Genomic DNA, 57,671 nt, shown 5'->3' on the forward strand with positions numbered 1-57,671 from the left:
TGGGGAACCCTCGCAGGCTCTATGTGGCGGATAATTCCAAGCCCGAGATTAGACAGAGGCAGCCCCAGACGAACACACGGAAATGCGGTACCCAACCCGCGCATAAGAGTATGCCAGCCGTCGTCAAGATGCCCTGCCTCCTCCTTTGTTCAACAGCTTCAAGCATGCGTGCTTTCCTCCGCAAGGCCGGAAAGGAAAGAGTCATGATGAAGGAGCTTGCAAATGAACATAAGAGAGCCTCGGCGGTTTTGATTACGCCAACAGGCGCGGTTTGAGCAACCGGCTGAAACGCGAAGCTTTCATCTTGCGCAGCGTTGGAGCCGGTTGCGGCGATGGTCCCGGCAACGTCTGCCGGGGTTTGGTATCCGAGCGATGAGTGCGGCCGGAAAGGGTTGTAATCGTCCGCCCATTCAGCAATGGCGCTGCGGGCATGATCGAGGCCGAAGAACAGGCTTTCGTCGAGCAGCTCGTCTCGCATGCGCCCGTTGAAACTTTCGACATAGCCATTCTGCATCGGCTTTCCCGGCGCGATGTAGTGCCATTCGACCTTGTGATCTTTCGACCAGGTGAGGATGGCATTCCAAGTGAGTTCGGTGCCGTTGTCGGAAACGATCATTCCTGGCTTGCCGCATCGTTCGATCAGCGTCGTCAGTTCTCGAGCGACACGTCGACCGGAGATCGAGGTGTCCGGGATCGCTCCAGGCATTCGGGCGTCACATCATCGACAATGTTGAGGACGCGGAAGCGTCTGCCGCAGGCAAACTGGTCATGCACAAAGTCCAGCGACCAGCGGGCATTGGCCTTCGCTTCGACCAGGATCGGAGCACGCGTGCCGACAGCACGGCGTCGGGTCCAGCCCGAGGGGTTCACTCCATAACCGGCTCAGTTTTGCGCGGAAACCAACAGCTCATCTAAGCAAGTTATTTTTTTGTTTAAATTTAGAATCTAATCTTAGCTCTAGGATGCATGTTGCGTTCGGTGATGCGCAGGAGGCGCAGGAATTGTTGCCAACGTGACCCAGTCTTCGCGACGGGTACGACAGCAACTCAGCGCGGTGGGTATCGATGAAGAACATGAAAATCTCGCTCCAGCTGTTTTTGCTGGTTGGAGCCATGATAACGACTTTCGCAGGCCTGACATTCCTTCAGATTCGGTCCTCAACGACGGCCATCTACCATGAGCGCTATGAAATGCTGCGCACGCAAGTGGAAACGGCTATCTCCATACTGAAGGACTATCAAAGCCGGGTCGAGAAGGGCCAATTGTCGCTTGATGAAGCCAAGAAGCAGGCTTATGGCCAGCTCAACAAGATGACCTTCGAGCCGGACGGATATTTCTACGGATACGACTACAATGTCGTGCTGGTATTTCATCCGACCTCGCCGAGTGTCGGCCAAAGCAACAAAGGCGTGAAGGACGCCAGTGGCTTTGCCTATCGCGACGAACTCGTTCGGCTGGGCCGGGCCGGCGGCGGCTATGTCGAGTTCATCGGCCCGAAGCCGGGCAAGGACCCGAATGACCGAAGCTACTCCAAAGCAAGTTATGCCAAAGTCTTCGAACCATGGCAGATCGTCATCATTACAGGGCTTTACACGGACGATCTGAAAGAAGATATCCGATATTCGACCATCAAAATAGTCGGCGGCTCCGCGCTTGCGTTCCTGCTGGCGATTGCTGCGGCCTATTTCATCATCCGAGGGATTTCGCGTCCGCTCAATGCCATCCACGATGCGCTGAATGCCGTGGCCGATGAAGACGTCACCCTGGATATTCCCCACACCGACATGGGCAATGAAGTGGGCAAGATGGCGCGTGCGACCAAGGCACTCCAGGAGAAAGTGCGCGAGCGCCACACTATGCTGGCACGGCAGGAAGAGCAGCAGCACGAACTGGACGCCGAGCGCCAGCGCAATCTTGATGCCCAGCGTAAGGAAGCCGAAGAGCAAGCGCATGTGGTCGCCACCATCGGCGTCTCGCTCGAGAAGCTCTCTGTCGGTGACCTCACGGTTCGCTGCGCCGATCTGGGTCCAAAGTACGAGGGTCTGCGCCATAACTTTAACGATGCCCTTTCCCGCCTCGAACAGGCCATGAGCCGCGTCAACCTGAAAGGCACCGATATCAGTGTTTCCAAGGAAGAGATCCGTCGCGCTTCTAACGAGCTTGCACAGCGCACCGAGCGTCAGGCCGCCAATCTGGAAGAGACCTCCGCAGCTCTCGACGAGCTGACGGTGGCGGTTCGCCAGACGGCGGAGGGTGCCCGGGAAGCTGCAAGCCGTGTGGCGTCCGTCAGTCAGGAAGCGCGCCAGAGTGACGGTATTGTCGGGCAGGCGATCGCCGCCATGAGCGGTATCGAGCAATCGGCCACCGAGATCACCAAGATCATTGGCGTCATCGACGAGATCGCCTTCCAGACCAACCTGCTGGCCCTCAATGCGGGCGTGGAAGCGGCGCGCGCCGGCGACAGCGGCAAGGGCTTTGCGGTCGTTGCTCAGGAGGTGCGCGAACTTGCTCAACGCTCTGCCGCGGCCGCCAAGGAAATTAAGGAGCAGATCGCCCGCTCCAGCGGCCAGGTTGAACAGGGTGTGCAAATGGTCGGTAAGACCGGCGAGGCACTGAAGCGGATCTCCAGCCAGATCAACGCCGCCGATGATATCGTCTCGAAAATCGCGCACAGCGCTCAGGAGCAGGATTCGACCCTGCGTTCGATTTCCTCTGCGCTCAACCTGCTCGACACGGCTACCCAGCAGAACGCCGCCATGGCGGAAGAAACGACCGCTTCGGCAGAAGTTCTCGCCAACGACACTGGCGACCTGCTGGATCTTATCCGAGGCTTCCGCACCAATAGCTCTGCAAGCGAGCTATATAGAATAGGCCATCAGATGCGACGCGCAGGCTGAACAGGCCCTCCCAACACCTGTGCTGGATTCGCGATCGCGATGCCGGCGCCGATCGACCAGAATTGTTTTGAGGCCGAGATTGATCGCGACCAGATAGGCGCCCGACGTGACGCCGGCCTACCGCAGGATCGAGGCGCAAGGCAGCCGGAAGAGCCACGGCGCATGCTGAAGCCGGAAAGTTCGTTCCAAGCATCGAGGGTAATGATCGCCTGCAACACCTCCAGCAAGTCCTCCGCTTGGCGCAACATGCCGCACCATTCGTTGAGCCGCTCGTCTCCGTCCCAGTGGAGATCATAGACCATCGGATCTTTTTCGGCCACAGGCGTGTATCCCCGGGCAAATGTTTCGATCCATCTGCTTGAAAAACAGAGTCCACAGTTCCGACGGCACCTTGTTATGTGAAACGAGGAACGGTCTCACACCCGCCCGGCAATGTCTTGTCTTTCGCTCAGCCGTCGCGCGCTTTTTCCTTGGCGATCTGCTGTACAAAATCGAGGAAAGCTCTGACCTTTGCCGGTGGCAGATGGCGCGCCGGATGGTACGCATACAAGGGATAATGTTCGTCCGACCAGTCTTTGAGAATTTGTCGCAGTCCGCCGCTTTTAAGCCAGGGATCCAAACCGATCTCCAGGCTCTGAAAGATACCTTGACCGGCCATGCAGGCGGCAATGGCTGCGGATGGGTCGTCGAAAATTATCCTGCCGTCGACTTTCACGCTGACAACTTCACCACCTCGATGAAATTCCCAAGGGAAAGCTCGGCCGGTTTCCGGGTCCCGGAACAGAATAACTTCGTGACCACTTATTTCCTCCGGTCGGACCGGCTCGCCGAATTTCTCGAGATAGGCGGGGGCTGCGCAAGTGATGACGCGGATATCCAGAAGCTTTCTTGCTATGAGTGACCCGGCATTGGTCGAGCCAAATCTGACAGCCACATCGAACCCGCTCATCATATCGTCACGCGCGTTCGTCGTCATAAGATCGATTTTCAGATCTGGATATTTTTCGGTGAGCCGCGGAAGCTGAGGCGCTAATACCATCCTTGCGAACCAAGGGTCGATCGATACGCGCAGCCTCCCGGCGACCGCAGCTGCCGATCCCGCGGCGGTCGCGGCGGCCTCCTCCAGACCGGCGACGAGCGGTAGGGCCTGTAGACGAAACAGACGTCCCTCTTCAGTCAGCGCGACGGAACGTGGTGTGCGGTCAAACAGGCGTACGCCCATCCTCGTCTCAAGTCGCCCGATTGACCGGCTGACGCCGGAAGGGGTCACTCCCAATACGTCCGCGGCCTTGGCGAAATTGCCGGCGTCGGCAACTGCCAAGAATACACTCACCCCAGTAAGAAGACGTCCGTCAAAACTCATGACAAGGCTTTCGCATTCCGTGGAAAGGAATAACAGTGATTTTTTGTCATTTGTAATATGACTATTATGATCTTTTAGCATGCCATGGCTCTTGATAGGTATTCACCGTCAGCCTTTCGAAGGCGAGCGGTTTACCAGACCCGCGATCCGTCTGGATTCAAGGCAAACAATCATGAATGAGATCACGAGAAGAGCGGTGCTGACGCGCGGCACCATGGCCGTCGCGGCGGCATATCTTGGGGCAAGCGCTGTTCAGGCAGCAAGCCAGAGCCCACGCCTCAAAAATGCGAAGTTTAAGTCCATCGATGCCGCGATAGAGAAGGCAGTCAATAACCGCACCGTCGCTGGTGCAGTAGCTATGGCTGCAACGCAGAAGGGCATCGTCTATGAAGGCCTCTTCGGCAAGGCAAATGTAGACACCGGTACCGCGATGAGGCCTGACACGGTCTTTTGGCTTCTGTCGATGACGAAGGCGATTACGGCGACCGCATGCATGCAACTGGTTGAGCAGGGCCGCCTCAAGCTGGATGACGATGCGTCGAAATACCTGCCGCAGCTTGCTGCACCCAAGGTGCTGTTGGGTTTTGATGCCAACGGTCAGCCACAGCTGCGTCCCGCCAAGAACTCAATCAAGGTTCATCACCTTCTGACGCATACCTCCGGCTACACCTATGCGAACTGGAGTGATGTGATAGTGCGCTACGAGACCGCCACCGGTTTACCCGATATCGCCACCTGCCAGAACGCCGCCTTCAATGTGCCGCTCGAATTCGAGCCGGGGGAGCGCTGGCAGTACGGCATCAGCATGGACTGGACTGGCAAGCTGGTCGAAGCTGTTAGCGATCAGTCGTTGGAAGTCTATTTTCGCGAGAACATTTTCGCGCCACTTGCAATGAAGGATTCGGGGTTTCTGATCAGCAGCGAGCAGAAGCGCCGTGTCGCGACATGCTTCAGCAGAGAGACTGACGGCGGCTTGAAAGCGATGCCGTTCGAGATGCCTCAGAGGCCGGAATTTTTCATGGGCGGTGGCGGCGCCTACAGCACCCCGCACGACTACATGATGCTCCTTCAGGCATTGCTCCATGGAGGCAAGTTGAACGGGGTTCAGATCCTCAAGCCTGAGACCGTCGCGATGATGATGCAGAATCAGATCGGGGATCTGAATGTTCGCAAGATGGAGTCGGCCGCACCGGCCTACTCGAACAGCTTCGATCAGTTTCCGGATCAGAAGCACAAATGGAGCTACTCCTTCGACATCAACACTGAGGCGGGTCCGCACGGCCGCTCTGCGGGAAGCGTGTCCTGGGCCGGACTGCTCAATTGCTACTTCTGGATCGATCCCGTCCGTAAGGTCACCGGATCCCTCTTTACGCAGCTCCTTCCCTTCTATGACGACCGCGTCGTTGCTCTCTACGGCGACTTCGAACGCGGGCTCTATGACGGCCTCGCTTAATCTCTCCTGTTTCTGAATGGAAAATCAGACATGTACGCTATCACTGGAATCACCGGCAAAGTCGGCGGCGCGCTTGCGCGGACCCTGCTTGCAAACGGCAAGGCCGTCCGTGCGATCGTTCGCGATCAGGCCAAGGGCGCATCGTGGGCCGCTCTCGGCTGCGAGGTTGCTCTAGCCGAGATGGAAGATGCAAAGGCGCTGTCGGCGGCCTTTGCCGGCGCCGAAGCCGTATTCATTCTTCCGCCGTCCGAGTTCGACCCCGAGCCTAGCTATCCCGAGGCGCAAAAGGTGGTCGACAGTGTCGTCGCCGCTCTAAAGACCGCACACCCGAAAAAAGTCCTCTGCCTGTCGACGATCGGCGCAGACGCGAAAGAGGACAATCTGCTGTCCCAGCGCACGATGCTGGAAAAAGCCCTCAACGAACTTGACCTGCCTGTCACCTTCCTCCGGCCCGCATGGTTCATGGAAAATGCACTTTGGGACGTAGGCACGGCTCGCGACACTGGCATTCTTTACAGCTTCCTGCAGCCCGCGGACAAAAAATTCCCGATGATCGCAACGAAGGACATCGGGATCCTGGCGGGAGAACTAATCCAGCAGGATTGGACCGGAAAACGGGTCATCGAGTTGGAGGCTGCTCAGCGTGTATCGCCAAATGACCTCGCGCAAGCGTTCGAAGTTGCGCTCAAGAGGCCGGTGAAGGTCGAGGTTGTCAACCGCGAAACTTGGGAGGACCTGTTCCGCTCGCAAGGGATGAAGAACCCGACGCCGCGTATTCGCATGCTCGACGGCTTCAATGAAAGCTGGATCGAGTTCAAGGACAGCGGCCGCCTCGCGAAAAAGGGAAATACCTCGCTGCAGCAGGTCGTAGACGCACTCGTGGCCGGTGACAACACCGACGATCGCGCCTGATAGAGCGATTAGGATGCAGGGGGTTCTTCCGCCTGCATCTCCAGCTTTGCTGTGGAAGGAGAATATCCAATGGACACAATCGAAACACAAGGTGTGACGATACCTCGTCTTGGCCTCGGAACGTTCCGGATGCCGGGCGTCAGCGCGCAGCCGGCGGTGGAAAGCGCGCTTTCGCTCGGATATCGGCATATTGATACCGCGGCAATGTATGAAAATGAGGCGGCGGTCGGTACGGCAATCGCAGGCTCGGGCATTCATCGTCGCGAACTCTTCGTCACGACCAAGGTCTGGCACGATCAACTGGTGCCGGAAGCTTTGCAGCGAGCCTTTGCTACAAGCCTCGAAAAGCTGAAGATGGACTATGTCGATCTTTTTCTCGTGCATTGGCCATCGGCCGACATGGACATAGCCTCAACCCTGGCTGCGATGGCGCGTCTTCGTGAACATGGCTATGCGAGAGCGATCGGCGTGTGCAATTTCAACATGCCAATGATCCGGCGCGTTGTGGAAGACATACAGGTTCCGATCGCAGTTCATCAGATCGAGTACCATCCGTATCTGTCGCAAGCGCCGATGCTTCAGTACCTGCGCACCAAGGGAATTGCGCTGACTGCTTATGCCCCTTTGGCGCAGGGCCGCGCGGCGAGCGACCCAATCCTGCAGTCGATTGGCCTGAAACACAATGTTAGCGGGTCGCAAGTCGCTATCGCATGGCTCCTCGGCCAGGAAGGGGTGATCGCGATCCCGAAGGCTGCGCGAACCGAAACTCAAAAGGCAAATCTCGATGCAGCATCGATCCGGCTGGATGACGAAGACGTCTCCTTGATAGCCTCCCTCCCCAAGGACCAACGCTTCGTCAATCCGCCGTTTGCGTGTGACTGGAATGCCACCGACTGAGACTGGGCGATTATTCAGGAGCGCTTTGGGTCACGACAGTGAGCGAGCAGCGTGTCCTCTACAGTGAATTCGTGATCGCGCACCCGATGGAGGGCGGCGCTGTATCAGGCGCCATGTCCCAAACGTGGTCGCCTTTCGGCGAAGAGGCTTCACTGGGTCAACTTCAATCCAAGTAGTTCCTGACAGCCGATAAAATCAAATGATTAGAATGAAAAGGATAGCGTTTTGGATACTGATTTCGACGTGGTGCGACCGCTGGGCGTCATTGAGGAGTTCTTCTGGCTCTTCGATCATAGTTGTCCCAAGCATTTCTGTATCGTCGCAGAGATAAAGGGACGAACTCTCGTGACTGATTGGGGGGCGGCTGTGGATGCATTGCAGGCACGTCATCCAATGCTATCTGTTTCGATCGATTCCACGCGACAGCGAGTACCCCATTTCCACAGATACTCCCGACGCCCCATCCCGCTGCGCGTCGCGCCTTCTGGAACAACGTGGGAGAGAGAAGCGGAACTTGAGATCAGTACCCTGTTTGATCCGACGAAGGGGCCGCTTGCTCGCGTGGTGTTGATCCATGAGCTTGAGAAGTCGTTCGTTCTGCTGGTCACCCATCACGCGATTGCTGATGGCTTGTCATCAATCTTTATGCTGCGCGATTTACTTTCGGCAATTTCAGGGCAGCGACTGGGTCCCTATGAATTCCCGCCCTCGATCGACCAGAAATTGGGTGTTCCTACACGGCCATCATCGGCGCCTGGCAAGAAATTCTCGCACACGCTGGCTGTTGAATGCTTGAAAAAGCCTGTGCACGTCACAAGCCTCATCCTCAAACCCGAAACGACTAGCCTACTTCGCGAGCGTGCTCGTCTTGAACGGACCACTATACACGGTATCGTTTGTGCCACAGCAACTTTGGCAGGGCGCAGTATTGACCCAACGTGGCGCGACGGTGCGGTAAGCATCTTCTCTCCGGTGGACCTTCGCAAGCTACTGGAGCTAAACGACGAGTGCGTTGTTGCAATAGCCAAAGCTACAACGGTGATCGAACCCAACGCGCCTGACGATGCGTGGGAGATGGCTAGGTCCGTCACTGCTTCCTTACTTCCGCTTAAGACGCTAGAAGGCGGAGCGCCCGTATTCAGTGCGGTCTATGATGCAATGTCGACTGACATGGATGAAGCTGAAGGCGCTCGTTTCAACGCAGACGCCTTCTCCGAAACCATGCTTGTCTCCAATCTTGGGCAGCTTCCTTATTCCTCATCGATCGGAAATCTGACGATCGAGGCTCTTTGGGCTCCTGTCGTCCTTCGAGGCCATGATGGGGAGCAAACCATTGGCGTCTCGACCGTCAACGGCGCGCTCCATCTCGTCCATTCCAGCTGGCACCCTCTGCCCGGCTTCTTGGAAGAGATCGAGCACAGACTGCAAAAGGCATCGATTTGACCTCCACACGCCCCAAACGAGCATGACGATGTTGCTGCGGTACTGCCAAGTTGGTTGAGGCTGGCGTATCAGGTATCGAGGCGCAATGAAATTGCCGAGCCTTTTTCCCCGGTTGAAGGGGTCTCGCTTTCCGCGTGAGATTGTTGCTTATGCGGTGTGGGCCCATCACCGGTTTTCGCTGAGCACGGCGGATGTGGAAGACCTGCGTGCTGAACGCGGCGTGATCGTCAGCCGGGAAACTGTTCGATTATGGATTAATCGCTTTGACCGCCATTTTGCCACCTGCATTCGCAGGGATCGCCCCAAGCCAAATGACAAGTGGCATATGGATGAGGCCGTCATTGCAATCGGCGGACAGAAGTCTGGCTCCGGCGGGCGATCGATGCTGATGGCGATATGCTCGACATCTTGGTTCAGCGGCGCCGCAACACCAAGGCGGCCAAGCGTTTCTTCTCCGGACTGGTCAGGCAATTTGGCGAGCCGCGCGTCGTCGTGACGGACAAGCTTGGCAGCTACGTCAAGCTTATACAGACCCTGGCGCCGGATGCCGATCATCGGGCGCCAGGGTCTGAACAACAGAATTGAAAACTCGCACCGGTTGACCCGAAAACGCGAGAAGATCATGGGGCGGTTCAAATCGCCTCGTCAGGCGCAAGCTTCCTGTCAGCCCATGACCAGATCAATACGATCTTCCGCCCTCGCCGCGACAGTCTTACCGCCATTTCATACCGCCATGCACGGATTGACGCATTCGGCCTGTGGGCCGAGTACACCGCTGAAATGGCGGCGTAAAATAGCCGCCCCGTGATGGCACGCGACCAGCCTCAAACAACTTGGCAATACCGGTAGGACAAGTGCTCAAGCTGGTGATTGGAGCGGTATATCCGCTCACGGCTACATCGGACGCCCATCGCCGGATGGAGGCGGGCGGGTTGTTTGGGAAGGTCGTTCTGACGGATTTTCCTGAATAACGCAGGCACACGGCGGGCCCGACCAATCGCCTTGATGGGAATCAAACCGGCGGCCTTGCTTTCGTAAGTACCTTGGATACTTGATTTCCTTAAGGCACTTGACGCCTCACCCGTGCGGTCGCAGTTAGATAGTTGTTGCGACGGAAGCCTAGCTCAAGATTAGCCTGATAACCCAATGCGTTTTAGCGCGGTCGATGACACGACTAAAATCCAAATCTCGAAATGGGCCTCGTCGAGCAATGGCGTTATCTTTCGATCAGTCAAATTGTTTGATTGGAACCAGCTGATGACTGCTGGGAAAGGCATCCAGTTTCAAGTGAGACGTGGCACGCTAACGCTGTCAACTATGATAGAATTTTCCGCCGGACATTGCGGCGTGCGGCGATGTCGCATTGTTTCATTTACCCACCCGCGAGCCTTTGCTCATAAACTCTGGCAGTTTCGCCGGTCGCATCTTCCTACATGTCAGGCTCAATATCCCTAAGGGCAGATGACATGACATCGCCCTTGGAAACCACCATTGTCTCAAGCGGCCAATCGTAGAAACTCTTAACCGCTCGAAGCTCTTCCTCAGAGTTGTCGTACTTTGACCGTGACAGGCTCTGACGATATCATAGCGTTGCGCAACGGCCGACCAAAGACAGGAACGTCTATCTCAAAGACATCCCCTGCCACCGTTGTCACGCCATTGGCGCAACTGAGGATCGCTGCGCCGAAGAAATAGGCATGCAGGTCGCCTGGGCGGCGAAACATCTCATAACGAAAATGATAATGTTCCAGATTCTGGATCGAATGCGACATATTCGCTTCGCCGCTCAAGAACTCACCTTGCCAGATCGATGCGCCGTCGCGCAGAATCTGGATCCGGCCCTCAACATTTTGCGGCAAGGTGCCAACAAACATTTCAGGGCCAAAGGAGCAAGCCCTGAGCTTGGAATGCGCCAGATAAAGGTAATTCTGCGCTTCCGTCACTTGGTCCGAGAACTCGTTGCCGATCGCAAAACCGAGGCGCCAGGGCGTACCATCCGGGCCGATCAGATAAAGACCGACGATCTCGGCTTCCTCGCCACCGGCCAGGGCAAAGGATGGCAAGGGCAAAGGCGCTTCCGGCGGCACAACACAGGTGCCAACCCCCTTGAAAAACCACTCCGGCTGCACGCCGATCTCGCCTTCCGCCGGCTTTCCGCCGTCGAGACCCATCCGAAAGATCTTCATAGAGTCAGTCATCTCGGCTTCGGGGCCGTGAGCAAGGTCATGCATCCGGTCCCTGGCATCGGCGCTGCCGAGATGGGTGAGACCGGTACCCGTGATCAGGAAGCGCGCCGGTTCCGGGTGGTCAAGCGGTGGCAGGATCCGCCCTTCCGCGACAATGGCGTCATAGTCTTCGCGTTCGTCGCCGAGCTGGTCGGAGACGACCTCGTCCAGACTGATACCCGAGGAGATGGCTGCCTGCGCCAGATCGTAAACGGTGTGCTCGCGTGTGGTCAGACGAAGCTCGCCATCAGCACCGACGGCGCCGACACACCGCTCGCCGCGTCTATTGGTGAACTGAACGAGGCGCATTTGGGCTCTCCGTGGTTTGGTCGATCACTATCGCCTTCTCGAGGAAGGCGGCGGATCTCAAAGGTTTTGGGACGGGCACCAGCCCGATGAGACGGCAGGCAATTGGTTAGTGATGAAGCCGGAAGCCTCAACGCACAGGACATCAGCCGCGGAAATAAGCGAACATTTTAAGCTCACACCCAAATTGTTCTGTTGTACCGAACGACGTTCTGTTATACAAACGATAGAGCGCTGGAGCGGACCTGTCAACTGCAGGGCCGACTGGCCTGCATCCCACCCGTTCAACGAGGCTTCCGTGAAAGAAGAAACGGCCAAGACCGACGACAAATACGCACTTCGCAGCGTCAGCCGCGCGCTCGATATCCTCCATGTCCTGGGTGAACACAGCGCCGAGGGCATGACTGTCGCAGAACTGGCCGACAGTATCGGGGTGTCGAAAAGCACCGCATTTACCCTGCTGCAGACCTTGCTTGCGCGCGGTTTCATCGCCGATGAACGGCTCGGGGGTTCACGACGTTACCGGCTCGGATTGGCGCTGGTGCATCTGGGTGATCGCGCCGCCGCCAACACCGGCATCACGCAGATCGCCATGCCGCTGCTGCAGCAGCTGACCCAGGAAACCGGGCTCACATCTCGCCTTGCCGTGCTTGACGATGGCTACGCGGTTGCCATCAGCCGTGTCGATGCACCGGGCATATTCCGGCTGGCCGGCTCGCTGGGCACCCGGGAATTGCCGCATTGCTCGGGTGTCGGCAAGGCCTTGCTGGCCTTGCTGCCACCGGCCCGCGTCTTTCAGATCCTGAAGCGGATAGGCATGCCGAGCCGCACCGAACATACGATCACCGAACCTGCCGAGCTTGTGAAGAACCTCGTTGACGTCGCCGACCGCGGTTATGCATTCGACGACGAGGAAGACAATCTCGGCGTCATATGCGTGGCAGCTGCCGTCACCGACCGCAGCGGCGATGGCGTTGCGGCCATCAGCGTCACCAGCATGAAGGGCGGGCGCAGCCTGGAGGACATGCATGATCTCGGCCGCGCCGTACGGGCGTGTGCCGACAAGATCAGCCGATTGCTTGGCGCGAACATTCCTGACGCCTGATTGAGCGAGCGGCACGGCCGCTGACGGCACAGCAAGACGCACGCCGACCTGCAACGACGACAGTTGACAAACCCACGAAGACACCCCTATCATCCGTATAACCGAACGGCGTTCCGTATAACAGAACAATTTTGACAGACATCCCGGAAAAGAACTGAGGGCATCATGGGGAACGGGTGCACCTTTCAGTCGCCCGGCTTTTCAGAAAGCTTTTACGTGACGACATTCTCGGACATGTTCAATTTCGATGGCTTCAGTGACTACCTGCCCGATCTCGTGCGGGGAACGAGCACCAGCCTTGAGCTTGACGATGTGCGTCATGCTCATCAGCCTGCCTTGCGGGCTTCTGCAGCCTCTGGCCAAGGTCGGGCGTTCGAAGCTGCTGCGGGTCCTTGCTTCCGCCTACATCGAAATCATCCGCGGCACTCCGGCACTTCTGCAGCTGTTTTATATCTATTTCGTTCTTCCGGCTTTCGGCATCCGACTCAACCCTTTCATGGCCGGCGTCATCGGCCTTTCAATCAACTACTCGGCCTATCTGTCCGAGGTTTACAGGGCCGGGATTGTCGCTGTTCCGAAAGGACAGGTGGAGGCTGCCAAAGCCTCTATGTCGAACGGGTCACGCAGGCCGATACCGGCTGCGATTTCGATTTCCTTGTCGGCTGCCGCGATGCCGGCATCCCCCGTAACTCCCATTAGGCGGAACGCATGATGAGCAACCAGCCGATCAATTTTGCCAGCTATCCAAGCCTCAAGGGCAAAAGCATCTTTATCACCGGCGGCGGCGGCGGCATCGGCGAAAGCCTGGTCAGGCATTTCTGTGCCCAGGCCAGCCATGTGGCGTTCGTCGACATCGCCGAGGAACCGTCGCGCAAGCTTGTCGACGCGATCGCGGCCGATGGGGATCGCCCACCGCTTTTCATCCCCTGCGACATCAGGGATATCGAGGCCCTGAAGGCAGCGGTTGCCGAGGCCGCCGAGCGGAGCGGCCCGATCCAGGTGCTCTGCAACAATGCCGGCAGCGATGATCGCCACCAGACGGAAGACGTGACAGTCGCCTATTGGGATGATCGCATGGCCGTAAACCTGCGCCATCAGTTTTTCGCCGCGCAGACCGTGCGTCCCTATATGAAGGCCCTTGGCGGCGGTTCGATCATCAATTTCGGCTCCATCACATGGATGGTCGGTGACCCCGATTGCCCGGCCTATGTCACGGCCAAGGCCGCTGTCTACGGCATGACGCGTGCCCTGGCGCGGGAACTGGGGCCGGAGCGGATCCGCGTCAATTGCATGGTGCCGGGCTGGGTCATGACCGAGCGGCAGATGCGCCTTTGGCTGACGCCAGCCGGCGAACGCCAAATCGAGGAACGGCAATGCCTTCCCGATCGCCTGCAGCCTTCCGACATCGCGCGCATGGCCCTGTTTCTCGCCGCCGACGACAGCGCCATGTGCACCAGCCAACAGTTCATCGTTGATGGGGGCTGGGTATGAGATCGAAGGAAACCTATTCGGAAAGCCGTTTCACAACCGGGTCGAACGGAGGTCCCCAGCCGGTCTGGTGACCGTCACACGACCACTGCGATAATTCACTTACCGATCGCATTTGAACACCAAACAAAAAAGGGAACGACAATGGGATTCAAGACGCTTTTTACAGGGATGGCCGCCGCCAGCCTTGCCGTGTCGATGATGGCATCGGCCGCCTTTGCCGAAAATCTCCGCGTCATGGCCTGGGATGGCTATGCCGACAAGGACTGGGTGAAGGAATTCACCGCAGAGACCGGCATCGGCGTCGATGTCGTCTTCATCGGGAGCGATGATGAAGCATGGGCAAAGATGAAGGGCAGCGAAGGCAAGGATTTCGACGTTTTCGCCGTCAATACCGCCCAGCTCCAGCGCTATATCGCAGCCGACCTGGTAACGCCGATCGACGTCGATGCGCTGCCGAGCCAGAAGGAAGTGCTGCCGCGCTTTCGCGATCTGACCACCGTGCATGGCGACACCAAGGACGGCAAGGTCTACGGCATTCCCTTCTGCTTCGACTCGATCGGCCTGATTTACGACACCGACAAGGTCAAGCCGGCACCGACATCGATGTCGGTCCTGTGGGACCCGGCCTACCAGGGCAAGGTGCTCGCCTATGACAACGGCGAGCACAATGTGTCCTTCACCGCCCTCACCCTCGGCTACCAGGATCCGTTCCATCTCGACGCGAAGCAGCTGGCGGCCGTCCAGGCCAAGCTGATTGACCTTAAGCACAATGTACTGAGCTTCTACACGACGGCTGACGAGGCCCAGCAGATCTACAAGGACAACGACGTCGCGTTGATCTGGGCCAACTACGGCCAGCAGCAGCTCAAGGCCCTCCAGGCCATCGGTGCCCATGTTGCCTACATCAATGCGAGCGAAGGCGCGCTGGCCTGGCTCGACAACTGGGTCATTTCAAAGGGCGTCCACGACAAGTCTGCGGCCGAGAAGTGGATCAACTTCATGATCTCCAAGACGGTCAGCTCGCAGCTCTCGGAACGGACCGGCTTCGGCAACACGGTCACTGCAACGGCAAGCGCCGGCGGTAATGACAAGCTGATCTGGCTCGACAATGTCGAAGATCCGCTCAAGCGTTCGGATATCTGGAACGAGGTCAAGGCAACGCCTTGATCCTCAACACGGACTCTTCTTGAATAAGGTGGCCCGGCCCCTTCCAGGCCACCGCTTCCTTCAGACCGAGAGTATAAGATGACACAATCTCTGGACCTGCTCAGTCTGCGGGCCGTTTCGAAAAGCTATGGCCCGGTACCGGTGCTGCACGAGATCGATCTTGCTATCCGGGATGGCGAGTTTCTCACGGTTCTCGGACCTTCCGGCTCCGGCAAGACAACGGTATTGCGCCTGATTGGCGGCCTTGAATCGGTAACATCGGGGGCAATCTATCTTGATGACCGCGATATCAGCCGCGTGGCGATCAATCGTCGGCCATTCAACACCGTCTTTCAGGACTACGCGCTTTTCCCGCACATGACCGTTGCTGCCAATATCGGCTATGGTCTCTCCATTCGCCGCAGGCCTCGGCCCGAGATAAAGCGCCGTGTCACGGAGGCCCTGGATCTGGTCCAGCTCGGCAAATTCGCCGAGCGCTATCCGGCGCAGCTCTCCGGCGGCCAGCGGCAGCGCGTGGCCTTGGCGCGCGCACTCATATGCGAGCCACGCCTCGTCCTGCTCGATGAGCCGCTTGCCGCGCTCGATTTGGAATTGCGCCGCCAGATGCAGGAATTCCTGAAATCGATCCAGCGCGAAATCAAGACGACCTTCCTTTTCGTCACCCATGACCAAGAGGAGGCCATAGGCATGGCCGACCGGATCTGCGTCATGGAGTCCGGCCGCATCCGCCAGCTTGGAACTCCGCATGAACTCTACTACAGGCCCAGCTGCGAGTTCGTCGCCCGCTTCTTCGGCGAGAACAACCTGGTGCCAGGAAAGCTGGGCGTCGTCGACGGTGACTTCCGTGCGATTGATACGCCGCTCGGGCGGCTCAGCTGTTGCATCGGAAACCAGCCGGATCTGCGGGCGGCTGCGGAAGGCCAGGCGGCCTTTGCCGTCTTCCGTCCCGAAGCGCTGAGCCCTGCAGGTGCGGAAGATAGCGTCAACCGCTTTTCCGGCTCGGTGAGAGACTGCGCCTTCAGCGGCTCATCAACCGTCGCCCATATCGATGCAGCCGGACAGCATCTCCGGCTGCGCGTCCCCAGCCGCGCCATAGGAAGCCAGTTTCGGCAGGGAGAAACGATGGCGCTGTCCTTTTCCGCGCGCGAATCCCATCTGGTGCTGGCATGAACGGGCGCTCAGGCCGATATCAGGCGCTTGTCACGCTGCTCGCTTTCGCGCTGCCGGTCTTCTTTATCGTCGCGCCGTTGCTGATGTTCCTCGCCTACAGCTTTTTCAGCGTCGACCACGGGGAGATCAACTACACCCTGACCGTCGCCAACTACGTCCGCTTCTTCACCGAGCCGGTGTTCCTGCCGATATTCTGGAGCACCTGCGTGCTGTGCCTTTCGGTGTCGGTCATCTGCGTGCTGCTCGGCTATCCCGCCGCCTATTTCCTGACGACCCTGCATGGGCGCTGGCGATACATCATGCTGATGATGCTCATGGTGCCGCTTCTCATGAGCTACGTCATCAAGATCTACGCCATCCGCAGCATCCTCGGACAGAGCGGCTTTCTCAATACCATGCTCGTGGGACTGGGCATCCTGGAAAAGCCTTCGTCACTCTTCGTATTCAACATGAACGCCATCCTCCTTACCCTGACACTGCTCTTGATCCCCTTTGCCATTCTGCCGATCTTCCTGGCGCTTGAGCGAATTCCGCAGGTGCTGCTGCGCGCCTCCGCTGATCTGGGCGCAAGCAGCATCCAGACATTCATGCGTATCACGCTTCCCTTAAGCGTTCCCGGCATCGCCTCAGCTGCGAGTTTCGTCTTCGTCCTTGCCATCGGCGACTTCCTCACACCGCAGATGGTTGGTGGCGTCAATGGCTTCACCTTCGGCCGCATTCTCTACAGCCAGTTCGGAACGGCGTTCAACTGGCCGTTCGGCGCGGCCCTTTCTGTCGCACTCGCCGTGGTCGTCATCGCCGCGATCCTGGCCGGCGAGCGCTTCGGCCGCCAGAAGGGACTGCCCCGATGAACACTATGCGCCTTTCAACCATTCTGCTCGCAGCCATCACCGCGCTGGTCGCCATATTGCTTTACAGCCCGCTGTTCGTGCCTATCGTTTCGTCGTTCTTTGTCATAAACCACGGGCAGGCGGACTGGTCGACGCCGACGCTTTCCGCCTACATCGCACTGACTGAAAACACCGACGTATTGGCTGCCCTGCGTGCCACCCTGATCGTCGGCCTGTGCACCGTCGTGCTTTCCGTTGTCTGCGGCACGCTTCTGGCGCTCTACTATCACAGTCATCGTGCAGGTGGCGGTGCCTTGCAGTTCATCGTCTTCCTCCCATTCCTGATGCCGCCCGTCATCAGCGGCCTGGCGCTGCTGATCTTCTTTCGCGAGATAAATTTCGATCGATCGCTGGTGACCATCGTCATCGGGCACACCATTTTCGTTCTGGCAATCGTCTACCGGACGATCCTGACCCGCCTGCAGTCCGTGAGCCGGACTTTGGTGGAAGCCTCCTATGATCTGGGCGCAAACGGCTGGCAGACGTTCTGGCGCGTGATCCTGCCCAATCTCTCCAGCGCCATGGCCGGCGGTGCAATCCTCGCCTTCGCGCTGTCATTCGACGAGACGATGATCACGATCCTCGTAACCGGCACCCAGAGCACACTGCCGGTGCGGCTCTGGGCGATGATGCGTCTCGGTTTTTCGCCTGACATCAACGCGCTGGTCGCGCTCGTCCTGCTGTTCACAGTTCTTCTGTGCAGCCTGACCGTACGCTTCCTCATACCGAAGCAGGTTGCCGGCTTTCATGGATAGTGAGAGCATCGTGAATTTTACCGGGAGCTGAGTTGGATGTACTATGAAACCGTGCGCGTTGCAGACGAGCGTCTGCCGGACGCGCTGATTGTGACAGACTCCCGACGCTCTGCTATTTCCCCCCGCGAGCGGCAGACTCTACGATTGTCTTCGATCGCTTTTCTTGTATTTCATCAATAACATCATTGATTTAGCCGCGCACGATCTTGATGTTCATTTGCCTCTTTTCACGAGAGTAGTCACGTAATCTTAAGCGAGTAACCTATCCTTGGAGGTCCACGCCACTTGGCCTAAGTTCTGATTGAAGGGAACCGAACCGCCGACCCCGTAAATAAGCGCAGAAGATTAAGCTGCTTCGAACTTTATCCTTTGCGCCCCTTGCCATAGTGTCATCTTCCCAAGTTCTGCAGGCTGATCCAAATTCGAGGTAATCGTAATAAAGTGATTGCCGGCAAGCTGGCCCATCTTGGACGAGAAACCGACACCGCCATAGGCAATCAGGATTTCGGTTTCACTGATGCCACCGGGATAAAGGATGATGTGGCCAGGTGCCGGATGGTTGGTGTGGTTCTCATCGCTCACGCCAAATTCGTAATTGCCCAACGGTATCCACACCTTCACCTGACCAGCGGACGTGCACGATCTTTCCGCTGAGCGGCATCTGTTTAAGGAATGCCTCGCAGGTTTTCGGCGCCTTCTCGGTTTCAAGCTTTGCATCGAAGGTGAAGGGGCCGGCGATGATTTTCAGTTTCATTGTCATGTCGCTTTATGCCTGGCCGCGAATTCCAACGGGGCGCGTGGTTGCTGGGCGATATTTGCCCTGCCCCTTCTTGCCGACCAGAATACCATCCTCGACCATGACAGCACCCGCAACGATCGTTGTAACTGGCCAGCCCGTGACGTCCATGCCTTCATAAGGGGAGTAATCGGACCCGTCATGGAGTTCGGCGTGTCGGATCGTTCGCTTGGCCTCCGGGTCCCAGATCGTAATGTCGGCATCTGCACCGATCGCCATCGACCCCTTCTGCGGATAGAGGCCATACGTCTTTGCATGATTGGTCGAAGTCAGGGCAACGAAACGTGGCAGATCGATGCGACCTTTCATCACTCCTTCGGAGAATAGGATCGGTAGCCTGGTCTCGACGCCCGGAATTCCGTTTGGAATATGCCGGAAATTGACAGAGCCCTTTGGATTGAGCTTGCCTTGCGGGTCATCATAACGAAACGGGCAGTGATCCGACGAAAAGAGATCGAATACACCCGTCTCAATCCCCCGCCAGCAGTCCGCCTGTGCAGCCTCATCTCTCGGCGGCGGCGAGCAGACCATCTTGGCGCCTTCCCAATCCATGCCATCAAGATCCTTGGCAGTTAGCACCAGATATTACGGGCACGTTTCCCCTACCACCTTCACGCCTCGCGCACGCGCCCTTGCAATCTCGTCCATGGCTTCACCGTTGGATACGTGGACGATGACGATCGGCACATCAACGACCTCCGCCAGTGACAGCGCGCGATGTGTCGCTTCACGCTCGACGGCAATCGGACGCGTCGAGGCATGCGCGCGGGGTGCCACGTCGCCGGCAAGCTCGTGCTTTGCGATCAGGAATTGGATCGCGTCCTCGTTTTCGCAATGGACCATGACGGTGGCGCCCGTCTCGCGCGAGACGTCCAGCACTTTTAGAATCTCAGCATCGTTCAGGCGCAGACCCTCGTAGGTCATGAAGACCTTGAGGGAAGTGTATCCATCGGCAACAAGCGCCGGCAGTTCCTGACCGAGAACCGATGCGGTCGGATCCGAGATGATCAGATGAAAGCTGACATCCGTATAGCATTGGCTGTCGGCAAGAGCGTGATAGGCCGTCAACGCTTCCCGCATTGACTGTCCCTTCTCTTGCAAACAGAATGGCATGATCGTTGTGTTGCCCCCGAATAGAGCGGATAGCGTGCCGCTCTCGAAATCATCTGCCATGACAATCCCTTCCCCGGAAGGCTGGGAAATATGTACATGGCTGTCGATGCCTCCGGGCAGCACGAACTTGCCTGAAGCATCGATTTGGCGCTTGCTGCCGGTAAGGTTTTGGCCGATCTGAACGATCTTGCCATCCTTGACGGCGATGTCGGCTGCAAAAACGTTAGCTGCCGTCGCGACCGTGCCATTGGCAATGATCAAGTCGAATTCGCTCATTTTCTGCTACTCGCCCGGATTTCATTGGCAGCACGGGCGGCGTCGACGACAGCCGCCCCGGTCTTTCGGCTATGATCAAGCATCAGCAGGCCTGCAAGGGTAGCGTCGGCCTTGACGATCGCCTCGAATATCGCCTGATGCTCGGCAACAGACTCTTTCCAGCGCTGTTCCGAGATCAGTGTCTCGTGGCGATTATGGACCGACTGCTTCGTCAACGTCATGTGGGTGTTCGACAAGGCCGGATTGCCCGCAAGATCGACAATAAGAGCATGAAGCTTCTGGTTAGCCTTGAAATAGCTCTTCTGGTTCCGCTTCGCGTAGGCCTCGCTCATCTGATTGTGCAGACGCTCGATTTCGGTCAACGCCTTGGGCGTCAGCTTCGAAACAGCGATTTCGATGGCATGCCTTTCGAGAGCGCCAAGCACATCGAACACATCGAACAGTTCTTCGGCAGAAAACTGGCGCACGCGTGCTCCGCGACCCGGCAGCAACTCAAGCAGCCCCTCTGACGCAAGGAGCTTCACCGCCTCGCGCATGGGCGTGCGCGAAACGCCGATCGCCTGGGCAAGGGCAACTTCGTTCAGCCGCTCGCCAGCAGGCAAGTCGCCACGACTGACCATTTCGCGAAGCTTGTCGACGACGTGATGATGGAGGGACGCGCGCTTTATCGCCACCGCATAAGGTGCTGGCGAAGGCGTATCATCGTCGTCATCCATGACTGTTTCCCCGACTGTTCTCACCCTTATCCGTCTCACTGATATCGAACTGACCGGTCATCGAGCAAGCATTTTGCATGCTCAAAAATCAAGCATTCTGGCCATATTGAAAGCATGGATACAATTACATAAATAATGCACTTTGTAAAGATACATAATATAATCAATGAATTAGAAATTGGCATATTGCTTGCAAAGCCTGTCATGTCCGCCACATTAGCAGAAGGTGTCGCCTCCATGGCCATAAGCAAATTCGCGATCGCTCGCATGCAAGCCTACCGCTCCCATACGTCACTCTGGATTGCAGCGACCCTGTCGCTCGGTCTGCTCCATGGCATTGCCCATGCCGAAACCCCGAAGGACGTCCTGATCGAGGTCGCCGAACACGGCCCGAACTCCCTCGACGCCATGGCTCCCGCTGCAAACGAATTCGCGCAGATGGCATCCTGGCAGCTTTACGATCGCCTGATCACCCACGGTACGAAAACCCTGCCCGATGGCAAGGTGATGTATGATGCCACCAAGATCCAGCCGGAGCTTGCCAAAAGCTGGGAAATCCAGGACGGCGGCAAGACCCTGATCTTCCATCTCCGCGAAGATGCAACCTTTCACGACGGCTCACCCGTTACCGCCGATGATGTGAAATGGTCCTTTGACCGTGCCGTTTCGGTCGGCGGCTTTCCGACGGTTCAGATGGCGGCCGGCTCGCTGACCGATCCGAAGCAGTTCTCCGTCGTTGATACCCATACCTTCAAGATTACCCTCCCCGTCGCCGACAAGCTTACCCTGCCGGATCTGGCTGTCCCCGTTCCCTACGTCGTCAACAAGAAACTTGCCCTGCAGCATGCGACGACCGACGATCCCTGGGCGTTGAAGTGGACTTCGTTGAACGATGCCGGCGGCGGCCCATTCAAGGTAGGAAGCTGGAAAAGCGGCGACCGGATCGTTTTCGACCGCTTCGACAACTGGAAGTCTGGCCCGACGCCGGCGCTGAAGCGTGTCGTCCTGCGCGAGATCGCGTCGCCGGGCACTCGCCGCGCCCTGCTTGAGAAGGGCGATGTGGACGTATCGGTCGGACTGCCTCCGAAAGATTATGCCGAGCTTGCAGCCGCAGGAAAGGTCAACGTCATCGGCACGCTGATGCAGAACGAACAGTTCAACGTTGACCTTAACGTGACGATGAAGCCATTCGACGACAAGCGCGTACGCCAGGCGATTGCCTACGCCCTCCCCTACGACAGCATCATGAAGCAGGCGCTCTATCAGCGCGGCGAACCGCTCTTCGGCGCCGATCCGTCAGCCCCATACGCGCCGAAGTGGCCGGTGGCGTCGAAATACAACACCGATCTCGATAAGGCCAAGGCACTTCTGAAGGAGGCCGGCTATGCCGACGGCTTCAAAACGGATCTTTACATCGACATGAGCCAGACGACTGTTCAGGAGCCGATGGCACTGCTCATTCAGGAACAGCTCAAAAAGATCGGCATCAGCATCGAGATCCACAAGGTACCGGGCTCCGAATGGTTCGCCAAGATGGGCTCAAAGAGCATGCCCATGGACATAAACTACTTCTACGGCTGGCTCGACTATCCGGAGTACTTCTACTTCTGGACCTATGACGGCAAGAATAACAGCGTCTTCAACACCGCCAACTATTCGAACCCGGAGTTGGACAAGTTGATCGACCAGGCGCGCTTCGAGAGCGATCCGAAAGCCTATGATGCGATCATCACCAAGATGAACGGCATCGCAATGGATGATGTGCCGCGTGTTCCGGTTGCCCACCTCTACTCTGACATCGCGATGCAGAAGAACGTGAAGGGCTACGTCTATTGGTTCCACACGCATCTCGACCTGAAGTCGATCTCGAAAGAATAGAACGCAACGAGGGAGCCGGATTCCGGTTCGGCTCCCGACCGAATTCCCGGATCGACCATGCGCCCGAACTGGCGCGGAGATTGAGCCCTTGAAGATAGTCCTCAGTTTTGCAAAGCGAATTGCCACGGCAATTCCAAGCGTCATCGGTGTCGTGATCGTGACCTTCGTGCTGGCGCGCGCATTGCCGGGCGATCCAGCGGCCTATTATGCGGGTTCTTCGGCAACGCCGGAAAGCATAGCGCAGATCCGCACGGCGCTCGGACTGGACAGACCGCTCTGGTTTCAGTTCGGTGACTATGTCAGCCGCGTGCTGCATGGTGACCTTGGAATGTCGCTGTCCAGCGGCCAGCCTGTTTTCCAGGACCTCGTAACGCGGCTTCCCGCCTCGATCGAACTGACGCTCTGTGCACTCATCTTCGCAATGCTCATCGGCTTGCCGCTTGGCATCGCCGCTGCAACAAGGCCCGGAAAGATGATCGACCACCTCTGTCGCATCATTGTCTCCGTCGGCGCTGCCTTCCCGACGTTTTTCGTTGCGCTCGGCCTTCTCTATGTCTTCTATTTCAGACTTGGCATCGCACCTGAGCCGCTCGGACGGTTGAACGACACCTATTTTACAGTGCCGCCGACCATCACCGGGCTCTATCTCATCGATACACTGCTTGCCGGCGACGTTTCTGCCTTCTGCGCATCCCTTTCACAACTGGTGCTGCCTTCGATTTCGCTTGGCCTGTTTGCGCTGGCACCGATTGCGCGCATCGCCCGCGCATCGATGCTGGCCTCGCTCTCGAGCGATTTCTGCCGTACCGCACGTGCGATGGGCCTCTCACGCACAAAGGTGATTTATGGACACGGCCTGCGCAACGCCATGCTTCCCGTCATCAACATCCTTGGCATGGTCTTTTCCTTTCTGCTCGGCGCCAACGTGCTCGTCGAGCAGGTCTTCGCCTGGCCGGGCATCGGCGCCTATGCAGTCAATGCAGTCATCACCTCGGATTACGCCGCGGTCCAAGGCTTCGTGCTGATGATGGCCATCCTTTACATCCTGCTTAATCTGGTGGTCGACCTCGCGGCCGCCGCTATCGATCCGAGGGTTCGCTACGATGGTTGACGCAGTCTCTTCGAACGCCCATGCCAGCACCTTCTGGCGTGATGCCCGCCATATGGCCGCGGAAAACAAGCTGACGCTGGCCGCGGCGATCATCCTGTTGCTCTTTGTCGTTATCTCAATCTTCGCTCCATGGCTCATTCCATATGATCCACTGGCCGTCGACACATCTGCGGCGTTGAAGTCGCCGACCCTGACGCACCTGTTCGGCACGGACGCGCTCGGCCGTGACATCCTCAGCCGCGTCGCCATCGCCACGCGACTGGATATCGGGATGGCAATCGGTGCCGTTGCGCTTTCCTTCATCATCGGAACGGGAACAGGGGCAATCGCCGGCTATTTCGGCGGCTGGATCGACGCAATCATCGGGCGCGTCATGGACACGATCATGGCATTCCCGCTGTTTGTCCTGGCGATGGGTATCGTTGCTGCGCTCGGCAACAGCGTCGAGAACATCGTGCTGGCAACGGCGATCATCAACCTGCCCTTTTACTCGCGCTTTGCGCGCAGCGAGGTCAATGTCCGGCGCGACATGACATTCGTCGAGGCAGCCCGAATGGGTGGCAACCGCTCGTTACGGCTGCTGACCTTTCACATCGTGCCGAACATTCTGCCGACAATGATGGTCCAGGGTTCTCTCAATCTCGGCTGGGCGATCCTGAATGCGGCAGGCCTTTCCTTCATCGGCCTCGGCGTGCGCCCGCCGACGCCAGAATGGGGGATCATGGTGTCTGAAGGCGCGTCCTACATTTTCTCGGGCGAGTGGTGGACCTTTGTCTTTCCGGGCGCGGCCCTCGTCATCACCGTTTTCTGCTTCAACCTCATCGGTGATGGCCTCCGGGATATCATCGATCCAAGGAGACGCACATGACCGTCCCTTTGCTCTCAGTCAAAAACCTCAGTGTCAGCTTCAAAACGCGATCCGGCACGGTCAAGGTGCTCGACGACGTCAGCTTCTCTCTCGGCAAGGGTGAAGTGCTCGGCATCGTGGGTGAAAGCGGTTCCGGGAAATCCGTCCTTTCCTACGCACTGATGGGACTTCTCGACGAGAATGCCGAAATCAAGGCCGATGCCATCGAATTCGGTGGCATCGACCTTGCCGGACCGAACTCGCCGCTTGCCTCCATCCGCGGGCGCGAACTGTCGATGATCTTCCAGAGCCCGCGCACGGCCCTCAATCCGATCATGAAGGTCGGCAGGCAGATCGAGGACGTGTTGAGGCGGCACGGCCCCGTGACCCGCTCGAATGCCCGGGCGGCTGCCATCGCGGCACTGGAAAAGGTGCGCATTCCCGACCCGGAAAGACGTTACAATGCCTATCCCTTCGAGCTCTCGGGCGGAATGTGCCAGCGGGTGATGATCGCAATGGCGCTGTCCTGCTCGCCGTCCCTTCTGATCGCAGATGAGCCGACCACAGGCCTCGATGTCACGACCCAGGCTGTCGTCATGGATCTCATGCGCGATCTTGTCCGAGAGACAAGGATGTCCTCCATCCTGATCACCCACGATCTGGCTCTCGCCGGAGAATATTGTGACCGCATCGTCGTTATGCATGCTGGCCATATGGTTGAGATGGCACCCGCCAATGAGCTTCGGGCACATTTTGCGCACCCCTACACAAAAGGGCTTTTCGCCGCCACGCCGACTGCTCATACCGAGCTTGAGGACCTGTCTTCGATACCCGGCAGTCTCCCCGACCTCACGCGCGACCTCCCTTCCTGCCGGTTTCTCCATCGCTGCGACAGGCGCCAGCCCGATTGCGAAACCGGGCATGTCGCGCTCGCGCCCCTGGGCAATGATCACTCAGTCCGCTGCAGGCACCCGCTATGACAGTTTCCCATACTCCCTTGATGAAGGTTCGTGGCCTTTCGAAGCGCTTTCCCGTCGGGACACTAAGGCGCAAGATGTTGCATGCGGTCGACGAGGTCGATCTGACGATCGGCGAAGGTGAGTGCATCGGCCTGGTCGGCGAATCCGGATGCGGAAAGTCGACCCTGGCGCGCGTCCTGGCGCGCCTGGTCGATCCGACCGTCGGCGAGATAGAGCTCTCAGGCGTCGAAATCGGCAAGATCCCCGCCAGGAACTTTGGCGCCTCCTCGCTCAGACGCGATATTCAGGTCGTCTTCCAGGATCCGACCGAGAGCCTCAATCCCGGCTTCACCGTATTCCAGGCCATAGCTGATCCGTTGAGGCGGCTTGTGGGCGGTTCAAAGGAAGACATTTTCGCCATGGTGCTTGCCGCACTGGACGATGTCGGCCTTCCACGGGAGTACGGCAGTCGCTATCCGCATCAACTGTCCGGTGGTCAGAAAGCACGCGTCGGTATAGCGCGCGCCATAGCAGTCAAGCCCAAGCTGCTTGTGCTGGATGAGCCGACCTCGGCCCTTGATGTCTCGGTACAGTCTTTGATCCTGCACCTTCTCGCCAAGCTGCAGAAGCAACGCGGCATGAGCTATCTGTTTGTCTCGCATGACCTCAATGTCGTGCGCCTGCTCTGCGACAAGATAGCGGTGATGTATCTCGGCCGCATTGTCGAGTTTGGCCCGTCGAAGTCGGTCTTCCATGAACCCCGTCACCCCTACACACGCGCGCTCATTGACGCGATCCCGGATCCGGAGCGTAAAAGTGACGATCGAACCAAGCTCGAAGGCTCCGCATCGAGTCCCATCGATCCCGATCAGAACGCCTGCCGCTTCGCCGGAAGGTGCCCTGTAGAGCTACCCATATGCACCACGGCAATGCCGCCTCTCACATCTCATGGAGTTGGCAGCCTCGTCGCGTGTCACCGCGCGACCGGAGGAAATCCCTGATGACCCGCATACTGCTCTTCAATCCCAACACCTCGATAGAAGTCACCGACCTGCTCGTTCGTGTGGCAAAGCCCTTCCTTTCGCCGGGATCGACACTCGTCCCAGTTACGGCTCCGCGGGGCGTGTCCTATATTGCCACGCGGGCTGAAGCCGCGATCGCGTCCGGCATTGTGCTCGATGTCCTTGCTGAGCGGGAAGGCAGTTTTGATATTGCGATCATCGCTGCCTTCGGCGATCCGGGCCTCGGAGGCGCCCGGGAGCTGATGTCCGTCCCGGTCATTGGACTTGCCGAAGCTGCAATGCTCAGCGCCTGCATGCTTGGTCAACGCTTCTCGATTGTTTCTTTTTCGCGGGCACTGGGTCCTTGGTTCCGCGAATGTGCTGCAATGCACGGGCTTGTGGAAAGATTGGCAAGCATCAGGTTGCTCGACGAGCCGTTTGCATCGCTGGCGAATGTACAGGACGAAAAGGAAGAGCTTCTGATCGACTTGTCCAGAAAAGCTATCGACGAAGATGGTGCCGATGTCATCATTCTCGCTGGCGCCCCTCTGGCAGGCCTCGCATCGCGTGTACGCGAACGGGTTTCCGTCCCCGTCGTCGAATCCATCGTCGCGGCCGTGAAACAAGCAGAATTGCTGGCCGCGCTCAATCCGAAAAAGGCATCCGCTGGCACGTTCAGACGCCCCGATCCAAAAGCCTCGCTCGGCCTCTCCCCTGCGCTTGAGCGGTTGCTGCTGGCTGAGCCGGCCGAAAAAGCGCCATCACCATGAATATTTCCCCACAAGGAGGTTCCATGCTTATCGATGAATACCCAACCATGACAGCGCGTCATATCGCTGAACAGGTCGCATCCGGAGCGCTATCGGCACGCGCCGTCCTTGATGCTGCGTTTGCGGCGCTCGACAAGATCGAGCCTGTTATCCACGCCTTTACAACGTTGGCCCGCGAGGAAGCCTATAAAACCGCCGATGCGTTGGACCAGCGGATCGTGCGTGGCGAGCCGGTCGGCCCGCTGGCGGGTGTACCCGTCGCCATCAAGGACCTCGTTCTGACGAAGGGTCTCAGGACGACGTTCGGCTCCAACCTCTATGCAGACTATATTCCCGATGAAGACGACATCGTCGTCGAGCGACTGAAGGCGGCCGATGCCATCATCCTCGGCAAGACGAATGTTTCCGAATTCGGCTTCGGGGCACATGGCAATAATCTCCTGTTTCCGGCAACCGGAAACCCATGGAACACGGACCGCTCTCCTGGCGGCTCCAGCGCAGGTTCGGCCGCCGCTGTCGCGGCAGGCGTGTGCCCCATCGCAATCGGAAGCGATGGTGGCGGTTCTGTCCGACTACCAGCCGCCCTCTCGGGGCTCGTCGGTGTCAAGGCCGCAATGGGGCGCGTTCCGCTGTGGCCTGGATGCCGCGACATATCACTTCCGGGGGTCTCCGGCTGGGAGTCGATCGAGCATATCGGACCGATCGCGCGCGATGTCGCTGATGCCGCCCTCATGCTATCTGTCATCGCTGGTCCCGATCCGCGCGATCGCTGGTCGATCCCCTGCGCAGACCTTTCATGGACCGATATTGCTCCGCTGCCCCCTGGCACCAAGGTTCTCTACTGGCGAACATGGCATGATCAGACAATCGAGCAGGGCCTCAAGGACGCGACAGACAAGGCCGTCGCTCTTTTGGCTGAAGCCTGTGGTCTCCAACTGACCGTTGGCGCTCCACCCGAAATCGACGTGCATGCGACATTCAAGGCAATGGTGGCGTTGGAGACCGACCTCACCGGCTTGCGCAAGCTGCTAAAAGACAAGCCGGTAGCGGTCTCGCAGGCGGTGACCGCTCTTCTGGCTGAATCACGCCCGTTCGAGGACGCGACGGACGCGATTACCGCGCGCAAGGCCTTTGCCGACGAAATTGCCAAGGTCATGAGCCATTATGATTTCATCTTGACGCCAACCCTTTCAGTCACCGCCTTCGCCAAGGACCAGGATGGTCCCTCGACAATTGATGGCAAAACCATAGCGCCTTACGAATGGTGCCCGTTCACATCACCCTTCAATCTGACGGGACAGCCGGCGGCCAGCGTGCCGTGCGGCCTGGTCGGTGGCTTGCCCATCGGGCTGCAGATCGTCGGCCAGCATCTCGGTGACGCCAAGGTGCTGTCCGCAGCCGCAGCCTTCGAGGCTGTTTTGCCGAAGCTCGGCCGGCCACCCATTCATGCTTGACCCATCTCATCTTCAGGACACGTCAGTGAACCCGCTTCGCATCGGAATGCTCACCCCTTCATCCAACACGGTCCTCGAACCGGTCACCACGCAGATGCTCAAGGACCTGCCCGACGTGACTGCGCATTTTTCGAGGTTCCGGGTTACCGCAATCGGCCTTGACGCCGCACTGCTGAACCAGTTCGAGGACCGCCCGATGATGACGGCGGCAGAGCTGCTTGCCGACGCGAAGGTCGATGTCATCGTCTGGAATGGCACCAGTGCCGGATGGCTGGGTCTGGACAGCGATCGTCGGCTTTGCGAGCGTATTACCGAGGTGACCGGCATAAAGGCGTCGACGTCGGTCCTTGCACTGTTCGATGTCATGCACCAGAGGAAGGAGAGCCGGATCGGTCTCGCCTCGCCCTATACGTCCGATGTGCAGGCTGCCATCATCGAATCATTCGCGAATGAGGGGATCGAGGTCATCTGCGAAAGGCATCAGGGCATCCGGGACAATTTCAGCTTTAGCCAGGTTGGTCCCGAAACGATCGCTGGGATGGTTGCCGAACTGGTTCCTTCGCAGCCGGACTCGGTCGCTGTCTTCTGCACCAACCTGGCTGGAGCGCCTCTCGTCGATAAGCTGGAAGCCGCTTACGGTATCGCAATCCACGACAGCGTCGCGACGGCCATCTACGGTGCGCTGGCGACGATCGGTTACGACTGCTCGCATGTCAAAGGCTTCGGAAAGATGTTTTCCAAAGCCTGAGAGTTTGTTGTCGCGCTGGGATGGCACTGTCGAAGCGCAATCGTTGACGATCATGCAAGGTGTCGTTTTGCATTTAATCGCAAGACTCCGCATGCAATAATTTCAACGAGACAGCGCCGCACTTAATTTGAGATTCTGGCTTCGATTTTGGCACTTAATGTGAGATTCGCCGCCGTAGGAAGGATGGCTGCCTACGGCCAATCTTCATCCGAAAATACCAATTATAACAAATGGTTATCGCCAAACCGGAAGGCGCCAAGCGCCAAAGTCGCGCTGAAAAATCTCAAATTAGGTGCCATCATCTGCCGAAACGGGCGCCTTGCCCGCCGAGGTCCTCGAAGAGATCGAAACTTATTTCCTCGGATGCATCGACGATCTTTCGAGCCGGATCGACATGGCCGATTATGAGCCCGACATACTCGAGAACGGGCTGAAGGTTGTCTTTTGCGGCCTGAACCCGGGCATTAGCACGCAATCGTCGGGCCACAGCTTTTCGACACCGAGCAACCGATTCTGGAACGTAGGCCAAATCTCGTGACAATCTCTACGCCGGTCGCTCCAATGGCGCGCCGAAGATGATTTCCTGATAGGCGGTAAGCAGGGCAGGTTCCTCTATGGAGCCGTGATGGTGAAGCTGACGCCAGACGCCGTCGATCCGGGTGAACCAGCGCGTGGTGCGAATGCGAAGCTCGATACTCCTGCCGGCCGTGACGCAGCTTCCTCTCTCTCGACCGACGAACAGGTGCCAGTCATCGCCGCCCTGGCTGGTAAAATCGTGGAATGCGACCCGGACTTTCGCCTTCCCACCAAACAGCTTCGCATAGCCCTCGCGGATCGACGGCCATCCGCGCCGGATGCCTCCGATCGGATTGTCCATGCTTGGCCTGTCGCCATCAGCCCAGTTGGCGGCAAGTGCTTCCAGGTCGCCGGCATTGAAGGCGCGATAAAAGCCGATGAGCGCATCAAGGGCGCTGCCATCTCCCACCATGTTTTCGCTGCCGGTAATCTCAGTCAAAAGTTCTGCCATGTCTAATTCTCCTGCTGTTATGAATCATGATCCTGGGCGTGCTCCCGCGGGGTGCGGATAAACACTGCGACGGAGAGGTCGATCGCCAGGGCAAGAACCATGGCGCCGGCCCCGATCAAGAAGAGCATGCCGTAGTTTCCGCCGGTTCGGGCGAAGATGAAGGAAAGTCCATAGGCGGCGGCTACCTGAAACAGTGCGAAGAATACGGTTGCCAGGCTCCAGGCGACTTTCTGTTGCGCCGGATGGTGCGGCAGCAGTTCTGCGATCCTGCCGAGCATCAGGGGAACCGTGCCGGTCACGAAGGCGCCGACGATCAGGCTCGAGGCGATGAGCCAAGCCTGCCCGAGGCCAAAGGCGGGAATGGCGACCGCGACAGCCTCGAGAAGAAAGGCGAACCGCAGCGCTGCGGCAAAACCCGTGCGATCAGCCAGATGGCCGGCAAGGAGCGGGCCGATGGTGGCGCCGAGGCCAAACAGCACCCAGTATTCGGCGCCGACCTGCAAGCCCTCTCCCAATCCGCGGGCAACGAAATCCACGAGGAAGATCATGTGCGGAACCCAGCCGGCGGCGTTCAGCGCATATTCAACGTAGAGCGCGCGCAGCGTCCAACGTTTTGGCACATGTGTGGCATGGTGGGACGCGGTGGGGTGATCGGAGACGGCGTGTGGCCATCCGGCCCAGGCAATGATAGTGAGCAGCAGCGATAGGGCGCCGAGGCCAAGCCATGTCTCGCGCAGCCCCTGTTGCAGCAGCAGCGGAACCAATGTGCCCGATAGGGCAACACCGGCGCCGATGCCCATGAAGATCACCCCGCTGGCAAGCCCTCGGCGAGACGGTGCGATCAGCGGCAGGACGGTCGGCGCCGCGAGTACCATCAGGGCGCCACCGGCAATGCCGGCTGTGAAACGCCATGCGAAGAACCATGGAAAGCTGACAGGAAAGGCGCAGGCAAAGAAGGCTGCCGTTGCGGCAAGCATCATGATCCTGAGCGTCAGGACACTGGAAATACGAGCAGCAACCGGGCGTCCGAGTAGAGCGCCGACCAGATAACCGGAAAGATTTGCGGCACCGAGATAGGCGGCTGCCGAAGCTTCGAACCAGTGGGCATCGACGATGGCAGGCAGAAGCGGCGTATAGGCGAAACGGGCAAGGCCGATGCCGATCAGGCAAGCGCAGAATGCCGACAGGATGGCACGCCATGCCATCCGGGCATCATGATGGTTCCGATCGGTTTCGTACGTAGCAGCGTCGGTCATGGGAAATCTCTCAGCGATCAGTGCTTGAGAGAATACGCCACGCGTTATATCATAAAAACTGAATTATTATGAGAGCAGCTATCTCTATTGGTGATAAGTATGGACGTATCCGATCTTAGGGTATTCGAAGCGGTATCGCGGCACGGCAGCATGAACCGGGCGGCGCAGGAGCTGCATACGGTTCAATCGAATGTGACGGCGCGGATCCGGGCGCTGGAAGAAGAGCTGGGTGTCAGCCTGTTCCAGCGGCATGCAAGGGGCGTGTCGACCACGCCGGCGGGACAACGAATTCTGCCATTTGTCGGTCGCATCACCAAGCTTCTGGCCGATGCCCGCACCGCCGCCAAGGATGATGGTGAGCCGGGCGGAACGCTTTCACTCGGCAGCCTGGAGACAACCACGGCATTGCGATTGTCGCCGCTTCTCGGCCAATTCGCCAAGACCTATCCACAGGTACGTCTTGTCGTGACAACAGGCACGACCCGCCGGCTGATCGACGATGTCGTTTCATGCCGGGTCGAGGGTGCCTTCGTGGCGGGTCCCGTCAACCACCCCGATCTCGATCACGAGGTGATCTTTCAAGAGGAGCTTGTTCTCGTGACAACGCCCGCCATTCGTGGAGTAGAAGATCTGGCCGGCATTGTCGATCTGAAGACCATCGTCTTCCAGATCGGATGTTCCTATCGGCAGCGGCTGGAGGCGCTTCTGGCCGATATGGGCATAATCACATCGAAGCCGCTGGAATTCGGCTCCCTCGACACGATCATCAGCTGCGTGTCGGCGGGCGTCGGTGTCACGCTGCTGCCAAAGGGTGTTGTCGCCGCCGCCTGCGGGGATGGCCGGGTTGCGATCCACGAGCTTTCGCCGGAACGGTCGATGGTGGATACACTCTTCGTACGCCGATCGGACGCCTATACAACGAGCGCCATGACCGCGCTTCTCGATATGCTCCGTTCGACGCGTACGGACTAGCTCGAAGCCATGATTTCCTGCCAGGCGCTGTAGGCGGAAAGCACCGTTTCCATCTGTGCGGTATGGCCGGCGATGAATGCGTCGCCATAAATGGTCTCGTCCGGATATTCGGTGATCAAGGTCATAGGCACCGTATGGCGATCGTCGATGTTGGCGAGGCAGGGGAAGCCATTGATGATGCGGAAGCCTGTTTCGCCTGCATGGATTTCATAGAGTGCGATCTGGCGGTCGTTGTAATCCAGCAGACCCGGTATGGCGCCGAGGTGCCTGGTGACCTTGTCGAGAAGCTGCTCGGCCTGAGCCGCCCAGCCGGAATGATAACGGGCAATCAGGAAAAAGCCTTTCGGCAGCGTCCACATGGCGAAATTGCGCGGAACGTAGCCGGAAAGCGGGCGCGTCCATTCATGGGCTGGGTAGCCGTGCAGGTTGACGTGCAGCTCCGCTCCGCTCAGCCTTTCCGCCTGGAAGCGGATTTTCTTTTCAAAGAGATAGGGGCCGGCGGTCTCTTCGGTCCGATATTCGAGATCGTCGCCGAGCGCGGTGTAGCGGGCGGCATGATACATGTGGCGCGGGCTGTCCTGGCGCAGGCGCTGATGAAGGGCGTAGCCATCCGGGTTTTCCAGCGGCGAGATGGTGAAATGCGCGCCTTCGAGCTTGGCAAGCCGACGCGCCGCACGCAGGGCTCCCGCCCCACCGGTCGTCTCGTTGGCATGCTGACCGCCGCTGATCATCACGGCCGCGTTGCGGCCCTTGATATAGCGGGCTCTGATTGTGCGGCCAGAGCGAGTAACGGCCTCAAATGCCTCGCCGCCAATCTCGTCAAGCTCGGCCTCGATCTGCTGCACGGCCAGAGGTTCCGTTGCCGTCTCGATTTGCTGTCCGGCTCCATCCCAATAGCGAGACGTCAGCGGCTGCGTTCCTATTCGGACGGAAATCTCGCCGGAGGAGAGCAGGATCTGCGGAACGATCTGACCCGGCTTCAAGCCGCGGTCGCCGAGCGGGCGGCCGGATTTTTTCTGAAAGAATTCGAGCAGCGAAAAATAGAAGTCCTCATGCAGCGCCTCGCGAAGGCTCATGACTTCGTCGCCGATGGGCAAGGCCTCGTCCAGCGCCGGCAGGGCAACGCGAATATTCAGTTCCTCGAAATAGGGTTCGCTTGCGCCCCAGTCGAAGTGCGTGACCGCGTCGATCGCCTCCTCGAAGAGCTGCTCATAGTCCGTCGCGAGCCGTTCGCCTGCCGCATCGCCATCTCGGATCAGCCAGCCGGTCGGAGAAACGCTGGTTTCCTCGGCCGCATCGACATGCACGCGATTGGGCGCCAGCACCTTCGATCGACGTTCCTGGCCGGCATTGCCTTTCAGCAGAACGTCATAATGAAAGTCGCTGTCGGCTCTTGCGACAAAGGTGATTTCGCGATTTCCCACCATTGCAGCGAGCGGATAGGCTTCAAGGCGAAAGCGGTTATCCGGTGCGTTGGGGTGAACCGGATAGCGGATCTCGATCGCATTCACATCATGCAGGTCGATTTCCTCGATGAAGGCATTGACCAGCGGCTTGTAGGCGCTGCGGATGCGGGCCTGCACGCCCTTTTCCCTGAGTTCGCGCTCTGCCTGCTGGCGGCTTTCTCTGTCATCGAAGGTCCAGGCCTCGAAGTTCTGGCCAGGCTTGGCATCGGCAACAAGGCGCGACACCGTGCGCTCAAAACGTCTCTCGAAAATCATAGTCATGATATCCTACCTTGCCGTTCTGCCAGTCGGATCGAGGCTGTCGCGCAGCCAGTCGCCGAGGAGATTGAAAGCGAGCACGGTCAAAAGGATTGCAAGGCCAGGGAAGAGGCTGACCCACCACGCTGTCTGCAGATAGGTTCGTCCGTCGGCCAGCATGCCGCCCCAGCTCGGAATTGTCGGGTCGACACCCATGCCAAGGAAGGTGAGGCTGCTTTCCAGAAGGATGTTGTTGGCAATGTTCAGCGTCATCAGCACGATCACCGGGCCGACGAGGTTCGGCAGCAGATGCTGGAAGATGATGCGCCAGTCTTTGACGCCGATCGCCCGTGCCGAGAGGATGAATTCCCGCTCGCGCAAGCTCAGCACCGAACCGCGCACGAGGCGTGCATATTGCACCCATTGCGAGACGATCAAGAGGATGATCGTATTGGTGAGACTGCCGCCGACGATGGCGATGAAGGTGATTGCCAGCAGAATGAAGGGCATGGCGAGCTGAATATCGGCAAAGCGCATCAGCAGCATGTCCCAGATGCCGCGATAGTAACCCGCGGCAAGGCCGACCAGCACTCCGAGAACCACGCCGCCGATCACGGAGGTGAGGCCGACGGTCAGCGATATCTTGCCACCTGCGACGACGCGAGCCAGCACATCGCGCCCGAGCGGGTCTGTGCCGAAGGGATGGGCGAGGCTGGCGAAGGGTTTTGCAAGCCTTGCCATCAGATCGATTTTTTCGGCGCCGCCGGGAAAGAGCACATCGGAGAGAAGCACGGCAAGGCAGATGATGACGGTGATCAGGGCTCCAGCGATGAATTCGAAGCTGTAGAAACGCGACCGGCGTGAAATCGTGGCGGCCATCAGCATTACTCCGTGCGGATACGTGGGTCGACGAGGCCATAGGCGATGTCGACGAGAAGATTGACGCCGACGATGAACAGCGCCAGCACGGTGATCACGCCTTGCAAGACGGGGTAGTCGCGGGCACCGACGGCGTCGAATGCCAGCGTGCCGAGACCGGGCCAGTTGAAGACGCGCTCGATGACGACGATGCCGCCGAGCAGCCCACCGAACTGGATGCCGAAATAGGTGATGAGTGGTATCGCGCAATTGCGCAGCGCATGCTTGTACAGCACCTTGCTTTCGCTAAGACCCTTGGCCCGCGCGACCATGATATATTGCGACTGCAGCGTCTCCAGCATGGCGGTACGCACCAGGCGCACATTCGTTGCCGTCAGGATAACGCCCATCGTCACGGCCGGCATGACGTAGCTCGAAATCCCGACCATGCCGCTTGGCGGCAGCCAGCCTAGCGTGATGGAAAACAACAGCACCATCATCAGCGCCAGCCAGAAGTTCGGGAAGGAGAGGCCGAGCAGCGAGAGAACGCGGATGATCTGATCCGCCGTCTTGCCGCGTGCCGTCGCCGCCTTGATGCCGAGCGGGATGGAGAGCGCGATCGACACGACCATGGAGATGAAAGCAAGCAGCAGCGTCGCGGGCAAGGCATTGGCAATCAGTTGGGAAACCGGCGTGCCGCCGGTGAAGCTGCGGCCGAAATTGAGCGTCAGCAGCCCCTTCAGAAAAGTGAAATACTGCACAAGGAAAGGTTGATCCGTGCCAAGGGCTGTGCGGATACGGGCCAGGTCGTCCTCGGTCATGCTGCCACCGCCCTGAAACATCATCACGGCAGGGTCGCCGGTGAGGCGGATAGCGAAGGAGACGAGAAGAGTGATGGCGATTACAACGAAAATCGCCTGCAGCAATCGCTTGATGAGAAAACCGGCCACGTTCTTACCCCGAGAGCTTTCGGATGACGCCGCCGGCCGAGCCGGCGGCGTCTGCTTGATGATTAGTCGACGGTGACTTCGTTCAGCTTGATGCGGGTATCGGGTGCGGGCACGAAGCCCTTGACCCGCTTGCTTACGCCGTAGATTGCATTGCTGTTGTAGAGCGGCAGTTCGAGCGCCTTGTCGGCGACATACTTGCCGATGTCCTTCAGCACCTTTTCGCGCTCGGCGCGATCGGTGAGCGGGCGTTGCGATTCCAACAGCTTGTCCAGAGCGGCATCCTTTTCATACGGATTCCACTTTTCGCCGGAGTGATACATCGAATAGGCGGTGTTGTCGTAGTCGAAGGTCCAGCCGCCCCACTTCTGCTGGAACATCGCGCCGGTCTTGCCCTGCGGGATAATGTCGTTCAGCAGAACGTTGGTTTCATACGGCTTGATGGTTGCGGTGAGGCCGACCATCTGCAGATAGCTTGCCACGACCTGCGCCACCTCGTTCATCGTCGCGTCATTGCCCCGAATGTCGATCTGCAATGCAGCGCCCGGCTTCACGCCGGCTTCGGCAAGCAGCTTCTTGGCGCCTGCGGGATCATAGGGAAGCGGCTTCAAGTCGGGATCGTAGCCGAAGGACAGTGAGTTCTGGAAGCTGACGATCTCGGTTCCCTGGCCTGCGAGGATCGACTTGACGATCGTGTCGCGGTCGACGGCCATGATGATGGCCTTACGCACGCGCGGATCGGCCGTGATGCCGTCGCGGGTGTTGAAGCGCAATGCATCGACCGTCGGGCCGGGAACGCTGGCGATTTCGAGCTTGGAATCGCCTTGGATGACCGGAAGCATGCCGATTGGGATGGTCGGCGGAATGACGATATCGACGCGGACTGCCTGAAGCTCGGCAACGGCCGTCGCCGGCTCGCTGATGAAGCGGTATTCGAGCTCCGAAAGCTTCGGCGCGCCGCCCCAGTAATCAGGATTGGCTTCGAGCTTGATGTTCACCTTCGGCGTATAGGAAACGAACTTGAAGGCGCCGGTGCCGACCGGATTGAGGTTGAAGTAATCCTCACCCTTTTCCTTGATGTATTTTGGCGGAACGATCATCGCGCCGTAGCCGGCGAGCTTCGTCAAAAGCACCGGATCGGGCGTCTTCAGCTTCATGTCGACCGTATAGTCGTCGATGATGTCAACGCTTTCGATCGCGGTGTAATTCGAGCGCTGCGGTCCCTTGGCGCCCTGTTCGCCCAGCAGGCGGTCGAAGGTGAACTTCACCGCTTCGGCATTGAAGGGCTCGCCGTCATGGAACTTGACGTTATGACGCAGCTTGAAGCGGATGCGCTTGCCTTGATCCAGTTCCTCCCAGGATTCGGCAAGACCGGGCACCAGCTTGAGATCGGGGCCGCGATAGGTGAGCCCGTCGAAAATGTTGGTCGAAACGGCGGCCCATGCCACCAGGAAGGTGTCGATCGGATCCCAGCTGCCCGGATCCTGCGACGACGAAACCGTCAGCTTGCCCGCCGCGAAAGCCGGAGCAGCGCTGATCGCGACACCCGACATGACAAGTGCTGTCAGAGCGGTCTTCAGTCCCCATTTCATTTTTTTCATTGAACCTGTTTCCTCTTCAGATCGATATTGCGGTTTGCGGTCGTTCAGGCGCTCTTGGCGATAAAATGGCCTGAGGTGATTTCCTCGTGAGCCAGGATCGGCGGCTCGTCGCCGACCCGGCGGACGGGATTGGGGATCTCGCCTTCCAACAGGGCGGTTCGGCGCTCCTGCGTCGGATCGGCGATCGGCACGGCTGAAATCAGGCGTTGCGTATAGGCATGCATGGGGGTTTCGAAGACCTGCCGGCGGCTGCCTATTTCCATGATCTGGCCGAGATAGAGAACGGCGACGCGGTGGCTGATCTTCTCCACGACGGCCATATCATGGCTGATAAACAGATAGGCGAGCCCGCGTTCGGCCTGCAGGTCCATAAGCAGGTTGATAATCTGGGCTTGGATCGATACGTCGAGGGCAGAAAGCGCCTCATCGGCAATGATGAGCTTCGGATCGGAGGCAAGCGCACGGGCAATGCAGACGCGCTGCCGCTGGCCGCCGGAAAACTCATGCGGATAGCGATCGGCATGGGCTGACGTCAGGCTGACGCGCTCCAGAAGCTCGTCTACCCTGCGGCGTACCGCCTTTGATCCGGATATGATGCCATGGGTGTTGATCGGTTCCGCAATCGAGAAGCCAACTGTCTTGCGCGGGTCGAGCGAAGCAAAGGGATCCTGGAAAATATACTGCACGTCACGGCGAAGCCGGAATCGCTCCAGCGCCGACATGGCGGCAAAACTCTTGCCGTTGAAGGTTATTTCGCCCGAGCGCGCTTTCTGCAACTGCTGGATGGTGCGGCCAATCGTCGACTTGCCGGAGCCGGATTCGCCGACAAGGGCCAAGGTTTCACCGGGATGAATATCGAAAGCGACCTTTTGGACGGCACTACAGCGATGCGTGACCTTGCCGAAGATATTCTTTTTGATATCGAAGCGCACGAAGAGGTCGCGCACGGACAGGAGCGGCTGCTGGTCGTAGCGGGCGGTATTCTGGATCCGTTCCTCACCAACGATCTTCGGCTCGCCGCCGTCGAGAACGGTCAGCGGCATGCGCTTCGGAAAATCCTGGCCGGTCATGCTGCCAAGCTTCGGCACTGCGGCGAGAAGCGCCTTCGTATAGGGGTGCTTGGGATTGGCGAATATCTCACGAACCGGGCCTTCCTCAACCTTCTTGCCCTTCCACATGACCACGACATCATCAGCCATTTCGGCTACCACGCCCATGTCGTGAGTGATGAAGATCATGCCCATGCCGAGATCCTTCTTCAGGTCCCGCATGATGTTGAGGATCTGTGCCTGGATCGTCACGTCGAGCGCTGTTGTCGGCTCGTCGGCGATCAGCAGCTTCGGGCGGCAGGCAAGCGCCATGGCGATCATGACGCGCTGGCGCATGCCGCCGGAAAGCTGGTGCGGATAGCGGTTCAAGAGCGCCTGCGCATCCGGCAGGCGCACCATTTCCAGCAGGCGCTGCGCCGCCGCCATGGCAGCGGATTTGCCGATCTTCTCATGAAGGAGAAGGATCTCGCAGATCTGGTCGCCGATAGTGAAGACCGGATTGAGCGAGGTCATCGGCTCCTGGAAGATCATGGCGATCTCCTTGCCGCGAACGGCGCGCATCTCCTTCTGCGAGAGTTTCAGAATGTCCTTGCCGTTGAAGAGGATAGTGCCTGTCTCGAAGCGCGCGCCCATCATGTCGCCAAGGCGCATGATGGAAAGCGATGTCACCGATTTGCCGGAGCCGGATTCACCGACGACTGCGAGCGTTCGCCCCGGCTCGACCGAAAAGGAAAGCCCTTCGACCACGCGATTTTCGCCGAACCGAACAGTCAGATCCGTTACGGACAGAAGCGGTTTGTTGTCGTCTGCGGGCGTGGTCATGCGCTTACCTCGGCATTGGGAAGATCGGTCATGGCATCCGAGATGATAGCCGTGTTGTTCCTTGCATCGATGATGCAGGAGCATTCGCAGAGATCGGACCGCTGCATGCTCATGCCGACACCCGTTGCAGCCTGACAAAGGCAGGCGATGTTTTTCTACAAAACAGGCGTCTCATGAACATCTGTATCTGCGTTCCCGTTATATTTGTGAGGACGTGAGATAGCATCAAACGACAATATGGTCTATATTGTTCAACAATTTTCATGTTGCCAATCAAAAATGGGGGCAAATCTGCGCAAAATCGTCCTTATGACCTTGCCGTTGACAGGCCGATAGCCGCAGACACGCGGAATACCCACTCGGTTTCCAGCAAGTGCCTGATATAGCGGGCGTCGAAGACGATTGAGTGCAGATGCCGGGAGAGCGAATGAAGCAGACAAATCTTGCCAGCATCGAGCCGACGATTGTCGCGGAGACAGGGCAGACGGTTGCGGAACTGACCGCCGCCCGCATCCGCGAGCGCGTGATCAGCGGCACGCTCTCGCCTGGCAGCCATCTATCCGAGGCGGCTCTTTGCGAGGAGTTGCAGGTCTCGCGCAATACGCTGCGCGAGGTTTTCCGGCTGCTGACGAAAGAGGGTGTGCTGCGCCATGAGGCCAATCGCGGCGTCTTCGTCTCCACGCCGAGCATCTCGACGATCATGGATATTTTCCAAATTCGTCGTCTGATCGAGTGTTCGGCACTCGCCAATGCGCATCACCGTCACCCCAGCGTTGCCAAGATGCGTGCCGCCATCAATGCTGCCGTTCAGCATCGTGAACGTGGCGAATGGCTGGAGGTCGGTAGCGCCGATATCGCCTTTCATGCCGCGATCGTCGAGCTTGCCGACAGTCCCAGGCTTTCGGCCTTCTATGCGCAGATCTCGCTTGAGCTGCGTCTCGTCTTCGGGCTGATCCGCGATCCCGAATATCTGCACGCTCCCTATGTCGGCCAGAACGCGACTATTCTCGCGCATCTGGAGGAGGGGGCGCCGGCGAGTGCTTCCGACGCGTTGGAAAAATACCTATTCCAGGCCGAACGCTTCATTCTGGCTGCCTATTCGCGAGCAATGCCTGGCTGAAGCCCGCCTACCGTCGTTGATATGATGAATGATGTGGACAATCCACGTCCGAAGGGGGCAAGCGCAATGCAAGCATTTGCGTCTCGATCACCTTTGACGGAAGGACATCCAGCGCCTCGCGCTGACTGCCACCCGGTTAGGCCCAACCGACGACACCCTTTATTTCCAGGAAATCGTGGATTGCCCAGTCGGCATATTCACGCCCATTTCCCGATTGTTTGTAGCCGCCGAAAGGTGCGAACGTGTCCCAGGCTGGATAGTTGAGATAGACCGAGCCGGCGCGCATGCGTTTCGCGATGGCGCGTGCGTTATCGATGTTCGTCGATTGAACATAGGCAGCAAGGCCGTACACGGTGTCATTTGCAATGCGCACGGCATCCTCCTCGTCCTTGTAGGAGATGATCGACAGAACCGGGCCGAAGATCTCCTCGCGCGAAATCGTCATTTCGGGCGTCACGTGTCCGAAAACCGTCGGGCGGATATAATAGCCACGGTTCAATCCCTCCGGCCGGCCCAGGCCGCCCGTTACCAAGGTCGCACCCTCGCTGATGCCGCTTTCGATCAACCGCTGGATCTTGTCGTATTGGATCTGGCTGACGACTGGCCCAAGATCGACGCCATCGGCGCGCGGATCGCCTGTCTTGAAGGCCTCGGCAGCCTTCCCGGCGATTGCCAAAGCGTCCTCATGACGGTCGGCCGGCACCAGCATACGGGTCGGCGCGTCGCAAGACTGGCCGGTATTGCTGAAGCAACCCTGGACGCCCTTGGTCACAGCAGTCTCGAAATCCGCGTCGGGCAGGATGATATTGGCCGACTTGCCGCCAAGTTCCTGAGCGACACGCTTGACTGTGTCGGCGGCAGTTTTGGCGACGATGATACCGGCACGCGTAGAACCCGTGAACGAGACCATGTCAACATCCGGATGCCCCGCCATGACCTGCCCGACATCGGGACCGGTGCCGTTCACCAGATTGAAGACGCCCTTCGGCGTTCCAGCCGCCGCCATCACTTCCGCAAAGATGATGCCGCTGATCGGCGCGATTTCCGAGGGCTTCAAAACCACGGTGCATCCTGCCGCGATCGCCGGCGCAACCTTGCAAACGATCTGGTTCAGCGGCCAGTTCCACGGCGTGATCAGCGCGCAGACTCCGATCGGCTCCTTGATGACAGTGGTTGAGCCGCGCTTTTCAGTGAACTGATAGTCCTCGAAAGCGGCGATGGTCGCTTCCATGTGTCCGCGTCCGGCCCATGCCTGGGAATCCCGCGCGAACGGAAGAGGCGCGCCCATTTCCTGGCTGACTGCCTGAGCGATATCCTCGAAGCGCTCGTTGTAGCATTCGAGAATCCGTTTTAGGAGCACCAGACGCTCTTCCTTGGACGTCAATGAAAAGCTCGCAAAGGCGCTCTTTGCCGCTGCGACCGCTTTATCGACGTCTGCAGCCGAGCCTGCGGATATTGCGGTATAGACTTCCTCCGTCGATGGATCGATGACCTCAATCGTCTTGGGGGCAACGGGATCGACCCAGGAACCGTCGATGAAGAATTTCAGGTGATTGTTCATGTGTTCTCCATTGTCGTTGGTGTGCTCAGGCCGGAAGTATCGGGCAAGAGGCGCCTGGTCGGAGCGAGGCAAAGAAGCGGTCGCCAGTCGCCAAGGCGGCATGCGCTGATTGCCTGGGTATGTCGGCCGTCAGGCTATATTTGTCTTCGGCGAGAAGATGGACTCGCAAACTGCGCCCATGGAAAACGACGCCTTCCACAGCGACGCCGACTGAACCTTCGCTGCGTTCGTGCGAGACCAGAATATCCTCAGGACGAACACCTATGATCACGCCATCGCCCGACCGCAGCTCGATGGCTCCGGTTGCCGGCATATCGAGGGAGAGAGCGCCGGCGGCGAAGCGCAGGGTCCCCGTTTCGCGGCTGACCAGGCGTGCATTCAGCAGGTTCATCGTCCCGATGAATCCTGCAACGAAGGTTGTCGCCGGCTGATCGTAAAGCACTGATGGCGAGGCGATCTGCTCAATAGCAGCCTTGTTCATGACGACGATGCGATCGGATATCGACAGAGCCTCGGTCTGGTCATGCGTGACCATCACGAATGTCGTGCCCAGCTCCCGCTGCAACCGTTTCAACTCCACCTGCATCTGCTCGCGCAGATGCGCGTCGAGCGCGGAAAGAGGCTCGTCGAGAAGAAGAACGCGTGGTTCGCAGACGATCGCTCTTGCAAGCGCTACGCGCTGACGCTGACCGCCGGAAAGCGCCTGAACGCGCTGATTGATCTTGTCGGCCAGGCCAACCATGTCGAGCGCTGCGGAAACGCGCCTACGGCGCTCGGGGCCGGCAATCTTTCGGAGCGACAGGCCGAAGCCGACATTTTCGGCAACAGACATGTGCGGGAAAAGCGCATAGTCCTGGAACACCGTGTTGACCGGACGGTCGAACGCGCGAAGGAGCGTAATGTCTCTTCCGTCGAGCCGAACCTCTCCCTCGGTCGGAGCTTCGAAGCCCGCGATAACACGCAGCGTGGTGGTCTTGCCGCAGCCCGAAGGACCGAGAAGGCTCAGGAACTCTCCTTCGGCAATCGAAAGGTCGATATTATTCAGGCCGACAATGCCGCCTGCGAAATGCTTGGAGACCTTCTCCAGGCGAAGCAAGGCATCAGTCGCCATCACGCGCCTCCGAAGGCTTCGTCGTATTCACCCATACGATGGTGCAGCGTTCCGTGCCGGGATTGCGGAAAGAATGCAGCAAGGTGCTCTTGAAAGCGAAACTGTCGCCGGTCTTCAGCAGATATCGCGTGGAATCAACTACCAGTTCGGCCTCGCCGGTCGTGACGATACCGAATTCGTGGCCGCTGTGGGCATAGGCATCCGTGCCGCCACCGGGCTCGACGGTGACGACCATGCCGGTCAGGGATGCACCGGGAGGCGACAGAAGATCCTTGGTAATCCCTTCCGAATGGACCGGCAAGGGACGACGGCTGGTTGCCCGCACGCAGTAGAGGTCGTTCACGGGCTCATTGCCGTCGGCGATCAGCGCTGACGGCTCCACGTCGAGTGCTGCGGCCAGCGGCCAGATGACACGCACGCGCAGCGATGACATACCGCGTTCGATCTGGCTAAGCGCTCCGATCGATATTCCTGCTCTGGACGCAAGATCCGCCAGCGACAGGTTCTTTTCGAGCCGTAAGGCCCGCACGCGCCGGCCTACGCGGACATCGGCCTCATCCGCCTCACGCTCCGCCCTGCTCGTCAATTCGTCCGCGTCCATCGGCTCTCCATATTCAAATATTGGAAATGGCCCGGACAATCGCATCCGGGCCAAGAATAGCAAGCTCAGCCGCCTGCCTTAACCTTCTCAAACATCTTGGCAAGATCGTCGTTCTGCTTCATCGGGCCGGTAAAGACGGTCGATTTCAGCATGGTTTCAGGATCCGGCGGGAGCTGCAAGTTCTCCAACTCGTCCTTTGGAACAGCAGCAAAGGCGGATGTAGTCGACGCACCATAGCCGTAATTTTCGATGAGTGCCTTGCCCGATTCCGCCTCAAGTCGGCTATTGATGAAGTCATAGGCAAGATCGGTATTCTTCGCGTCCTTGAGCATGACGAAGCCGCAGGCCCAGGTGAGCATGCCTTCCTTCGGCTTCATGAATTCCACCGGCACGCCCTGCTTCTTCAATGCGACTGCGGATGCGTTCCAGGTCATCGCTGCAACTAACTGGCCGCTTGCGAGCGATTGTTCGACGGAGGTCATGTCGGTCGTATAGGCCGAGACGAGCGGACGCTGCTCACGCAGCTTGTCTGCAACCTTGCCCAGCTGTTCCTGCGTCATATCGAAGGGGCTGACGCCGGCCAAGAGCGCGGCGACGACCGGCGTATCGTGCACGGCATCGATCGTTGCGATGCGGCCGGCATACTGCTTGTCCCACAACAGGTTCCAGCTCTGTTCAGGGTTCTTCACGAGGTCGGTGCGATAGAGCACAGAGGTGTTGCCCCAATCCCAAGGAACCATCCAGACCTTGCCCGCGCCGGCCTGAATATCCGGCAGGTTGCGGAAGACCGGGAAGATCTTGTCCCAATTCTTGATCTTGGCGGTATCGATCGGCTGCAGCAAGCCTTCCTTGTTCCAGCGGGCGATCTTGTCATAGCAAGGATGTGCAAGATCCGGGTGGAACCCGGCCTTCACCTTGGTAAAGGCATCGTCGTCGTCGCCGAAGACGGAGATGTCGACGCCGTCGGGATGGGCCGCAGTGAATGTCTTGTGAAAGTCGGGAAGCTCATAGCCCGACCAGGTGAAGTAGGTGAGTTTATCGGCAGCCGAGGCCGGCAGGCCAAGCGACAGCGAAAGGGCCACAGCCGTGAGGGCGCGCGATGCACCTCTGGCGAAACTTCCTCGATGATCATGTTTCATGGCAGTTCCTCTTGTGATTTTTCTCATTTCAGGCACTGGAAGACGTAGAACGCGAAAGCCCGCGCTGCCGCAAAAGCTCGGCGCATCCGGCAATGATGATCGACACCGCGAGAATGACCGTTCCGAGAGCCATCACTGTCGGAAGCGATTTTGGAAACCGCAGTTGGCTCCAGATGTAGAGTGGAAGGGTCGGCTGCGTGCCGGCCAGAAAAAAAGCCACGATGAATTCGTCGAACGAGGTGAGAAAGGCGAGCATAAAGGCCGAGCCGATGGCTGGTAGCGCCAGAGGCAGCATGATGCGCCGGAAAATGATCAACTCCCCTGCCCCGAGATCCTCGGCGGCCTCGGGAATGCTGCGCGGAATGGACGCGAAACGGCCGCGCATGATGATGACCGTCGTCGGCAGGCAGACGAGAACATGGCCGAGCACGATCGCGAGCCGCGAGGGACCAAAGCCCAGCAGGTTCACGAGGATCAGCAGCGAAATGCCGACCACCACGCCGGGAATGAGGATCGGCAGGCGAGCGATACCGGAGATAAGCTTGGCGAAGGGAGAACGAACCTGCGTATCCATATAGGAGATGGTGATGCCGCAAAGAGTAGCGATAACTGCCGCCGCGAGACCGATCGAGATGCTGGTCATGAGCGCGCCAGTCAGTGTCTCGTTTCCGATCAATGTTTCATACCAGGCGAAGGTGAAACCCTTCAGCGGAAAGGCGGCCTGTATGGAATCGTTGAAAGAAAAGAGCGGTATCAGCGCGACCGGCAAATACAGGAAGACCAGGTAAAGCCCGACATACCAACGCAGCCATCCCCCTCTTGCAGCGTTCATTTGCCGGCGCTTCATGTCCGGCTCCCAAATAGGCGGTCCGCCTGGCGGACAACAAGAACCACGGCAAGAATGACCAGCATGACCATAACCGCCAGAGCGGCGCCGAACGGCCAGTCATTGGCCTTCCCGAACTGCGCCTGCACCAAAGAGCCGATCATCGTGCTTGTCGGCCCGCCGATCAGAGCCGGCGTGACGTAGTCCCCGACTGTCGGCACAAAGACGACGACGGCCGCCGACAGTACCCCCGGCATGGAATTGGGCAATATGACTCGCCGAAATGTCGTGAAGGGCCGCGCTCCGAGATCCGCCGCCGCCTCCACTAACGATCTCGGGATGGTCTCGAGTGCGACGAAGATCGGCAGGATGGCAAAGGGAGCGTAGGCGTGGGCAAGCGTCAGCACCACGGCCGACGGGGTATTCAGAAACAATGTTGACGGCTCGGACGAAAGACCGGAGAGCATCAACGCTGAATTCAGCACGCCGTTGTAGGCAAGCACGATTTTCCAGGCGAACACGCGCAGCAGATAACTCGTCCAGAACGGCAGCGTAACGAGGAAGAGGATCAGGCTGCGGCGCTGGCCGGCATGAAACGCGAGATAATAGGCGACCGGATAGGCTGTCACGACCGTTGCAAGCGTCACGAGCCCAGCGATCGTCAACGATCGCAACACTACGAGCCCGTAGAGCGGATCCGAAATGACAGTGGCGAAGTTCTGCACAGAGATGCCGGCGCCCAACAACGAACCATCATTGATACGAAACGCCAGGAACACCACAAGGCTCACGGCAAAGAGCACCAGCACGAAGGTTACGATCGCCCCGGGCGATAGCATGGCGCCGCGGAAGATCCGTGTCCTGTCGAATATTCGAGACGGAACGCCTTCATTGATCATGGTGCGGCCTGCAATAAAATGAAATCCAGTTTATATTTTTCATTTTTATGAAAAATGTCAAGCGTGATATTCCATGCTCATTTTTCGAGAGCATCCAGCAGCCGATACCAGGCAATCGTCGCGGCGACACCGACCTGCCGGAACGCGTGAAGAGGGATAGGCCGGATGGGGGTGACGGGAAAAGGCAGCACGGCGCGATCTCCGGTGTCGATGTAGCGGGCAAACCTCTGGCCGAGCGCTGTCATCACGCCGACGCCGCGCCCCTGGCAACCGACGACGGTCAGCAATCCGGGCTCCGGCTCATGGATGTGCGGCAAGTGATCGGGCGTCATCGCAACCCGGCCAAACCAGCGCCTGGCAATCGGAATGTCGGCAAGCTCGGGATAAAGACGCCGCATCGCACGCTCCAGATGCTTCCAATCGCTCTTGCTTTTTGGCTCCGCCATGCGCCCCCTGCCGCCGAGCACAAGCCTCCCGTCCGTACTCTTGCGATAGTAGACGAGGATTCTGCGGGAATCGGAGACGGCTTGTTCGTCGGGCAAAATGATCCGTCGCAAATGGTCCGGCAGCGGGTCCGTCGCGATCTGAAATGAGTGCAGCGGCACGATGGAACGGGCAAGGCCCGGCACAAGTTGGTCGCTATAGGCATTGGTGGCGATGATGACGAATCGCGATCTTACGGATCGGCCATCGGCCACCTGAACGACCCAGCCGCCATTTTCCTGCCTGACTGACCGCACCTTCGTGCGTTCGGCGATCTGAACACCTGCCTTAGCAGCGGTCGCCGCCAACTCGCTGACGAAGGATAGCGGATTGATGATGCCAGCGCGACCATCGAGCCAGCCGCCGAGATAGCCGCGTGCACCAGTCAGGGATTCGATCTCGCGTGCGTCCAACATGCGCACATCGGCTCCTCGGGCGCGCCATTGCGCATCGCGCCGTCGCGCAGCTGCAAGTGCCTTTTCGGTGTGGGCGGCCTGGATCCAACCATTTCGAACCCGGGGAACGTCGAGAAGCTCTCGACTAATGAGATCGAAGACACAATCCGCCGTCGAAGCCGCAAACGCGATCAAAGTCTGTCCCCGCGCCTCCCCAAAATTCTCAAGCAGCCAATCCGGATCATATTTCAATCCTGGAATGACCTGGCCGCCGTTCAAGCCGGACGCACCTTCGCCCACGGCCTTCGCCTCGAGCACCCTCACTCTCTTGCCCTGCCGCGCCAGATCAAGCGCAGCCGACAACCCCAAAAAGCCTGCTCCGACGATGACGACGTCTACACTTTCTGCCGGGGAAAGCGGCACGTCGATGGCTGTGCTTCGCGCATTGGCTCGCCAAGCGGACTGAAGTTCAAGAGGCAACGGCATTTTGATCTCCGGCAGTAACCTGAAAATCACTAACTTAATTTCATAGATATGAAAATAGAAATCTTGCGTGGAAACGATGCAATCGCGAACTCAGGCGATTCAAGCTGTTAACTACCAACGCATCGGTGCGGACGACGCGCTGCCGATCCAGCGGATGTAGCGGCTGTCGTTTTGTATTTAATCGGGTGCTCCTCCCTTTGTGTGGTGGTGAAGCTGATTGAGTGGCAGCATGCGTGACCTGCGGAGTACATTCACGTGTGATAAGCAGGCCGACTGGTGCCCCGCCAGCGCCGGGGGCGGGTGAGAGTACAATGCATTCTTGGGCGATTTCCCGTGGGATCTGGCTATGCAAACAAAGGCACGGAATTCTCTACGTCGAGAGGAACACGCCACCCGCTGAAGCTGCTCAGTGGCTTTGCCGGTCCATGATCCATCAAGAAAGGCGCTGACTGGGTACGGTCCGAGAAAGATAAGGGAGATGCGCGATCGATGTCGTATGAATTGAGAGCCGTTACCATACCAGACGACTGGCGCGCGATGCACGACATTCGGCAAAAGGTGCTGTTTGCGCCGGGTCGGCATTCGATCTCTTACGATGAGAACCACCCAGATGATCGCGCCGATGGAAATACACCCTTCCTTCTATTTGAGAACGAAGAGCCGCTCGGGGTGGCGCGGCTGGATGAACGGGGCGAAACCGGCATAGTGAGACTTGTTGCTATCGTTCAGCACAAACAGCGAAAGGGATACGGTCTCAGGCTAAACAATTTCATTGAGGCAGAGGCCAGAAGACGCGGGGTCCGCATTCTCCGCGTTAACGCTGCCCCTGACGCAGTAGGCTTTTATCTGAAGGCTGGGTGGTCTGAGAAGCTTTGGGACCCAACAGAATTAGTGGGTCTTGCTCAAGGAGCGGTCCAGATGGAAAAGGTGATTTGCGAATAGCAACATAGAGTCGTGACCGAGACGAAGACAGTATCGTCATTTTCGACACGGGCTGTGTTCTGTGCTCGGCCTGGGTAGGGCTCATCCTCGAACACGAGCGCGACCAAGCTTTCCTCTTCGTCTCAGCCTGGTCAGAAGCGGGTGCGACGCTGGCAAATGTCCACGGATTGAAGTCAGCCGAAACCTATCTGGTTACCGAGGGCGGGCGCGGGCTGACTCATTCGGATCGTCGCCGACGGCCAGACGATCAACCTACCGCCTGGCAAGGCTGTTACGGGCGAAATTAGGACGGGTAGACGGCGCATTCTGGAGCATGTTTTTTCGCCTTTGGTCGAAGTGGCAGAGAACGCAATGCATGAGCGCTAGAACAGAATTGCGCTCTTGAGCGGATACGAACCGCTAATAGCTGTAGTCCTCATACATCGTCCCTCATCTCGCCGCAAAAGTCTGGATCAGCGCAGGTGAGGAATGGCTAGTCATTTAGCTCACGACGGACAAATTCAGCGAACTCTCTTCTGAGAATGGATGGAAACGGATGAATAAATGGTGCATAAGAGTGTTTCGCGAATTGGATGGGAATGGATGAAAGAATGGGATTTCTCAACACAGCGACCGTCCGGATCACGCCCGAAATCCTGTCGCTGATCGCCGAAATAGACGAATTCAAAGGTGCCTGGCGAGCGATCGGCCGGATCGCGCCTGAGCGGCTGTCCAGCCTCCGGCGCGTCGCCACGATCGAAAGCATCGGTTCCTCAACACGTATCGAAGGAGCACGCCTCACCGACCGAGAGGTCGAAAAGCTGCTGGCAAACATTCGCTTGGGGTCGTTTACAACACGCGACGAGCAAGAGGTTGCCGGCTATGCGGAGGTGATGGAGACCATTTTCAGTGCTCACGAAGCTATATCGTTCACCGAGAATCATATCCGTCAGCTCCACCGCGACCTTCTTGCGCATTCGATAAAGGATGAGAGGCATCGCGGCGCCTACAAAACCCTTTCCAACAACGTGGAAGCGTTTAACGAACAGGGCGAGAGCCTCGGTGTCGTTTTCGAAACGGCATCGCCGTTCGATACGCCGCGTCGAATGGAAGAACTGATCGCTTGGTTGGATGAGCAAGGGCGTGAAAAACGGCTCCATCCACTTTTGGTCGTCGCGATCTTCGTTGTGGTTTTCCTAGAAATCCATCCGTTCCAGGATGGCAATGGCCGCCTATCACGCATTCTGACAACCTTGCTGCTCCTGCGGGCCGGTTACGCTTACGTCCCCTACAGCTCGCTCGAAAGCATCATCGAGCAAAGCAAGGAGAGCTATTACATCTCGCTTCGCCGTACACAGGGAACGATCCGCGGCGCCGAGCCAGACTGGAATCCCTGGATCGAGTTCTTTTTAAGAGCCCTGCATCGGCAGAAGACCCGGCTTGAGAAGAAAATGGAGCGCGCGCGTATTATTTTAGCCGACATGCCGGAATTATCCGTCGCATTGCTCGAGTTGGCGCGCGAGCACGGGCGGATCACAGTCGCGCAGGCTGCACGGATCACCAATGCAAGCCGTCACACAATTAAGGATCATCTCAAGGCACTCGTGGATCAAGGGCACCTCGCCCTGCACGGTGCCGGCCGCGGCGCTTGGTACGGTCTCTCCTGATGACGGAGGTGTTAAGCTCATCTGAATTGCGGCTCTTGAAGGCGGGTGAACCGAAGACCCACATTTTCCGCCCCCTGAGTCCTCAGTCAAGCAATTGAAAGTCAATACAATCTTGTCTGATACCCTCCCCATGCGTCGGCATCCGTGATGGCGTTTTAGAGATTATCGCCGGCAGCTGTAGCAGACTTCCCATGATTCTGAACTTCCAGATGCTTGCAGCCATCGGAGGGTGGGAGCGCTATTTGGTAAGGTCGGCGATGCGATTGAGCGCGCCGGCAAGGCCCTTTAGCGAGACGGCCAAGGCCAGCGGTTGGGCCGGGCTGGCAGCGGAAACGGTGACGTTGAGCGCCTTGCCGGTCCTGAGCTTTGCAATCGTGTCTGCTTCGAAGGTCAGCGGCACAAGGCAGCCTTCTGGCAGGCAGGTCGAGAACGGCAGAGTATTGCCGAGAACGGCGTCGTCGATCTTCAACTGAGCACCCTGGGGCAGCGCAAGTCCGAGTGGCAGCACCAGCGTGCCCCGAAACTTGCCGTCGGAGGCCTTGCCGATCTCGACAGCCAGGACGGTCTGCTTCGTCTGATTGCTGGTTTGGACCTGTCGGGCGAGGCAGGATGGAGCGTTGGCCTGCATCTGGCACACGACGCCCCAATCGTCATAGGTCTCGACCAGCGAACTGGCCCCGCCCGGCAGCGGAGCGGCGGTGGCGGTACCGCCGACGAGAGCGAGCATTGCCGCCAGTACTGAAGCCTTCGGCAAATAGCGGGATGAGGTCATTGGAATAGGTTCCTTTCATATGGTTGGGATCAGACCGTGCATGACGGCTCAGTCCGCCGGACGGCCAGCGTCCGGCGGATTTTATATCGTGGCTACGGGGTCGCCTGGCCCGGAAGCGAGACGCAGCCGTTGCCATTGTCGAGGCAGACGAACGTGCCCTCGAAGCGTGGATCGGTGATCACGTCGTGGCTGCCATCCGCGGTTTCGGTGCCGTCGGAGACCGGCCGGATCGGCGCAAAGCGGCCTGCATCGAAGCTCGGCATCACGGAGCTTGCCTGTGTGCCTGGTTCGGGGTTGGCGGTCTTTTCCACGGTCAGCACGCCTGGAACGAAGTTCATGCGATAATTGGCGGACGCCAGCAGCGTGCCCTGGGTGATCGCATAGGCACCCGGCTCGCTGAGGCTGGTTGCGGACGTGGCGAGCCCTCCCGAAAGCCTGTCGCCGTTGACCAGGCCCGCACCTCCGACTGTATAGGTCAGTGCCGGATTGGCGAGGCCATAGCGGCGGCTAAGTGAGTCGGCGGCAACCGTAATGGCACGCTGGTTCACCGTGAGGTCTGCGCCCATGTAGCTGATTGCGTAATTGGCGTTGGCCAGCGACCCTAGCGTGATCGCGTAGGCACCGACATCGGAATATTGCCCCGCCGTGGTCGAAAGCGAACCGGAGAGCGTGTCACCATTCAGCAGGCCTGTCGCAGCATAGGTCAGCATCGGATTGGCATCGCCATAGGTCTTCGACAGCGTATCCGCCGTCACCGTGATCGCGCGTCGGTTCACGCTCAGGTTGGCTCCGACATAGGTCAGCGCGTAATTGCTTGACGCCGAGAAGGAGCCGGCGATGGCGTAGCTACCGACGTTGGAATACTGCCCCGCCATGGTCGAAAGTGATCCGGACAGCATGTCGCCATTGACCAGGCCCGCTCCTCCGACTGTGTAGATCAGCGCCGGGTTTGCATCGCCATAGGTCTTCGACAGCGTATCCGCCGTGACCGTGATCGCGCGTCGATTCACGCTCAGATTGGCTCCAACATAGGTCAGCGCGTAATTGCTTGACGCCGAGAAGGAGTCGGTGATGGCGTAGCTGCCGACATTGGCATATTGCCCCGCCGTGGTCACGAGGGATCCGGACAGCGTGTCACCATTGACCAGACCGGTCGCGGTATAGGTCAGCGTCGGATTGGCATCGCCATAGATCTTCGACAGCGCGTCCGCCGTCACTGTCAGCGCACGCGGGGTGACCGTCAGGTTGGCGCCCGTATAGCCAATGGCGTAGTTTGCATTGGCCAGAGTACCCTGGGCAATCGCATAGGCGCCGACATCGGAATATTGCCCTGCTGACGTCGAAAGCGAGCCGGAGAGCGTGTCGTTGTTGACCAGGCCCGAGGTCGTGTAGGTCAGCGTCGGATTGGCATCACCATAGGCTCTCGACAGCGCATCCGCCGTAACGGCTAGCGCACGCGGAGTGATTGTCAGGTTGGCGGCATTATAAGTGATCGCGTAATTGGCATTACCGAGGCTGCCAAGAGTGATCCCGTAGCCGCCTACATCGGAATATTGCCCAGCCGCGGTCGAAAGCGATCCGGAGAGCGTGTCGCCATTGACCAGGCCCGAGGTTGTATAAGTCAGCGCCGGGTTTGCATCGCCATAGGTCTTAGACTTCGCATCCGCCATTACCGTCATCGCCCGCGGAGTGACCGTCAGGTTGGCCGCATTATAGGTGATAGCGTAATTGGCATTGCCGAGGCCGCCGAGAGTGATGCCATAGCTGCCAACATTCGAATACTGCCCCCCCGAAGTCGATAGCGAACCGGAGAGCGTGTCGCTATTCACGAGGCCTGAGGTCGTGTAGGTCAGCGCCGGGTTGGCATCGCCGTAGGTCTTCGACTTCGCATCCGCCGTTACCGTCATCGCCCGCGGGGTGACCGTCAGGTTGGCGGCATTGTAGGTGATCGCGTAATTGGCGTTGCCGAGGCTGCCGAGAGTGATCCCGTAGCCGCCCACGCCGGAATATTGTCCTGCTGAAGTCACAAGCGATCCGGAGAGCGTGTCGTTGTTGACCAAGCCTGAGGTTGTATAGGTCAGCGCCGGGTTTGCATCGCCGTAGGTCTTCGATTTCGCATCCGCCGTCACCGTCAGCGCCCGAGGGCTGATTGCCAGGTCGGCACCGGTAAAGCTGATGTTGTAGTTCGAGTTAGCAAGCGTGCCGAGCGTGATGCCGTAGTTGCCGATCCCTGACGCCGTCGTCGCGGAGGTGGCCAGCGCCCCTGAAAGCGCATCGCCATTGACGAGGCCGCTCCCACCGACGGTATAGGTGAGGCCCGGATTGGCATCGCCATAGGTACGGTGTACGCCGTCGGCGGTCACCGTGATAGCGCGCGGCACTACGGTCAGTGTCGCATCGCTAAAGGTTAGCGCGTAGTTTGACGATGCCGCGAGCGAACCCTGAGTGATGGCATAACCGCCGACATTGCTGGTTGCCGTCGCCAGTGAAGCGAGGCTGCCGGACAGCGTATCGCCGTTGACGAGACCGCCGCCGCCGATAGCATAGCTGAGGGCCGGGCTGGCGTCGCCATAGGCCTGGCTCTGCGCGTCCGCCGTCACGGTGATGGCGCGCGGCGTGATCGAGAGCGCGGTGAGGTTCCCAGGGGATTGGGCAAACACATAATTGCCGTTGTTAACGGTCAGTCCCGTACCGGTGATGGCATAGGTGCCGACACCGGAGGTGGTGGTGACGCTGGTCGCGAATGTCAGGGTGCCGTTGACGGCCGTCGCCTGGGTATCGCCGTTGACGAAGCCGCTCAAGATACCTGACAGCGCCGGGTTCGCATCGCCATATTGCCGGGCAGCCGCACCGGCCACATAGGTCAGGGTCGCCGGGGTAATGGTCAAGGTGTTGCCGGTATAGCTGATGGCGTAGTTCGGGTTGTTGATATTGTTGACGCTGCCTTGGCCGATGGCATAGCCGCCGCCGATCACGTTCTCACCGGCAGTGCGGCTGAGCAATCCTGAGAGCGTATCGCCGTTCACCAAGCCATTGCCGCCAACCATATAGGTCAATGCCGGATCGGCCGCACCATAGACCTTGCTCTGCGCGTTCGCCAACACCGTGATGCTGCGTGGCGTGACCGACAGCGCGGTGGTGTTGCCGGCGTCCTGTACGAACACGTAGTTGCCGTTGTTGGCCGTCAGTCCCGAACCCGTGATGCCGTAGTCGCCGACGCCGGATGCGCCGGTGGCGTTACTGGTGAAGGTCATGCTGCCGGTAACGGCCGTCGCCGCCGTATCTCCGTTGACATAGCCGGTCACGGTGCCCGACAGCGGCGGATTGGTGGAGCCATACTGGCGTGTCGCGGTATTTGCCAGATAAGTCAGAGTCGCGGGGTTGATGGTGAACGTGGCCGGGCTTGTCGCCATCGCCAACGTGTAATTTCCGCCCGCAGACAGAGTATTGAGTGTATATGCGTAGGGACCGCCGGCCACCGTCTCGCCAACCGCCCGTCCCAGCGTGCCGGTCAAGGCGAGCCCGCTGTCGTCAATTCCGAGCGTCGGGTTCACCACTTGTCCGCTTGCGACATAGGTAAATGTCGGGTCGGCGTTGCCGTAGGTCTTGGACTGTCCGCTGTTGGGAGTGATGGTCAGCATTAGCGGCGTCACGGTCAGAGTGTTGCCGGTATAGCTGATGGCGTAGTTCGGGTTGTTGGTATTGGTGACGCTGCCCTGGCCGATGGCATAGCCACCGCCGATCACGTTCTCACCCGCGGTACGGCTCAGCAATCCCGACAGCGTGTCGCCGTTAACCAGGCCATTCCCGCCGACTGTATAGGTCAGCATCGGATCGGCATTGCCATAAACCTTGCTTTGCGCATTCGCCGTCACCGCGATGGGCCGCGGTGTCACCGAGAGGTTTGCCGCCACATAGGATACCGAGTAGTTCAACGACGCGCCGAGTGATCCCTGCGCTATGCCATAGGCGCCGACATCGGACGTCGCTGCCGCCAATGTCGTCAGAGAGCCGGAGAGCGTATCGCCGTTGACCAGACCCGGACCACTAACCGAATACGTCAAGGCTGGATTGGCATCCCCGTAGTAACGCGACTTCGCGTCGGCGGTGATCGTGATCGGCCGCTGGCTCACGATGAGATTGGCGCCGGTGTAGGAGCTGATGGTGTAATTGCTGTTGAACAGCGTCCCCTGCGTGATGCCGTAATTGCCGACTCCGGAACCCACGGTCGCCATCGTGTGGAGCGATCCACTGAAGCTGTCACCGTTGACGAGACCTGCGCCGCCGACGCTATAGGTCAGCGTCGGATTGCTGTCGCCATAATACCGCGATGTCTGATCGGCGGTCACCGTGACCTGTCGCGGCGTGATCTGGAGATCGTTGCCGGTATAGCTGGTGATCGAATAATTGGGATTGCCGAGCGTTCCCTGCGTAATCAGGTAGTTGCCGACGCCAGATGTCTCTGTTGCCAACGTCGCCAGCGACCCGGAGAGGGTGTCGCCGTTGACCAGACCCGCGCCGCCGACCATGTAGGTGAAGGTCGGATTCGCGTCTCCATAGGCGCGCGATGTCGCATCGGCGGCCACCGTGATCTGCCGTGCGGTGATGGTCTCGTTGGCGCTGACATAGGTGATGGCGTAGTTGGAATTGCCGAGCGTGCCCTGGTTGATCGCGTAGTTGCCGACGCCGGTGGCCGAGCTGGCCAGCGTGGTCAGATTGCCGGTGAGCTGGTCGCCGTTCAGCAGGCTGCCGCCGGTGATCTGATAGGTCAGTGTCGGATCGGTGGTGTCGCCATAGACCCGGGTCTTCGCGTCGGCCGTGACCGTCAGCGGGCGTCCGTTCACCGTCAGGGTGCCCGGAATATAGACCAGGCGGTAGGCGTTGCCCGAAGGGCTCGTCACCGACGCGCCGGACGCGGTAATGGCGTAGTCGCCGACATTGGAGAATTGGCCTGCCGACGTGAACAGGCTGGCCAGGGATGCGAAGCTGTCTCCAGGCCTCAGGTTGCCGTAATAGGTCGCCGTCAGCGCCGGGTTGGTGTCGCCGTAGTTGCGGGTGACGGCGTTCGGCGCGATGGTCAGCACCGTGAGGAAAGCATAGAGCTCCGGATAGTGCGCAACGGTGGCGCCGTTGTTCTGGCCGACCTGGTTCGGCGGCGCCCAGACGTTCTGAAAATCCCAACCGGTATAGGTGGACGAATAGCTCGACAGATCCTGCAGCTGGGCGGTGGTCAGGCCGGCGGCGTTGAACGTGCCTGAGTTACTGCCGTAGCCCTGGGACAAACCGGTTGTCGTCGTATCCCAGAATGAATTGGCAATCGATCCATTGTTGTAGCCGACCAGCCCACCCACGGCGGAGGAGCCGGTGACGGCGCCGGTGGCGTAGGTGCGGGTGATTGTGCCGAAGTTGTAGCCGACAAGACCGCCGACATTCGTACCAGGGCTGGTGCCTGTGACGGCGGCGCTCGCATAGGCATCGCTGATCGTCGCCGAGGCGCCACTGAGGCCTACGAGGCCGCCCACAAACTGCTGGCCGCTGACCGAACCACCGGCATAGGACTGGCTGATCGTCCCGTTTTCCTGGCCAACCAGACCACCCGCATAAAAGGGGGCGGTCACCGCAGCTAAGGAATAGCTCCGCGAGATGGTGTTGGCGTCGAACCCGACCAAGCCACCCACATACTTAGATCCGGAGACCGTGCCGGTCGAATAG

43 protein-coding genes and 7 pseudogenes (1 of these 50 running past the window's edge) are annotated in these 57,671 nt (G+C 58.9%); 27 read left to right on the forward strand and 23 right to left on the reverse strand.

Features of this window, described 5'->3' with window-relative positions:
• Nucleotides 1-229: 229 nt before the first annotated feature.
• Nucleotides 230-849, reverse strand: a pseudogene (locus FHT28_RS32815) (integrase core domain-containing protein); the annotation flags it as partial.
• Nucleotides 850-1,064: 215 nt separating this feature from the next.
• On the opposite strand from FHT28_RS32815, the gene FHT28_RS32820 reads away from it, so the two are divergent.
• A complete protein-coding gene (locus FHT28_RS32820) occupies nucleotides 1,065-2,897 on the forward strand; it encodes a methyl-accepting chemotaxis protein (protein ID WP_168598525.1) in 1,833 nt (610 codons plus the stop codon).
• Nucleotides 2,898-2,921: 24 nt separating this feature from the next.
• On the opposite strand, the pseudogene FHT28_RS32825 reads toward FHT28_RS32820, so the two are convergent.
• Both FHT28_RS32825 and FHT28_RS32830 read right to left on the reverse strand, forming a co-directional pair.
• A pseudogene (locus tag FHT28_RS32825) lies at nucleotides 2,922-3,211 on the reverse strand (DUF1612 domain-containing protein); the annotation flags it as partial.
• Between the two features lie 134 nt (nucleotides 3,212-3,345).
• Complete coding sequence (locus FHT28_RS32830) at nucleotides 3,346-4,260, reverse strand: LysR family transcriptional regulator (RefSeq protein ID WP_168598555.1); 915 nt, start codon at nucleotides 4,258-4,260, stop codon at nucleotides 3,346-3,348.
• A gap of 196 nt (nucleotides 4,261-4,456) precedes the next feature.
• Here FHT28_RS32830 and FHT28_RS32835 point away from each other — a divergent pair, with 196 nt between their 5' ends.
• The 6 genes and pseudogenes from FHT28_RS32835 (at nucleotide 4,457) to FHT28_RS32860 (ending at nucleotide 9,936) form a co-directional block, all read left to right on the forward strand.
• Entirely contained in the window at nucleotides 4,457-5,713 is a 1,257-nt protein-coding gene (locus FHT28_RS32835) for a serine hydrolase domain-containing protein (protein ID WP_348645051.1), read from the forward strand.
• A 30-nt stretch (nucleotides 5,714-5,743) separates the two neighbouring features.
• Entirely contained in the window at nucleotides 5,744-6,625 is an 882-nt protein-coding gene (locus tag FHT28_RS32840; protein WP_168598526.1) for an NmrA family NAD(P)-binding protein, read from the forward strand.
• Nucleotides 6,626-6,694: 69 nt separating this feature from the next.
• Nucleotides 6,695-7,522, forward strand: a complete 828-nt coding sequence (locus FHT28_RS32845) for an aldo/keto reductase (protein ID WP_168598527.1) — start codon at nucleotides 6,695-6,697, stop codon at nucleotides 7,520-7,522.
• 225 nt (nucleotides 7,523-7,747) lie between these two features.
• Complete coding sequence (locus FHT28_RS32850) at nucleotides 7,748-8,965, forward strand: hypothetical protein (protein WP_168598528.1); 1,218 nt, start codon at nucleotides 7,748-7,750, stop codon at nucleotides 8,963-8,965.
• Between the two features lie 85 nt (nucleotides 8,966-9,050).
• A pseudogene (locus FHT28_RS32855) lies at nucleotides 9,051-9,757 on the forward strand (IS6 family transposase).
• Between the two features lie 74 nt (nucleotides 9,758-9,831).
• A complete protein-coding gene (locus tag FHT28_RS32860; protein WP_348645052.1) occupies nucleotides 9,832-9,936 on the forward strand; it encodes a zinc-binding dehydrogenase in 105 nt (34 codons plus the stop codon).
• Nucleotides 9,937-10,506: 570 nt separating this feature from the next.
• On the opposite strand, the gene araD1 is transcribed toward FHT28_RS32860, so the two are convergent.
• Nucleotides 10,507-11,499, reverse strand: a complete 993-nt coding sequence (gene araD1, locus FHT28_RS32865; protein ID WP_168598530.1) for an AraD1 family protein — start codon at nucleotides 11,497-11,499, stop codon at nucleotides 10,507-10,509.
• Nucleotides 11,500-11,794: 295 nt separating this feature from the next.
• On the opposite strand from araD1, the gene FHT28_RS32870 reads away from it, so the two are divergent.
• The 7 genes and pseudogenes from FHT28_RS32870 (at nucleotide 11,795) to FHT28_RS32900 (ending at nucleotide 18,074) form a co-directional block, all read left to right on the forward strand.
• Nucleotides 11,795-12,601, forward strand: a complete 807-nt coding sequence (locus tag FHT28_RS32870; protein WP_047640018.1) for an IclR family transcriptional regulator — start codon at nucleotides 11,795-11,797, stop codon at nucleotides 12,599-12,601.
• A 319-nt stretch (nucleotides 12,602-12,920) separates the two neighbouring features.
• Nucleotides 12,921-13,148 (forward strand): annotated as a pseudogene (locus FHT28_RS36925) (ABC transporter permease subunit); the annotation flags it as partial.
• Between the two features lie 164 nt (nucleotides 13,149-13,312).
• Nucleotides 13,313-14,092: an SDR family oxidoreductase gene (locus FHT28_RS32880; protein WP_092576405.1), complete on the forward strand. Its 780-nt coding sequence runs from the start codon at nucleotides 13,313-13,315 to the stop codon at nucleotides 14,090-14,092.
• 141 nt (nucleotides 14,093-14,233) lie between these two features.
• Nucleotides 14,234-15,259 (forward strand): ABC transporter substrate-binding protein, encoded by a 1,026-nt coding sequence (locus FHT28_RS32885; RefSeq protein ID WP_168598532.1) that lies wholly within the window; start codon nucleotides 14,234-14,236, stop codon nucleotides 15,257-15,259.
• A 78-nt stretch (nucleotides 15,260-15,337) separates the two neighbouring features.
• A complete protein-coding gene (locus tag FHT28_RS32890) occupies nucleotides 15,338-16,429 on the forward strand; it encodes an ABC transporter ATP-binding protein (protein ID WP_168598533.1) in 1,092 nt (363 codons plus the stop codon).
• Nucleotides 16,426-17,280 (forward strand): ABC transporter permease, encoded by an 855-nt coding sequence (locus tag FHT28_RS32895; protein WP_047640021.1) that lies wholly within the window; start codon nucleotides 16,426-16,428, stop codon nucleotides 17,278-17,280. Before FHT28_RS32890 ends, FHT28_RS32895 begins: the two co-directional genes overlap by 4 nt.
• Complete coding sequence (locus FHT28_RS32900) at nucleotides 17,277-18,074, forward strand: ABC transporter permease (protein WP_168598534.1); 798 nt, start codon at nucleotides 17,277-17,279, stop codon at nucleotides 18,072-18,074. The genes FHT28_RS32895 and FHT28_RS32900 overlap by 4 nt, the downstream gene beginning before the upstream one ends.
• 345 nt (nucleotides 18,075-18,419) lie before the next feature.
• Here FHT28_RS32900 and FHT28_RS32905 read toward each other — a convergent pair.
• From FHT28_RS32905 to FHT28_RS32915, 3 genes and pseudogenes are all read right to left on the reverse strand, one after another.
• Nucleotides 18,420-18,828: pseudogene (locus FHT28_RS32905) on the reverse strand (DUF3830 family protein).
• Nucleotides 18,829-18,840: 12 nt separating this feature from the next.
• Nucleotides 18,841-20,259: pseudogene (gene hydA / locus FHT28_RS32910) on the reverse strand (dihydropyrimidinase).
• Nucleotides 20,256-20,975 carry a GntR family transcriptional regulator gene (locus FHT28_RS32915; protein ID WP_168598535.1) on the reverse strand — a complete coding sequence of 240 codons (720 nt, stop codon included), beginning with the start codon at nucleotides 20,973-20,975 and terminating at the stop codon, nucleotides 20,256-20,258. The pseudogene hydA and the gene FHT28_RS32915 overlap by 4 nt, the downstream one beginning before the upstream one ends.
• Nucleotides 20,976-21,212: 237 nt before the next feature.
• Between FHT28_RS32915 and FHT28_RS32920 the strand changes: the two genes are divergently transcribed.
• The 9 genes and pseudogenes from FHT28_RS32920 to FHT28_RS36930 all read left to right on the forward strand — a co-directional run.
• Nucleotides 21,213-22,853 (forward strand): ABC transporter substrate-binding protein, encoded by a 1,641-nt coding sequence (locus FHT28_RS32920; RefSeq protein WP_047640026.1) that lies wholly within the window; start codon nucleotides 21,213-21,215, stop codon nucleotides 22,851-22,853.
• 94 nt (nucleotides 22,854-22,947) lie between these two features.
• Complete coding sequence (locus tag FHT28_RS32925; protein ID WP_168598557.1) at nucleotides 22,948-23,964, forward strand: ABC transporter permease; 1,017 nt, start codon at nucleotides 22,948-22,950, stop codon at nucleotides 23,962-23,964.
• The gene (locus FHT28_RS32930; RefSeq protein ID WP_080760535.1) at nucleotides 23,957-24,832 is read left to right on the forward strand and encodes an ABC transporter permease; all 876 of its coding nucleotides are present in this window, start codon (nucleotides 23,957-23,959) and stop codon (nucleotides 24,830-24,832) included. Before FHT28_RS32925 ends, FHT28_RS32930 begins: the two co-directional genes overlap by 8 nt.
• Nucleotides 24,829-25,791, forward strand: coding sequence for an ABC transporter ATP-binding protein (locus FHT28_RS32935; protein WP_113102550.1), 963 nt, complete (start codon nucleotides 24,829-24,831; stop codon nucleotides 25,789-25,791). Before FHT28_RS32930 ends, FHT28_RS32935 begins: the two co-directional genes overlap by 4 nt.
• On the forward strand, nucleotides 25,788-26,771 hold the full coding sequence (locus FHT28_RS32940) for an ABC transporter ATP-binding protein (RefSeq protein WP_168598536.1): 984 nt from the start codon (nucleotides 25,788-25,790) through the stop codon (nucleotides 26,769-26,771). The genes FHT28_RS32935 and FHT28_RS32940 overlap by 4 nt, the downstream gene beginning before the upstream one ends.
• Nucleotides 26,771-27,541, forward strand: a complete 771-nt coding sequence (locus FHT28_RS32945; protein ID WP_047640029.1) for an aspartate/glutamate racemase family protein — start codon at nucleotides 26,771-26,773, stop codon at nucleotides 27,539-27,541. Before FHT28_RS32940 ends, FHT28_RS32945 begins: the two co-directional genes overlap by 1 nt.
• Before the next feature lie 23 nt (nucleotides 27,542-27,564).
• Nucleotides 27,565-28,995: an amidase gene (locus FHT28_RS32950; protein WP_168598537.1), complete on the forward strand. Its 1,431-nt coding sequence runs from the start codon at nucleotides 27,565-27,567 to the stop codon at nucleotides 28,993-28,995.
• A 25-nt stretch (nucleotides 28,996-29,020) separates the two neighbouring features.
• A complete protein-coding gene (locus FHT28_RS32955; RefSeq protein ID WP_318284000.1) occupies nucleotides 29,021-29,743 on the forward strand; it encodes an Asp/Glu/hydantoin racemase in 723 nt (240 codons plus the stop codon).
• A 394-nt stretch (nucleotides 29,744-30,137) separates the two neighbouring features.
• A pseudogene (locus FHT28_RS36930) lies at nucleotides 30,138-30,266 on the forward strand (uracil-DNA glycosylase family protein); the annotation flags it as partial.
• A 21-nt stretch (nucleotides 30,267-30,287) separates the two neighbouring features.
• Here the strand turns inward: FHT28_RS36930 and FHT28_RS32960 are convergent.
• Together FHT28_RS32960 and FHT28_RS32965 are read right to left on the reverse strand one after the other, a co-directional pair.
• The gene (locus FHT28_RS32960; RefSeq protein ID WP_168598538.1) at nucleotides 30,288-30,770 is read right to left on the reverse strand and encodes a nuclear transport factor 2 family protein; all 483 of its coding nucleotides are present in this window, start codon (nucleotides 30,768-30,770) and stop codon (nucleotides 30,288-30,290) included.
• A 17-nt stretch (nucleotides 30,771-30,787) separates the two neighbouring features.
• Entirely contained in the window at nucleotides 30,788-32,026 is a 1,239-nt protein-coding gene (locus tag FHT28_RS32965) for a YbfB/YjiJ family MFS transporter (RefSeq protein WP_168598539.1), read from the reverse strand.
• Nucleotides 32,027-32,125: 99 nt separating this feature from the next.
• On the opposite strand from FHT28_RS32965, the gene FHT28_RS32970 reads away from it, so the two are divergent.
• Entirely contained in the window at nucleotides 32,126-32,998 is an 873-nt protein-coding gene (locus tag FHT28_RS32970) for a LysR family transcriptional regulator (protein ID WP_047557215.1), read from the forward strand.
• On the opposite strand, the gene FHT28_RS32975 is transcribed toward FHT28_RS32970, so the two are convergent.
• From FHT28_RS32975 to FHT28_RS32995, 5 genes are all read right to left on the reverse strand, one after another.
• On the reverse strand, nucleotides 32,995-34,725 hold the full coding sequence (locus FHT28_RS32975; RefSeq protein WP_168598540.1) for a M14 family metallopeptidase: 1,731 nt from the start codon (nucleotides 34,723-34,725) through the stop codon (nucleotides 32,995-32,997). The two genes, FHT28_RS32970 and FHT28_RS32975, sit on opposite strands and share 4 nt — an antisense overlap.
• Before the next feature lie 6 nt (nucleotides 34,726-34,731).
• Nucleotides 34,732-35,580 carry an ABC transporter permease gene (locus FHT28_RS32980; RefSeq protein WP_168598541.1) on the reverse strand — a complete coding sequence of 283 codons (849 nt, stop codon included), beginning with the start codon at nucleotides 35,578-35,580 and terminating at the stop codon, nucleotides 34,732-34,734.
• Nucleotides 35,581-35,585: 5 nt separating this feature from the next.
• Nucleotides 35,586-36,509, reverse strand: coding sequence for an ABC transporter permease (locus FHT28_RS32985; RefSeq protein ID WP_092576360.1), 924 nt, complete (start codon nucleotides 36,507-36,509; stop codon nucleotides 35,586-35,588).
• A gap of 62 nt (nucleotides 36,510-36,571) precedes the next feature.
• Complete coding sequence (locus tag FHT28_RS32990; RefSeq protein WP_168598542.1) at nucleotides 36,572-38,107, reverse strand: ABC transporter substrate-binding protein; 1,536 nt, start codon at nucleotides 38,105-38,107, stop codon at nucleotides 36,572-36,574.
• A gap of 44 nt (nucleotides 38,108-38,151) precedes the next feature.
• Nucleotides 38,152-39,978, reverse strand: coding sequence for an ABC transporter ATP-binding protein (locus FHT28_RS32995; RefSeq protein ID WP_168598543.1), 1,827 nt, complete (start codon nucleotides 39,976-39,978; stop codon nucleotides 38,152-38,154).
• A 427-nt stretch (nucleotides 39,979-40,405) separates the two neighbouring features.
• Here FHT28_RS32995 and FHT28_RS33000 point away from each other — a divergent pair, with 427 nt between their 5' ends.
• Entirely contained in the window at nucleotides 40,406-41,098 is a 693-nt protein-coding gene (locus tag FHT28_RS33000; RefSeq protein WP_167669613.1) for a GntR family transcriptional regulator, read from the forward strand.
• Between the two features lie 136 nt (nucleotides 41,099-41,234).
• Here FHT28_RS33000 and FHT28_RS33005 read toward each other — a convergent pair whose 3' ends face one another.
• The 7 genes from FHT28_RS33005 to FHT28_RS33035 form a co-directional block, all read right to left on the reverse strand.
• Nucleotides 41,235-42,659: an aldehyde dehydrogenase family protein gene (locus FHT28_RS33005; protein ID WP_047640044.1), complete on the reverse strand. Its 1,425-nt coding sequence runs from the start codon at nucleotides 42,657-42,659 to the stop codon at nucleotides 41,235-41,237.
• Nucleotides 42,660-42,684: 25 nt separating this feature from the next.
• Nucleotides 42,685-43,770, reverse strand: a complete 1,086-nt coding sequence (locus FHT28_RS33010) for an ABC transporter ATP-binding protein (protein ID WP_173411703.1) — start codon at nucleotides 43,768-43,770, stop codon at nucleotides 42,685-42,687.
• Nucleotides 43,760-44,371, reverse strand: coding sequence for a cupin domain-containing protein (locus FHT28_RS33015; RefSeq protein ID WP_047640047.1), 612 nt, complete (start codon nucleotides 44,369-44,371; stop codon nucleotides 43,760-43,762). Before FHT28_RS33015 ends, FHT28_RS33010 begins: the two co-directional genes overlap by 11 nt.
• A 65-nt stretch (nucleotides 44,372-44,436) precedes the next feature.
• Entirely contained in the window at nucleotides 44,437-45,510 is a 1,074-nt protein-coding gene (locus tag FHT28_RS33020) for an ABC transporter substrate-binding protein (protein ID WP_052224332.1), read from the reverse strand.
• A gap of 28 nt (nucleotides 45,511-45,538) precedes the next feature.
• A complete protein-coding gene (locus FHT28_RS33025) occupies nucleotides 45,539-46,357 on the reverse strand; it encodes an ABC transporter permease (protein WP_234903842.1) in 819 nt (272 codons plus the stop codon).
• A complete protein-coding gene (locus FHT28_RS33030) occupies nucleotides 46,354-47,235 on the reverse strand; it encodes an ABC transporter permease (RefSeq protein ID WP_168598545.1) in 882 nt (293 codons plus the stop codon). The genes FHT28_RS33025 and FHT28_RS33030 overlap by 4 nt, the downstream gene beginning before the upstream one ends.
• A gap of 77 nt (nucleotides 47,236-47,312) precedes the next feature.
• Nucleotides 47,313-48,599 (reverse strand): FAD-dependent oxidoreductase, encoded by a 1,287-nt coding sequence (locus FHT28_RS33035; protein ID WP_168598546.1) that lies wholly within the window; start codon nucleotides 48,597-48,599, stop codon nucleotides 47,313-47,315.
• Nucleotides 48,600-49,088: 489 nt separating this feature from the next.
• Here FHT28_RS33035 and FHT28_RS33040 point away from each other — a divergent pair, with 489 nt between their 5' ends.
• Both FHT28_RS33040 and FHT28_RS33050 read left to right on the forward strand, forming a co-directional pair.
• Entirely contained in the window at nucleotides 49,089-49,541 is a 453-nt protein-coding gene (locus FHT28_RS33040) for a GNAT family N-acetyltransferase (RefSeq protein ID WP_234903841.1), read from the forward strand.
• A 590-nt stretch (nucleotides 49,542-50,131) separates the two neighbouring features.
• Nucleotides 50,132-51,187, forward strand: a complete 1,056-nt coding sequence (locus FHT28_RS33050) for a Fic family protein (protein ID WP_246705017.1) — start codon at nucleotides 50,132-50,134, stop codon at nucleotides 51,185-51,187.
• A 238-nt stretch (nucleotides 51,188-51,425) separates the two neighbouring features.
• Here the strand turns inward: FHT28_RS33050 and FHT28_RS33055 are convergent, their stop codons facing one another.
• Both FHT28_RS33055 and FHT28_RS33060 read right to left on the reverse strand, forming a co-directional pair.
• A complete protein-coding gene (locus tag FHT28_RS33055; protein ID WP_092576761.1) occupies nucleotides 51,426-51,959 on the reverse strand; it encodes an invasion associated locus B family protein in 534 nt (177 codons plus the stop codon).
• Nucleotides 51,960-52,051: 92 nt separating this feature from the next.
• On the reverse strand, nucleotides 52,052-57,671 hold the 3' portion of the coding sequence (locus FHT28_RS33060) for an MBG domain-containing protein (RefSeq protein ID WP_168598548.1). Its footprint extends 3,206 nt past the window's final position; only the last 5,620 of its 8,826 coding nucleotides appear in the window; the start codon falls outside the window, past its right edge; its stop codon occupies nucleotides 52,052-52,054.

Origin of the sequence: Rhizobium sp. SG570, from assembly GCF_012275345.1 — a bacterium.
GTDB classification, from domain to species: Bacteria; Pseudomonadota; Alphaproteobacteria; order Rhizobiales; family Rhizobiaceae; genus Rhizobium; species Rhizobium lusitanum.

Bases quoted from the DNA above. Each gene is read 5' to 3' on its own strand.
- FHT28_RS32820 (WP_168598525.1), top strand. From the start codon at position 1,065: ATGAAGAACATGAAAATCTCGCTCCAGCTGTTTTTGCTGGTTGGAGCC.
- FHT28_RS32830 (WP_168598555.1), bottom strand. From the start codon at position 4,260: ATGAGTTTTGACGGACGTCTTCTTACTGGGGTGAGTGTATTCTTGGCA.
- FHT28_RS32840 (WP_168598526.1), top strand. From the start codon at position 5,744: ATGTACGCTATCACTGGAATCACCGGCAAAGTCGGCGGCGCGCTTGCG.
- FHT28_RS32845 (WP_168598527.1), top strand. From the start codon at position 6,695: ATGGACACAATCGAAACACAAGGTGTGACGATACCTCGTCTTGGCCTC.
- araD1 (WP_168598530.1), bottom strand. From the start codon at position 11,499: ATGCGCCTCGTTCAGTTCACCAATAGACGCGGCGAGCGGTGTGTCGGC.
- FHT28_RS32880 (WP_092576405.1), top strand. From the start codon at position 13,313: ATGAGCAACCAGCCGATCAATTTTGCCAGCTATCCAAGCCTCAAGGGC.
- FHT28_RS32885 (WP_168598532.1), top strand. From the start codon at position 14,234: ATGGGATTCAAGACGCTTTTTACAGGGATGGCCGCCGCCAGCCTTGCC.
- FHT28_RS32890 (WP_168598533.1), top strand. From the start codon at position 15,338: ATGACACAATCTCTGGACCTGCTCAGTCTGCGGGCCGTTTCGAAAAGC.
- FHT28_RS32895 (WP_047640021.1), top strand. From the start codon at position 16,426: ATGAACGGGCGCTCAGGCCGATATCAGGCGCTTGTCACGCTGCTCGCT.
- FHT28_RS32900 (WP_168598534.1), top strand. From the start codon at position 17,277: ATGAACACTATGCGCCTTTCAACCATTCTGCTCGCAGCCATCACCGCG.
- FHT28_RS32915 (WP_168598535.1), bottom strand. From the start codon at position 20,975: ATGGATGACGACGATGATACGCCTTCGCCAGCACCTTATGCGGTGGCG.
- FHT28_RS32920 (WP_047640026.1), top strand. From the start codon at position 21,213: ATGGCCATAAGCAAATTCGCGATCGCTCGCATGCAAGCCTACCGCTCC.
- FHT28_RS32930 (WP_080760535.1), top strand. From the start codon at position 23,957: ATGGTTGACGCAGTCTCTTCGAACGCCCATGCCAGCACCTTCTGGCGT.
- FHT28_RS32935 (WP_113102550.1), top strand. From the start codon at position 24,829: ATGACCGTCCCTTTGCTCTCAGTCAAAAACCTCAGTGTCAGCTTCAAA.
- FHT28_RS32940 (WP_168598536.1), top strand. From the start codon at position 25,788: ATGACAGTTTCCCATACTCCCTTGATGAAGGTTCGTGGCCTTTCGAAG.
- FHT28_RS32945 (WP_047640029.1), top strand. From the start codon at position 26,771: ATGACCCGCATACTGCTCTTCAATCCCAACACCTCGATAGAAGTCACC.
- FHT28_RS32950 (WP_168598537.1), top strand. From the start codon at position 27,565: ATGCTTATCGATGAATACCCAACCATGACAGCGCGTCATATCGCTGAA.
- FHT28_RS32960 (WP_168598538.1), bottom strand. From the start codon at position 30,770: ATGGCAGAACTTTTGACTGAGATTACCGGCAGCGAAAACATGGTGGGA.
- FHT28_RS32965 (WP_168598539.1), bottom strand. From the start codon at position 32,026: ATGACCGACGCTGCTACGTACGAAACCGATCGGAACCATCATGATGCC.
- FHT28_RS32970 (WP_047557215.1), top strand. From the start codon at position 32,126: ATGGACGTATCCGATCTTAGGGTATTCGAAGCGGTATCGCGGCACGGC.
- FHT28_RS32975 (WP_168598540.1), bottom strand. From the start codon at position 34,725: ATGACTATGATTTTCGAGAGACGTTTTGAGCGCACGGTGTCGCGCCTT.
- FHT28_RS32980 (WP_168598541.1), bottom strand. From the start codon at position 35,580: ATGGCCGCCACGATTTCACGCCGGTCGCGTTTCTACAGCTTCGAATTC.
- FHT28_RS32990 (WP_168598542.1), bottom strand. From the start codon at position 38,107: ATGAAAAAAATGAAATGGGGACTGAAGACCGCTCTGACAGCACTTGTC.
- FHT28_RS32995 (WP_168598543.1), bottom strand. From the start codon at position 39,978: ATGACCACGCCCGCAGACGACAACAAACCGCTTCTGTCCGTAACGGAT.
- FHT28_RS33000 (WP_167669613.1), top strand. From the start codon at position 40,406: ATGAAGCAGACAAATCTTGCCAGCATCGAGCCGACGATTGTCGCGGAG.
- FHT28_RS33005 (WP_047640044.1), bottom strand. From the start codon at position 42,659: ATGAACAATCACCTGAAATTCTTCATCGACGGTTCCTGGGTCGATCCC.
- FHT28_RS33010 (WP_173411703.1), bottom strand. From the start codon at position 43,770: ATGGCGACTGATGCCTTGCTTCGCCTGGAGAAGGTCTCCAAGCATTTC.
- FHT28_RS33015 (WP_047640047.1), bottom strand. From the start codon at position 44,371: ATGGACGCGGACGAATTGACGAGCAGGGCGGAGCGTGAGGCGGATGAG.
- FHT28_RS33020 (WP_052224332.1), bottom strand. From the start codon at position 45,510: ATGAAACATGATCATCGAGGAAGTTTCGCCAGAGGTGCATCGCGCGCC.
- FHT28_RS33025 (WP_234903842.1), bottom strand. From the start codon at position 46,357: ATGAAGCGCCGGCAAATGAACGCTGCAAGAGGGGGATGGCTGCGTTGG.
- FHT28_RS33030 (WP_168598545.1), bottom strand. From the start codon at position 47,235: ATGATCAATGAAGGCGTTCCGTCTCGAATATTCGACAGGACACGGATC.
- FHT28_RS33035 (WP_168598546.1), bottom strand. From the start codon at position 48,599: ATGCCGTTGCCTCTTGAACTTCAGTCCGCTTGGCGAGCCAATGCGCGA.
- FHT28_RS33040 (WP_234903841.1), top strand. From the start codon at position 49,089: ATGTCGTATGAATTGAGAGCCGTTACCATACCAGACGACTGGCGCGCG.
- FHT28_RS33050 (WP_246705017.1), top strand. From the start codon at position 50,132: ATGGGATTTCTCAACACAGCGACCGTCCGGATCACGCCCGAAATCCTG.
- FHT28_RS33055 (WP_092576761.1), bottom strand. From the start codon at position 51,959: ATGACCTCATCCCGCTATTTGCCGAAGGCTTCAGTACTGGCGGCAATG.